The following is a 55,392-nucleotide window of genomic DNA, read 5'->3' as shown; positions in this document are numbered from 1 at the left end:
GTGGTTAGTGCTGTCCTGCCCGGGCTCGTCCCAGCCCCACCGCCCCGGCGCCGGGCCGCCCCCCGGGGCCCCCGCCGCCCCCCCCCCCCCCCGACCGGGGTGACGCCTCCGCTCAGGACTTCAGGGTGAGGCCGTCGCCGTCGCGGTCGACGGTGACCTGGCCACCGTCGGACACCTCGCCGCCGATGAGCATCCTGGCGAGAGGGTCGCCGATGGCGGACTGGATGAGGCGGCGCAGCGGCCGGGCGCCGTACGCCGGGTCGTAGCCGGTCTCGGCCAGCCACTCTCGGGCCTCGGGGGTGACGGAGATCGAGATGCGGCGGGCGGCCAGACGCTTCTCGAGCAGACCGAGCTGGATGTCGACTATCTTGGTGAGGTCGGCGAGCGAGAGGGCGTCGAACATGACGACCTCGTCGAGGCGGTTGAGGAACTCGGGCTTGAACGACGCCCGGACCACCGCCATGACCGACTCGCGCTTCTCGTGCTCGTCCATGACCGGGTCGACCAGGAAGGCCGAGCCGAGGTTGGAGGTGAGGATGAGGACCGTGTTGCGGAAGTCGACCGTGCGGCCCTGGCCGTCGGTCAGGCGCCCGTCGTCGAGCACCTGCAGCAGGATGTCGAAGACCTCGGGGTGGGCCTTCTCGACCTCGTCGAGCAGCACCACCGAGTAGGGGCGCCGGCGCACCGCCTCGGTCAGCTGACCACCCTCCTCGTAGCCGACGTAGCCCGGAGGCGCTCCGACCAGACGGGCGACCGAGTGCTTCTCGGAGTACTCGGACATGTCGATGCGTACGATCGCGCGCTCGTCGTCGAAGAGGAAGTCGGCGAGCGACTTGGCGAGCTCGGTCTTACCGGTGCCGGTCGGGCCCAGGAACAGGAACGAGCCGGTGGGGCGGTTGGGGTCGGCGATGCCTGCACGAGAGCGCCGGACGGCGTCGGCAACGGCCGTGACCGCTGACTTCTGCCCGATCAGGCGCCGTCCGATGACGGACTCCATCTCGAGCAGCTTGGCCTGCTCACCCTGGAGCATCTTGCCGGTCGGGATGCCGGTCCAGGCCTCGACGACCTCGGCGATCTGCTGGGCAGCGACCTCCTCGCCGACCAGCCGGTCGGCGACCTCGCCCCCGTCCTCGGCCTCGGCGGCCTCGGCGATCTGCCGCTCCAGCTCCGGGATGCGGCCGTAGAGGATCTCCGAAGCCTCCCCCAGCGAACCCTCCCGCTGAAGTCGCTCGGCCTCGCTACGCAGCGCGTCGAGCTGCTTGCGCAGGGCGCCCTCACCCTCGAGCGAGGCCTTCTCCTGCTCCCAGCGCGCCTCCAGCCCGCGCAGTTCCTCCTCCTTGTCGGCGAGCTCCTTGCGCAGCGCCGCGTGACGCTCGAGCGAGGCGTCGTCGGACTCCTTGGAGAGCGCGAACTCCTCCATCTTCAGCCGGTCGACGGCGCGGCGGAGCTGGTCGATCTCCTCGGGAGACGACTCGATCTCCATCCGCAGCCGGGAGGCGGCCTCGTCGATCAGGTCGATCGCCTTGTCAGGCAGCTGCCGGCCGGTGATGTAGCGGTCGGACAGGGTCGCGGCGGCCACCAGGGCGGCATCGGTGATGCGGACACCGTGATGCGCCTCGTACTTCTCCTGGATGCCGCGCAGGATCTGCACGGTGTCCTCGACCGACGGCTCGCCGACGAAGACCTGCTGGAACCGGCGCTCCAGGGCCGGGTCCTTCTCGATGCGCTCGCGGTATTCGTCGAGCGTGGTCGCACCGATCATGTGCAGCTCACCGCGCGCGAGCATCGGCTTGAGCATGTTGCCGGCGTCCATCGCGGAGTCGCCGCCGGCGCCCGCGCCGACGACGGTGTGGAGCTCGTCGATGAAGGTGATGACCTGGCCCTCGGCGGCCTTGATCTCCTCCAGGACGGCCTTGAGCCGCTCCTCGAACTGGCCGCGGTACTGCGCACCGGCGACCATCGCCGCCAGGTCGAGCGACAGGAGACGGCGACCCTTCAGCGAGTCGGGTACGTCGCCCGCGATGATCCGCTGGGCGAGCCCTTCGACGACGGCCGTCTTGCCGACGCCGGGCTCGCCGATGAGGACCGGGTTGTTCTTCGTACGCCGCGAGAGCACCTGGATCACCCGGCGGATCTCGGCGTCACGGCCGATGACCGGGTCGAGCTTGCCCTTCTCGGCGGCTTCGGTGAGGTCCTGGGAGTACTTCTCGAGCGCCTCGTAGGAGTCCTCGGCGTCCTGGCTCGTCACCCGACGGTTGCCACGGACCGCCTTCAGCGATTCGCGCAGCCCCTTCTCGGTGAGCCCGGCGCCCTTGAGCACCTTCTGCGCCGACGACTCGACCGTGGCCAGCGAGATCAGCAGGTGCTCGGTGGCGGCGTAGTCGTCCTTCAGGGAGGTGGCCAGCGTGATCGCCCCGGCCAGGACCCGGGTCAGCGCACCCGACGCAGCGGGCTGCTGCACCGTCGACCCGCTGGCGCGCGGGAGACCGGCGAGATCGGCGGCCGCCGCACGCGACAGCTCCTCGGCGTCCACACCGGACTTGGTGACCATCGACGTCGCGGTGCCCTCGTCCTGCAGGAGCGCGACGAGCAGGTGGATCGGCTCAGTGGTGGTGTTGCCCGCCGTCGTGGCGGAAAGCTGCGCGGCCTCGATCGCCTCGCGAGCCTTGGTGGTGAACTTGTCTGCCGAAAACTGGCTCATCTGTCTCTGCTCTCCTCCTGGGGATGCACCTGAGTCTGCCGCGAGTGCGTGTCACCCGCATCTATCTCAACACAACCAAAGTTGAGTCTGTTCCACTCAACTTTGACTTTTATATAGTGCGGCGCCGGCCCAAACGAATCGGGCACACTCCTCACATGGACTCCCCAGGCGCGGTACGCGAGCAGCTCGCCGCGCGGCAGCGCGAGGTCCTCGACGACCTGCTGGCGGGACGTACGCCGCCGGGGTTCGACGCCGCCGGGACCACCGCGACGACGCGGGTTCTCCACCACAAGCGCTCCTCCGCCGCCGAGCACGCCGCCCCCGAGCTCGACCTGCTCCCGGACTGGCGGGCCCGCTTCCATGCCTGGGCCGCGCAGCACCCGCAGCAGGGCTGCGCCCACGATGACGTACGCGGCTTCCTGACCGCCATCGGTGCCGACTGGTTCCGGCTGCACGAGGTCTATGAAGGCCGTCGGCGGTTGGCGCTCACCAGGATCGCCGGGCGCCGGGTGCTCACCATCGGTCTCGGCTCACAGATCTGGCACCTCAGCCGCCGCACCTGGAAACGGAGCATCACATGGAAATCCTGATCATCCTCGGGGTCCTCGGCCTGGTCATCTACCTGCTGATCGAGCCCGGCCTCAAGAGGCGTCGCAACCGCCGCCGAGGTCCCCGCAGACGGGGCGGCGGCGGCTCCGGCTCGAGTTCGTGCGGCTCCACCTACGACTCCGGCAACAACGACCACCACGCGTGCAGCAGCTCCTCCTGCGGCTCGAGCTGCGGCGGCGGCGGGGGCGGCGGCGACTGACGCGTCCCCCGCCGAGTCGGCTCGTCCTGACCGAGATCCGCGTCGAGTCGGCTCGTCACAACGAGCCGACTCGGCATCAGAAGAGGTCGAGGGCGGTCACCTTCCACTGGCCGTCGACCTTCGCGGCCTCGACTGCGATCTGCGCTGCGGAGATGGACGACTCCTTGTCGGTGGATCGCTGCGAGGCCTGATCCAGGAAGACCAGGAGCTCGGCGGAGTCGGCGTCGAGGGACTTGACCGCGGCGACCTGGACCTCTGCGCTGAGCACGAGCTTCTGACCGGGGGCCTTCTCCTGGAGCTGCTTGAAGAGGAGGTCGTACTCCTTGCGGGCGTCGCCGGCGAGGAACTCGTCAGCTGCGGCAACGGTCGGACCGGGATCGGAGAAGTCGTAGGAGAAGACCTGGAGCAGGCCGGTGGTGACGGCCGACTGCACCTCGGTGGTGGCCTCGGCGTCGACGACGGCACGGTTGCCGACGTGGTCGGTCCCGCGCTCCCGGTCGGCCTGCCAGAACGCTCCCAGCCCCAGGATCAGGGCGAGCGCGGCGAGGAACGGCGCCCAGCGACGTACGAGAGAAGTGCTCATGACATGTTCACCGCTACCTGCTCGAGGCTCTCCAGGAGCCAGTCGTCGCCGACCTTGACCAGGTCGGCTGCGAACCTGTTGCGCTTGACCGTCGGCTCGGCGTCCTCACCGGAAGCAGAGCCGTCACGGACCGTGATCTCGACCGCCGCGATCACGGTCGCGCTGTCGTCGTCGAGCTCGGTCACGGCGGCGTCCATCACAGAGCCGGTCGAGATCTTCTCCTGCTCGGCGAGGACCTTGCGGTCCTCCTCGGAGACGCTGGTCAGCTGATCGTGCAGGGTCCCGGTGGTGACCGCGGCCCACCCCTTCAGCCCCTCGTCCACCTTGCGGTAGTCGAGCGAGTTGAGGGTCTCGATGTGGCTGGTCGCGACGATCAGCACCCGGTCACGCCGGGCGGCGTCGTCGACCATCTCCTGGTCGTGACCGCTCGCGCGCCACCAGGTCAGCGCGCCCGCGACCAGCACGCACAGCGCCACCAGCGGGAGGGCCCAGGTGAGCACCCGGTCGCGCCTCGACGGTGGGTCAGGGGCTTCCACCGCGACCACCGCAGCCTCCGTAGGTCTCTCCGCTGTCGTGCTCATCGCTCCCCCATCAGTCCGGCGAGCGTGGTGGGGACGCTAACCGTCCCCGGCTCGGCTGTCTCGGTCTTCGTGGTTTTCGGTCGGGGCACGGCATCGCAGCCGGCCGCGGTGTTGAACGGCTTGCCCTTGCTCAGATCGGTGCCGGCGCGCAGGTCGGTGCCCTCATAACCCGAGACGCACGGGGGCGGGTTGAAGAACGACGGCATCAGACTCAGCCGTGGCCCGTTGGAGGTGTTGATCGCCCAGCCGATGCTGACCGCCTCCGGCACGGTCACGAAGGTCGACTCGAGCGCGGCGGCGTTGGTACCGAAGAGCGTCGCAGGCGTGACCAGGTTGCTCATCAGGATCCCGAGCGGCTGCCCGATCTCCTTGACCAGCAGCGAGATCTCGGTGGCCGTGCCGGGCGCGGCCCCGATCAGGTCGCGAAGGTCCTTGTCGGAGTCAGCAAGGGTCGAGGAGAAGAGCGCGAGGTCGTTGCTCCAGGCCTTGATGCTGGTCGCCGACTCCTCCTGGGTCGCGAGCACCTGGTCGGAGTTGCGGATCAGGCTCGCCGAGACGAGGAAGTTGCGGTCGGCCTCCTGCTGGAACGAGAGCGAGGTGTCGACCAGCTTCCGCAGGTCGGACCCGGCTCCCTGGGACAGCAGGTAGGACTCGTCGATCGTCGTCACCAGAGCCTCCTCGGGCACCGAGGCGACGAAGTCACGGCCGGTCTCGATGACCTGGGAGGCGTCGTACGGCAACGCCTCCTCCCCCGCAGAGAGCCGGTCGCCCTCGGAGAGCCGGGCGGAGCCCACCGCGCCACCGCGGAGGTCGAGATACTGCTCGCCGATGGCCGACCGGTTGGCGACCTTCACGGTGACGTCCTCAGGGATGGCGGGCGCGTCGCCCTCGATCTCCAGCACCGCGCGTACGCCGTCGGAGCCCGCTTCCAGGGAGGTCACCTCACCCACGGGCACCCCGCGGTAGGTCACCTCCGAGTTGACGAAGAGGCCGCCGCCCTCGGGCAGCGAGACGTCGACGCGGTAGGGCTCGTCGAGCAGGTCCAGGCCGACATAGCGAGCCCCGACATAGCTGGTGCCCACGAGCGCGAGAGCGACGAAGAGCCCCAGCTTGACGCGTACGCCTCCGGTGAGCCGTTGCATCATTCGCTCCCTTCCACGGAGCCGGCGTCGCTCGCCGCGCCTTCCGGCGAGGTCTCGGAGGTCGCCGACCCGGACCCGGACGAAGGCTCGGTCGGTGACTCCGAGGGCGACCCGGAGGGATCTGACGGGGACGAGGACGGTGAGGACGACCCGGACTGCGACGGATCCGAGGAGGACGAGGACGACCCGGGAGCGGAGGGCAGGATCGACTCCCCCGGGATCGACGGCGAGGAGGAGCCCGGCACCGGCGACGTGGTCGACGGCAGCAGTCCGGGCGGTGCGTCCGACGACCCGGACTGGGAGCTGACCGAGCCGCCGGACCCGCCTCCGACCGCCGGCTGCAGCCATTCGCAGCCCTTGGACCGGCAGCCGGCAGGAGTACGGAAGTTCGTGATCATGAACAGGTTCATGTAGTCGCCGCGGAGCGCGTTGAGCACCTCGTCGGGGAACGGGTAGGTGAAGAGGATCTCGAGCGCGTACGGCAGGTCGGAGCCGGCCTTGGCGAGCTGGTCGAGGATCGGGTCGAGCAGCTTCAGGTCGGCGACGATGTCGTCCTGGGCCTCGTCCAGGGTGCTGATGGTGACCTTGGAGAGCTTGTCGAGCGCTTCCAGCATCGCGACCAGCTGCGGACGCTGGTCGACGAGCACCTGCATGCCCGGCGAGAGCCCCTCCAGCGCTTCTGCGATCTTGGTCTTGTCCTTCTCCAGCGTGACCGCGAGCTCGTTGAGCGACTCGATCGCAGAGGTGATCGAGGCCGAGCGTGAGTCGAGGACCGAGACGAACCGGTCCATCTCGGTCAGGAACGCCTTGATCTCCTCGGGCCGTCCGTCGGAGATCTGCTGCATCTCGCGGGAGATCTCCTGGAACTGCGCGATGCCGCCGCTGTTGAGCACCATCGACAGGGCTCCGAGCACCTCCTCGACCTGCGCGGCCGCCTCGGTGTCGCCCCTCCCGAGGACCGCACCATCACCCAGGGGCGAGCCCGCGACCGGCGTGGCGGGGCGGATCAGCGCGACGTACTTCTCTCCGAGCAGGGAGGTCTGCTGCAGTCGCGCCGTGGTGCCGGCGGGGAGCGAGACGTCGTCCCTGACCACCAGCGACACCCGCGCGCTGCGGCCGTCCTCGGTCAGCCGGATCTTGGAGACCCGGCCCACCGCGACGTTGTCGATCTTGACGCTGGACTGAGGGACCAGATCGAGTACGTCGCCGAACTCGGCGCTCAGCGTGATCGGGTCCTTCCCCACGTCGGCGCCGCCGGGCAGCGGGGCCTCGTAGACGCCTCCGCTGACGGCACCGAGGCCGCAACCGGAGAGGGTCAGGGCGGCCGTGGCCAGGAGGGCCATGAGCGGTCTCGACAGAGGTCTCGGCGAGCGCGACATCACTGCTCCTCTCCGACACCGGGAAGCAGGACCGGTGGCGCGTCCTCGGAGGTCTGGCCGGTGAGGCCGTCACCGGACCAGACGCTCAGCTCGTTCAGGTTGGTGCGCCCGACGAGGCTGTTGGTCGCCGGGTCGTAGGCGTTGACGTACTTCTGCAGCACCAGCGGGATCGTGGCGACCGCCTCCTCGAGCGACTCGTTCTGGTCGACGAGGACCTGGGTCGGGCCCTGCAGGTTCTCGACGCTGGTGCGCATCTCGCCGCGGTTGTCCTTGATGAACGACTCCAGCAGCGCGAGCGCCTCGCCGAGGTTGCTGACCGCGGAGGCCAGGTCGTCGCGGTCGTCGGCGAGATACTCGGTGACCTGCGCGAACCGGCGGTTGGCGTCCTCGACCCCGTCGTCGTGCTCGAGCAGGGTCTTGTTGAAGGTGTCGAGGTTCTCCACGGTGGCGAAGAAGTCCTGGTCGATGTCGGCCAGGGTGGCCGACGCATCGGCGCCTTCCCGGATCACCTGGTTGATGTCGGCGCCCTGCCCGTCGAGGTTGGCCGCCATCACCTCCAGGAACCGCGAGAGCGCACCGTTCTTGTTCGCGCCGTTGGGACCGAGCTGGTCGCCGGCCTCGGTCAGCGAGGCGTAGAGGTCGTCGATCTCGACCGGCACCGCGGTCTCCTCGATGACGGTGCCGTCGCGGAGCTCGGGCCCGTCGACGTACGGCTCGGTGAGCTGGACGAAGCGGTCCGAGACCAGCGTCGGCGCGACGATCACCGCCGAGGTGTCGGCCGCGGCGGTCTGGCCGGGGTCGAGCATCATCGAGACCTTCACGTGCTCGCCGGCCGGGGTCACCGCGGTCACCTCGCCGACCGGTACGCCGAGAATCTGCACGTCGGAGCCGGGATAGAGGCCGACGGAGGCCTCGAAGAGGGCGGAGAACGTGGTGCCCTTCCGCCCCTCCCGGATCCCGTACGCAGCACCCCACCCGATCGCGCCGACGACGGCGATCACGAGGAACCCGGCGATGAGCCGTCTCATCTCGTCCCTCCTGGCTTGCAGTCACGCTGGACGTCGTTGTCGAGGACCGGTGCGTTGTTCTCGTCGAAGAGGCCGCAGCCGTAGACGTCGATCCACGGCCCGTTGCTCATCGAGGCGCCGATCACCCGGTAGTAGGCGCCGATCTGGGAGAGCGCCTTGTCGAGGTGGTCCTGGTTGCGCTGCAGGATCTCGGAGACCTGGTCGAGCTTCTTCAGGGCCGGCTGGAGGCGCTTCTGGTTGTCCTCGACCAGACCGGTGACCTGCTTGGCGAGGTCGTCGGTGTAGGTGAGCATCTGGTGGATCGCCTGCCGGCGGGCCGCGAGCTCCTCGAGCAGCTTGTCGCCGTCCTCGATCAGGAGCCCGATCTCCTCGTTGCGCTCGGCGAGGGTGTCGGTGACCTCGGTCGTCGTCCTCATCAGCTCGGCCAGCTCCTGGTCCCGCGAGGAGATAGTGCGGGAGAGCCGGGTGAGGCCGGAGACCATGCCGCGTACGTCCTCGGGAGTGTCCTCGAAGACCTCCGAGAGGGCGTCCATCGACTGCTCGACCTGGGCCATGTCGATCTCCCCGACGGTGGTGGAGAGGTCGGAGAAGGCGGCGTTGACGTCGTAGGGAGTCGTGGTCCGGGAGACGGGGATCGGCTCGCGGAGACGACCCGTCCCGCCGGGATCCAACGACAGGAACTTGCGCCCGAGCAGCGTCTTCACCTTGATCGACGCGGTGGTCTGCGAGCCGAGCGAGACGTCCTTGGCCCGGAACCTGATCAGCACCTTGTCGCCGTCGAGCTCGAGCTCGGAGACCTCGCCGACCTTCACCCCGGCGACCCGCGCCTCGTCGCCGGGACGTATCCCGGCGGCCTCGGCGAAGTAGGCCTCGTAGGTGTCGCCGCCGCCGATGACGGGGAGGTCCTCGGCGTAGAAGGTGGCGAAGAAGACGCCGGTCATGGCCAGGATCCCGACCACGGCGATGACGATCTTGTTGCGTTCGGCGAACGACTTCGGATAGCGGGCCATCATTGGCACCTTCCTGCCGGCGAGTCCACACCGAGGTCGCCGTAGTAGCCCTCGGGTTTCGGGATCCGCCCGTCGATGGAGCAGATGTAGAAGTTGAGCCAGCCTCCGTAGGTGGCCATCCGGCCGATCTGGTCGGTCTTCTGCGGCATGGTGGTCAGGAACGTGGTCAGTGCCTCGTCGTTCTCGGCGAGGTTCTCCGAGACGTCGCCGAGGGAGTCGATCGAGTCTCGCAGCGGCTCGCGGCCCTCCTCCAGCAGCCCGGTGACGCTCTGCGAGAGCTCGCCCATCCCCTCGATGGTCGAGCCGAGCGTCTCCCGGTCGGCAGCCAGCCCGGAGACCAGTCGCTGCAGCGTCACCAGGGTGGTGTCGAGCATCCCGGTGCGCCGGCTGACCACCTCCAGGACCGAGTTGAGGTTGGTGATCAGGTCGCCGATCACCTGGTCGCGGTCGGCGAGGGTCGAGGTCAGCGAGGCGGTCGAGGAGAGCAGCGACTCCACCGTCGCCCCCTCGCCCTGGAAGACCGCGATGATCTGGGCGCTGAGGTTGTTGACGTCCTCCGGGTCGAGGAACTTGAACAGCGGCTGGAAGCCGTTGAACAGCATCGTCAGGTCCAACGCGGGCTGGGTCTCATCGAGCGAGAACGTGTAGCCGGCGCGCAGCGGCTCGCCTCCGGGCGAGCCTGGCTCGAGTGCGATGTATCGCTGCCCGATCAGGTTGCGGAACCGCAGCTCCGCCCGAGTGCCCTCGACCATCGGCGCCGACTCGGCCGCGGTGAAGACGACCTCGGCGGTGTCGTTGTGGCGCAGCCCGATGGACTGGACGGTGCCGATCTTCACCCCCGCCATCCGCACGTCGTCGCCCTTGTTGAGGCTGGTCACGTCGGTGAAGAGCGCTGTGAACGTACGCCCCGAGGAGCTCGATCCGTTGGAGATCGTCGTCGCCAGCGCCGCCATCGCCAGGACCGTCACCAGCGCGAAGACCACCGACTTGGTGAGCGTCACCGCGACCGAGCCGCCACTGTTGAGTCTCATCGGACGATCACCTCCGTGCCTCGCAGGGTCGGGCCGAGCAGCAGGCTCGACCAGGTCGGATACTCATCAGGTGCCAGGCCTTCCGCTGGTGCCATCACCTCGGCGATCAGCTGGTTCTCGCCCGGGGAGTTCTGCTCGCCGAGCCCCGTGGTCGCACCGAAGGTGCGGACCCGGTCAGTCGGTGGTGCCTCGATCCGCTCGGCGGTGTCGGCCGTCCCGGTGACGGCCGGCTGGCTGCCGGTCTGGCCGGTGACGTACGGGCATCGGGGGCCGCCGGTGCGCAGCTTCGGGACGTAGCCGGAGGGGTAGGGCTGCCGGATCTCCGAGACGCTGACCAGCGCATGGAAGCCGGGCGCGTCGGTGCCCTTTCCGAGGTTCTTGGCCATCACCGGCGCGTAGTCGCGCAGGGCGCTGAAGAGGCACGGGAAGGAGGAGGCGTACGGGCTGACCGCGCGGAGCGCGTCGCGCGAGGTGTCGGAGAGCACCACGATCGTCTCCCGGTTGCGCTCCAGCCACCGGTCGGTGTCGGCGGCCGTCGTGGTCACCGACCGGAACGTGTCGGCGAGCTGCTTCTGTTGATCGACCAGAGTCGACGCGGTCACCGTCATCGTGTCCAGCGCGTCCAGCAGATCCGGCGCGGCCTCCTCGTAGTGGCCCGCGACCCGGCCGAGCGCGGCCAGGTCGTCGGCCATCTGCGGGACCAGCGGGTTGAGCTTCCTCAGGTAGTCCGCCCACGCCGAGAAGACCTCGCCGATGTCGTCGCCGTTGTCGCGCAGCATCGTGGCCAGCTCGCTCAGCGTCGCGTTGAGCTTGTGGGGCTGGATCGCCTTGAGCACCGGGAGCAGCTCGTCGAGGACCTGCTCCAGCTCCACCGCCTCGTCGGAGCGGTCCTGCTCGATGGTGTCACCGGCTGCCAGCTCCGGTCCGCCGGGCGTCGGCTGCAGCGCCACGTACCGCTCCCCGAAGAGGGTCTTGGGCAGCAGCCGCGCCGTGGTGTCGGCGGATAGATCGGAAAATACGTCCGGCTCCAGCGCCAGGGTCAGCTCGGCGCCGCCCTCGCGGGCCGAGACCGTGCGGACGGTGCCGACCGGCACCCCACGCAGCTTGACGTCGGAGCCCTCCTGGAGGGCGTTGCCGAGGGTGCCGGTGGTCAGCGTGACCTCGGAGCGGTCGACGAAGGTCTGGTCGTAGGCGAGCCAGGCGCCGAGCGCCACCGCCGCGACGACGGCCAGGTAGCACAGGCCGAGGAAGGCGTCACGAAGCCTCGAGAGCGTCATCCCGCGATCCTCACCGTCGTCGTCGCGCCCCACATCGCCATCGAGAGCGCCAGGTCGAGCAGCGCCACGACCACGATCGTCCGCCGCACCGAGCGCCCCACCGCGATCCCGACCCCGGACGGCCCGCCGCTGGCGTAGAAACCCAGCCGGCAGTGGATCAGGATGATCAGGATGGAGAAGATCAGCACCTTCCCGAAGCTCAGCAGGATGTCGATCGGCGGCAGGAAGAGCTGGAAGTAGTGGTCGTACGTCCCGGCCGACTGCCCGTGGAAGTAGACCGTCACGATCCGCGACCCCGCATAGGACGTCAGCAGCCCGACGACGTAGAGCGGGATGATCGCCACGAAGCCGGCGACCACGCGGGTCGAGACCAGGTAGGGGATCGTGCCCAGGCCCATCACCTTGACCGCGTCGATCTCCTCGTTGATCCGCATCGCGCCGAGCTGGGCGGTGAAGCCGGCGCCGACGGTCGCGGACATCGCCAGGGCCGCCACCAGCGGCGCGATCTCGCGGGTGTTGAAGTAGGCGGAGATGAACCCGTTGAGCGTCGAGGTGCCGATCTGGTCGAGCGCTGCGTACCCCTGCATGCCGACGACCGTGCCGACGAAGATGCTCATCCCCGTCATCACCCCGATCGTGCCGCCGATGACCGCGAGCGCACCGGTGCCGAAGGAGACCTCGGAGAGGATCCGGAGGATCTCGCGCGGGTAGTGCCGGATCGCCGACGGGATCCCGACCAGCACCTTCCCGTAGAACCGGATGTCTCGGCCGGACTGCACCAGCCCGTCCAGCGAGCGGTCCAGGCGCGACCGCTTCTTGACCACATCGACCGTCGCCATCTCAGGCCCCCTTCCCGGGCACAAGCTCGAGGTAGAGCGTGGTGATCACGAAGTTGACGAAGAAGAGGAGCAGGAAGGTGACGACGACCGACTGGTTGACCGCCTCCCCCACCCCCTTCGGTCCGGGCTTGGTGTTGAGCCCCTGGTAGGCGGCGACGAGCCCGGCGATGAGCCCGAAGAGCACCGCCTTGAGCTCGCCCACCCACAGGTCGGAGAGTTGCGCGAGCGCGGTGAAGGAGGAGAGGTACGCCCCGGGCGTCCCGCCCTGGATGATGACGTTGAAGAAGTAGCCACCGAGCACACCGACCACCGAGACCAGGCCGTTGAGCAGCACCGCCGCGAGCACGCAGGCGAGCACGCGTGGCACCACGAGCGCCTGGATCGGATCGACCGCGATCACCCGCATCGCGTCGATCTCGTCGCGGATCGTCCGGGATCCCAGGTCGGCGCAGATCGCCGCTCCGCCGGCCCCGGCGATGACCAGCGAGGTCACGATCGGGGCCGCCTGCTGGACGACGGCGAGCACCGAGGCGGCGCCGGTGAACGACTGCGCCCCGATCTGCACCGTCAGGGTGCCGAGCTGCAGCGCGATCACCGCTCCGAACGGGATCGCGACCAGCATCGCCGGGATCCAGGAGACCGAGGTGACGAACCAGAACTGGTCGAGCAGCTCGCGGGCCGCGAACGGCCGCCGGAAGGCCGCCCGGAAGGTGTCCAGGCCCAGCGCGAAGAGCGCCCCGACCTGGTCGAGCCCGCGGCTGACCGGGTCTTTGGTCCGGACGGCGGCAGGGGCTCGGTCGACCTCGTCGTCATCGGCGGTGTAGAGCGTCGCGGCTCCGCTCGCCACCCGGTCCGCGTGCCGCGAGGCACCCTCGCGGGGTGCGCCACTGGCCGGGGCGAGCTGGCGCGGCAGCACCTCGATGGCGCGGGCGCCGGCGCGTACGGTCGCCACGCCTCCGGACGGGTAGTAGGCCTCGCCCTCGACGTAGTCGTCGTTGACGCCGTGGTCGGTCTCCTCGCTCATCCCGATCGGACCGATCGGGTCGCCGCTCATGAACTGGGAGACGACCGGGTGGTCGGTGAGCAGGAACTCCTCGCGCGGGCCGTACATCACCAGGCGGCGGCGGTAGAGCATGCCGAGGTTGTCCGGCAGCGTACGTGCCAGCTCGATGTTGTGGGTGACCACCAGCATCGTCGCGTCGGTGGCCGCGTTGACGTCGACCAGCAGCTGGGCGAGGTTGGCCGTACGCACCGGGTCGAGCCCCGAGTCGGGCTCGTCGCACAGGATGATCGAGGGCTCGGTGACCAGCGAGCGGGCCAGGCCGGCGCGCTTGCGCATCCCGCCGGAGATCTCGCCGGGCAGCTTGTGCTCCTGCCCCATCAGCCCGACCAGGTCGAGCTTGTCGTTGGTGATCTGCCGGATCTCCGACTCGCGCTTCCTGGTGTGGGCGCGTAGCGGGAAGGCGACGTTGTCGAAGACGCTCATCGAGCCGAAGAGCGCACCGTCCTGGAAGAGGACCCCGAACCGCTTGCGCAGCTCCTGCCGCTGCGACTCCCGCGCCTTGACCATGTCGACCCCGTCGACCAGACAGACCCCGGCCTCCGGCCGCAGCAGCCCCATCAGCGACTTCAGGAACACCGACTTGCCAGTGCCCGAGGGCCCCAGCAGTGCGGTGATCTCGCCCTGGGGCAGCGTGAGGGTCACGTCGCTCCAGATGTTCTGGGACCCGAAGCTCTTGGTGAGCCCGGTGACCTCCACGGTTCCGCCCATCGCGGGACCTCCTGATCTGCCGTTGTGGGGTGTGCTCCGACCCGGACGGTACGTGTGGCACCGGTCACACGGGAGAGGAAATCGAGCCGTCCGACAAATGCGGACCGGGTTTTGTCACGCGCATGACAAATTGCCCTCGAAGCTCTCAGCCGCAGCGCTCGAGCTCGACCCAGTCCAGCGCCGAGCTCTCGCGCGCGCCGAGCGCGAAGAGGAGCAGGGTGACGAACTCGGGGTCCTGGAGCCGGCTGCCGAAGGCGGCCCGCAGCCGGAGCTTGTGGTTGCGGACGGTGTGCTCGTGGATGCCGAGCTCCGCGGCCAGCGCCGGCGCGTTCGCTCCGGTGAGCAACCAGAGCCGCAGCGTACGCAGCATCGCCCGCCGGTGCTCGTCCTTGAACGCCTCCAGCGGCGCAAGGGCTTCGCTCGCCTCCCAGCGCGAGAGCGTGGGGTCGGCGTTGAGCAGCAGGGCGACGTGGTGGTCCGCGCAGCGCACCACCGGGTCCGCGGGGATCGCCCCGGACTCGACTAGCTCCCGGGCACGCTCCGTCCAGCGGATCGCGGCCGGCACATCGGCCAACGGCACCGGCACGGTCACGAAGACAGAGCCGGTACGCGGCCACCCCCGCATCACCGCGCTGACCGCGTCGACGTCGGCCGGGTCGGTGATCACCAGGGCGCGTCGGCCGGCGGTGTCCCACGCACACCCGCCGGGCAGCTCGACAGGGTGCTCGGCAGATGGCTCGACGGAGTCCAGCGGAATGATGGTGTCGACCGAGCAGACCACCACCGCCGGCGGCAGCTGCCAGCTGACCCGCGCGGCGAGCTCACCGATCACCGCGGCGTCCGCCGAGCCGGCGAGACCACGGACCAGCCGGCGCCGGATCCAGCGCGGATCCGCCTCGCGGTCACGGACCCCGGCCGCGTACCCGCGAGCGACGTCGTCGAGGAGGATCCCCATGTAGGCGAGGAGGGAGCCGCACAGCGTCCCGCGTACGTCGTCGGGGACCAGCCCCTCGGCCTCATGCCGAATCGCCTCGGCCGCCCGGTGGGTGGCCAGGTCGACGGCGGCCCGGAACCCGTCGAGGCTTCGCTCGGCCAACGCCTCCCCCTTCCCCATCCCGAAGTACATCGCCGACACCGTCTCCGGGTCGGACGGGATCTTCTCGACGACGTCGGCATAGAGCTCCACGGCGCTGGCGACGGCCTTCGTGATCAGGTCCCGACGCCGCTGGGTGGGGCGCCGGGAGTAGGCGGCGACCTGGCGCAGGATCTCGTCGGTGATCTGCGGGACCAGCCCGCGGCCGACCCTGCGGATGACCGCGCACTCCGTGGGCGAGACGTGCGGGGCATGGATCTTCTCGGCGAGCTGCCGCGAGGCGCTTCGGCGTGGCAGTCGTGGGTGCGGGACACGCGTTCCGGTGGTCGTCGTCTGGCTCTGCGTCGGACTCATGGATCTACGACTTCTCCCCTCGATCCCCGGCCCGCGGGAGCACTGTGCTTCGTCAGGCCGGCGTCACTCAGTGACGCTCATCACAGAGGACATCGAGCTGATCGGCCAGTGCAGGAAGGCCCGATCACTGCACAAACACCCCTGAGTTGTCACGCACGTGACAAATTCGGTGGTCGTCACTGACCACTCGTGGGGATCTCCGGGAGCGGGGGGACCTGCGGAGGCAGCACGTCCATGCGGCACGGGACGGACTCGGGGGTCGATGCGCCAGGCGCAGGCGGCAGGTTCTTACCGCCAGGGTTCGGCACCGTGCAGCCGAGAACACCACCCTGATAGGTGCGCAACGGGAATCCTTCGCCCGAAACGGTTGCCGTCAGCAAGCTGGAAAGGTCGTCCCCGCTGGTGGTGATGCACCCGGAGAACGGGGGGACGTCGACGGTGCCTGCGAGGAGGCCGCCCGGGCTGAGGTTGAAGAGGCCTTCGTTCCACAGATCCGGCTGCACGCGCGCAGGCACGTTCTGGGTTCCGTCCCACCCCATCAGGTACCCCTCCCCGGAAAGGTCCAAGGCTCCCGACTCTCGTGTCCGACACTCTCCTCGGAACGGCAGTGACACGCCGTCGACCCGCACCGACATCACGCGCGTACTGACCCGGCCCTTGACCGGGCTGTCCGGAACCTCGGTCCCGAACGGGAGAAGCCGGGCGCACGTCAAGGTCTCGAGCTTGATCGGCACGGGGAGTCCGTCAGACCTCTCCTGCTCCAGGCGTACGGTCGCCTCGACCGGGACGGCGCCGAAGGTGACCGTGCGAACGACGATGTCCGGCGTCTGGCCGTAGTTGTACGCGGACCCTGGCTGAGCGACGAAGTAGATGTTCGCGCCTGCCTTGGTGCACTGCCGGTACTTGGTCGCGTCGAAGTCCTCGATGCGCCCCTGGTAGAAGTCGGCGGCCACTGTCATGAGGGGCGTACGCATCCACTGACGTGCCCGCTCCACGTCGGCGAGCGACGAGTTCGCCGCCCCGGTCCAGGAGGCGTGCCGGAGAGGCAGCTCCTGCTGCTCCGGGGCGGGCAACCCCGGAAAAGGGCCCTCCTCCGCCTCGCTCGCCCCGAGGCCGAGCATCGCGAAGGCGGAGCCGGCGAGGATGGCCAGCGCCGCCGCACGCTGCAGAGTGTGTCGCATACCGCCAACGTGGCATCGCGGATATACGGACGCAACAAGGCGGGCTCGGAAACGTCGGAACCGGCCCCCGGACTTGTCATGCCCATGACAAGTCTCGGGCCGGCGTCTGCATCGGATGTCGCGTACGCGACATCGTGGCGCCCCATTTCGTGGTTTCGGGTAGCTGGCCGTCGACAGCCGGATTCGCCACGCGGGTGAATGAGCCCGACGGAGGCAACCAGTCTCCATCGCCATGAAAGGACGACCTTCGATGAAGAAGAAGCTTCTCCTTGTAGGTGCGGCAGCCGCCGCCCTCACCCTCGCCGCGCCGGCGATGGCCAGCGCAGCCCCTCCCTACACCGTCGCCGTAGGCGGCAGCACGGCCACAGGCAACCACGCCTTCACCGCCACCGCTGTCGGCGGCATCACCTTCTCCGTCCCGCTCAACACGATGGTCTGCACCTCGGCCGGCGCCAGCGGTTCCATCCACAGCGGGACCGGGAAGAGCGGGCTCGCCCCCGACCATCTCGCGACCATCTCGTCGACGACCTGGAGTGGCTGCACCGAGCAGTTCGGTACCCCGCTGACGGTCACCCACAGCGGCGCCTGGAAGCTCGAGACCAACGACACGTCGGTGACCGCCGCCGCCACTGACCAGGTCGACGGCTGGATCAGCGGCATCAGCGCACGAGTCACCGACTCCACCGGTCTCTGCGACTTCACGGTCACCGGGTCCGCCGACGGTCACTTCGACGAGGCGACACAGCGGCTGGTCGTCGACGAGACGGGCGACGGGTCCCTATCGGTGACGGCGGTCGTCTCCGACTGCCTCGGATCGATCTCGGTCGGCGATCCGGCTTCGTTCAACGGCACCTACAACGTCTCCGTTCCGAACGGCGCCGTCAACGTCAGCTGAGGCCGGTAAGCGAGAGCGGTGCGTCCGAGCGGCGCACCGCTGTCGCGTCTCCCCGTTCCACCATCCCGAAGGATCTCGTCATGTCTCTCTCAACACTCACGAAACGCCGGCTCGGTCTGCTCGCCGTCCCGGCCGCAGCGACGCTGCTCGCCGTCGCCACGGCCGCACCCGCCCACGCCGCACCTCTCGACATCCTCTACGACGCCAACGGCACCACCGTCGTCGCCTCGACCGGGTCGCAGATCCCGGTCGGCCCGGCCGTCCTGGACACCACGCTGGAGACCACGACCGGCGCGTTCACCGGCTCGCTCACGCTTCCCGGCGCCAGCACCGAGTTCAAGGCGGCGGGGTTCATCCCGATGAGCGCCGACGTCAGCTTCGAGGAGGCCGCCCCCACCACCGGCACGCTCAAGCCCCACCCCGAAGGCGGCGGCAGCTATGTCGAGGCCACCTCCTACTACAACGTACGTCTCACCAACATCAAGGTCGTCGGCTTCCCGACCTTCTCCGGCCCGTTCTGCCGCACCGTCGAGCCGGTGGCCATCCCCGTGGCCACGCCGGAGGGTGAGCGGTTCGGGGTCTTCACCGGTGGGCGGCTCACCGGGACGTACTCGATCGGCGACTTCCAGAACTGCGGCCTCAACACCTGGCTGGTCAATGCCCTCGTTCCCGGCGACGGGAACACCATCGAGCTCAACCTCACCAATCCGCGCCAGGGCTGAGCTCTCCCTCCCCGAGTCCGCCGGGTGGCCGCACGGCCCCCGGCGGGCTCTGCCCATCCGGCCACCCAACGGCACAGGCGTACCGAATTTCGGGGGCACGCCAAGCAAAGACGTGCCATGGTGGTCGATACCTTCTCGGGCATGTTGGACGAAGGAGTTTGACGTGCGACGGAGCACTAGATGACGCAGACCCACCAGCCCCCCGGACTTCCCGGTTCCGCCGTGTGGATGCTGAAGAGCCTCGAGGGCGAGGTGCGGCCGATCGCGCGCAAGATCACCGGCCACCTGCGCGAGGGGCTCCCGGCCGAGACCGAGGGCTTCGAGGAGCTCATCTTCACCGCTGTGCACGGCGCGATGTCGCACTTCATCGACCTGGGCCTCGGGCGTTCGGCGCCCTACATCGCGATCGACGACCATTTCCGCAAGGTCGGCTTCAAGGTCGCCGCGCTGGGCCAGGACCGGGCCATCGTCGACCAGGGCATCCACATGGCCACCACCGAGCTCTGGGACGAGCTGCGCCGCCGGGCGGTCGAGAACGAGCTCTCCGCCGCGGCGCTGAACGCGCTCAACGAGATGATGACGTCGTACGTCGAGCACCTGACCTCGCAGGTCGGCAAGGGCTTCGAGGCCGGCACCGAGGCGCGAGACCAGGACAACGACGTCGCCCGGGCACGGCTGATCGACCGGATGCTGTCGGGGGCCTCCGCCGACGAGATCGAGGGGCAGGCGGCGCTGGGCGACTGGGCGCTGCCCGAGAAGGTGACCGTGATGGCGGTCGAGCTCCGTGACGGAGACCGGATCCCCTCCGACGCCCTCTCGGCCACCGCCCTCACCCGCCGCCGCGAGCCGACCCAGGTGGTGATGTGCCCTCCTCACGACACCGAGTCGGTGACCAAGCAGGTGCGGGCGGCGGCCCCCAAAGCACGGGTCTCGGTCTGCTGGCCGGTGCCACCCGGGGACGTACCCGCCGCCTGGCGTTGGGCCAACCGCGCCCTGGCGCTGGTCAACGCCCGGGTGATCCCGGCCAAGCCGGTCATCGACTGCCTCGCCCACCGCACCGAGATCTGGCTCCACGCCGAGCCGGTGATGCGCCGCCAGCTCGCCCAGGAGCTGCTCGAGCCGTTGCTGGCCGAGTCGGCCAACTCCCGCGAGATCCTCACCGAGACCCTCTTGGTCTGGCTCGAGACCCGGGAGAGCGCGCCGGCGATCGCGGCGGTCCTCGGTGTGCACCCGCAGACCATCCGCTACCGCTGGAAGCGGATCAACGAGCTCTTCGGGGAGTCCCTGCGCGACCCCGAGTTCGTCACTCAGCTCCTGCTGCTGCTGAAGGCGAGCGTGCCGCTGTGGGTCGCCGGCGACCAGAGCGACTTCGACCGCTACCAGCAGCAGACCGGCTGACCTGGGTCGCTCATGGTGGAAGTGATCGTTCTCGTGGCTGGTGCTGTCGCTGCGTACGTCCTGGGGTTGGTGTTCCCACACGTCGTCGCGGGCTGGGCCGGGCGACGGCGCGGGATCGAGTCGGTGCCGCGGTCCTCGTGGGCGGTCGCTGCCCGGGTCGACACGGTGGTGCTCGACCGGTGGGGAACGGTGACCACCGGTCGCCTCGTGGTGAACACCGTCGACCCGCTCGATCCCGACCATCTGCGCAATCTGCGCTGGTTCGCGGGAGCCTTGGAGCACGAGGCCGAGGGCCCGCTCGCCCGTGCGGTCGCCCGGCTCTCGCCGCGGGGCAACGTCACCGGCTTCGGTGTCGTTCCCGGATCGGGGGTGCAGGGGTCGGTGGACCGGCATCCCGTACGCGTCGGGCGGCCCTCCTGGCTCGGCATGGCCGAGCGCACCGACCGCGGCACCGTCCTCGGCGTCGAGCTCGACGGGCGGCCGCTGGGCTATCTCGTGGTCGGCGACCAGCCGCGCGAGGACGCGGGCGCGTCGGTGTCACGGCTGACGGCGGCGGGAGTGACGCCGGTGCTGGTCTCCGACGACGGCTCCCGCGAGACCGAGGAGCTGGCCGAGACCTGCGGGATCGAGCGATGGCATCCCGAGATCGCCCCCGAGAAGCGGGAGCGGCTCGTCGCCGAACTGCAGGAGCAGGGGCGGGTGGTCGCCTTCGTGAGCGCTCGCCCGGAGGACGCCGAGGCCCAGGCGGTGGCCGACCTGGCCGTGGGCGGGGGCTCAGGCGTACGGCTGACCGATCTCGACGTGCGGCGCGTCCCCGAGCTGGTCGCGCTCGCGCGCGGGGTCGTCCTGGGTCGTCGCTGGGCCGGGCCCGTCGCGCTGGTGCCGGCGGTGGTCGGGGCGGTGCTGACGATCCTGGGCGCCGGCTCGATCCTGCTCGCCGCGGGGTGCGCGCTGCTCTGCCTGGTGACCGCGGCAGCGGCCGGGACGATCGCGGTGACGAGGTCCGGAAACTTGTCACGTGCGTGAGTAGTTTCCGGGATTCTCGGCCCGGATCGCACTCAGCTCGTTGTGGCGGGGCTCACATGATGGCTGGATCGGTGACATCGACCCACCCCCGCCCGACCCGAGGATGTGACCGAGGATGACCCCACGACCCGGTCTGCTGCTCAAGGCAGCGGCGCTGCCGGTTGCCGCCGCCACCGCCGCCTGGACGATCCATGCGATCCAGGAGGGCCGGCCCGTCGACGCCGCGGCCAGCGTGCGTCACGTGCCGGTCGAGGTGCCCACCCAGGAGCTGCTGCCGCCGGTGAGCGTCTCCGCGGTCAAGCCCATCCCCCAGGTCAGCCCCACCCTCGCGGCCAAGCCCGCCGGTTTCGCCGCCCAGGCCGCCGCCGGAGTCATCCCCGAGACCGCGCTCTCCGCCTACCAGCGGGCCGCGACGGTGCTCGCCGACGCCGACCCGGGCTGTCGCCTCGACTGGTCGCTGATCGCCGCCATCGGACGGGTCGAGTCCGACCACGGCCGCGCCGGGGGTAACACGCTGTCCGCTTCCGGGGTCGCGACACCGGGGATCTTCGGCGTACCTCTCACCGGGGCCGGCGCGACCGCGCGCATCCTCGACACCGACGGCGGCACCTACGACCGCGACCTCGTCTACGACCGGGCGGTCGGGCCGATGCAGTTCATCCCGTCGACCTGGTCCGACGTCGGGGTCGACGCCGACGGCGACGGGCGCCGCGACCCGCAGGACGTCGACGACGCCGCGCTCGCCGCCGCGGTCTACCTCTGCTCCGGCTCCGCCGACCTGTCCACCGACTCCGGGCAGCGCTCGGCGGTGCTGCGCTACAACCACAGCGAGGCGTACGTCTCGGCGGTCCTGCAGATCGCCGCCGGCTATCGGCTCGGGACCTTCGAGGCACCGACCGACGTCGTCCTGCCGGCCGCGCAGATCCCGGTCACCTCCGCCTCCGACCTCGAGCCGCTCTCCGGCGCCACGCCCAGCGCCCAGCCGCCCCGGCGCTCAGGCGGCTCGCCATCGGGCGGGACGGACACCGGTACGCCCGGCGGTGGCTCGACCACGCCCTCGTCGCCCTCGCCGTCGGGCTCTCCCGGCGATGACGGATCCGTCGTCCCGTCGCCCACGTCGGGCCCGGATCCGACCGGCTCCCCCACGGAGTCACCCACCGAGACACCCACCGAGACACCCACGGAGACACCCACCGAGACACCCACGGAGACACCCACGGAGACGCCGACCGAGACCCCCACGGTGGATCCGACTCCGACCGAGACCCCGACCGAGACCCCGACCGAAGCTCCGACAGAGACGCCCACCGAGACTCCGGCCGCGACCGAGTCGGCCGGCGAGTCCACCGGCGCGGAGGCCACAGCGAGCACGTCCTGAGAGTCGGACCCCCCCAGACGTGTTGGCCTCGGCACCTCCGCCCGCGCACCCGTCTCGACCACCGCCCTCCCCCGCTGGTCGAGCCGCCGGAGCCCCGGCGAACGTGTCGAGGCCAACACCCCTCGGTTACGTTAAATCGCGTTACAACGCCGCCCGGTGCGGGCACACTGGACACGCTGCTTGACTCCCCCACCAGGAGCCGCCTCGATGCCGACCGATACCGAACGTCTCGTTGCTCATGTCACGCGCCTCGGTGAGGAGCACCCACCGATCCCGATGGACTCGGTCGACTTCACCGTGAACGACCCGGCCGGCTTCGGCGCCCGCTTCGGCCATGTGCTCGACTACATGGCGCGGGTCGAGCTCGAGGTCGACCGCAACGTACTCGAGATCTCGACCATGCTCCCCAACCCACCCGAGGTCGACAAGCAGTTCTACGCCGAGGTGTGGCAGCCGCAGGAGATCCAGCACGGACTGATCCTCGACCGGCTCCAGCAGATCCTCGGGCGCCCGCCGGCGACCACCGACCTCGACCACGTCGGCCTGAAGCTGAAGGTGCTCGGCCTGCTGGCTCACCTGGAGCCGTTCCAGGACGTCTGCCGAATGCTCTACTACCTGACCGGCATGGCCACCGAACGCTCCGCGGTGATCGCCTACAACCTGCTCCACGACGGAGTCATCGAGACCGGCGAGCACGCCGTCGCCGAGACCGTCATCGCGCCGATCAAGCGCCAGGAGCCGGGCCACTACGCCTTCTACCAGCTCTCCGCCCGCGCCCACTGGGCCACGCTCGCCGCCTGGCAGAAGTGGCTGGTCAGGCGCCTGCGCCGGATCTCCTTCGCCCCCGTCGGGGTCAACAACGTCACCCAGCTCGCCGACTTCGGCGACGTCATGGAGACCCTCGGCGTCGACCACGAGGGCCGTGACCTCGCCGCCGACGTGGCCAGGGTCGAGCAGGAGCTCCTCTGGGCCCGCGACCGCGGCCTCCCCGTCCCCGACTACGTCACCCGGGCCTTCCGCGAGGCCGTCGAAGCAGCTCGGGTGCGCGCGGCTGCCTGAATGCTCACCCGCGCCACTTCGACACGAGCATCTCGACCGTCGCGCCCTTGATCGCCCGGCTTCCCGGAACCGTGCCGACGACCGTGCCCGCCTTCCAGCGCGACTTCACCCGCTTGCCGACGACCGGCTTGAACCCGGCCGCCTTGAGCCGGGCGGTGGCCCGGGCGACGGAGAGCCCCTCGACCTTCGGAATCTTGACGCCCTTGCCGTTGACGACGCTGGCGCCGGGGCGTACGAAGCCGGCCGAGCCCAGCTTGCCGTCGATCGCCCGCATCGCGTCGGCCCACATCGGCCCGGCGACGGTCGAGCCCGACGCCGAGGCGACGTAGCCGCCGCGCAGGCGCTGGCCGTTGAGGGAGACCCATTTGCCCTCGTAGTTGGCACCGGCGATCATCGAGGCGGTCGCCAGCTTGGGCGTGTAGCCGTTGAACCACACCGCGCGGTTGCTGTTGGTCGTCCCGGTCTTGCCGGCCGACGGCACGCTCAGCGCGAGCTTCTGCCCGAACCCGCCCGGCTGCAGCACGCCCCGGAGGATGTCGTTCATCGCATCGGCCGTGCCGGTGCGCATCACCTGCTCGCACGAGGCCGCGTACTCCTTCAGCGTCTTCCCGTCCGGGCCGACGATCTCGGTCACCGGCCGCGAGTCGCAGTGCTTGCCACGGGCACCGAAGGTCGCGTACGCCTCGGCCATCTCGAGCGGGCTGACATCGACCGGGCCGAGGGTGAAGGACGGCACCCGCTCGTGGGCGGGATCGGTCAGGCTGACGCCCATCTTCTTCGCGAGCGTGTAGGGGGCGCAGACGCCGGTGAACTGCTCGAGCCGGACGTAGAAGGTGTTCACCGACTCGCGGGTGCCGGTGTAGAGGTTCTTGTTGCCCGAGGTGGTCGAGTTGCCGACCGGGTAGGGGTTGGGGTTGAAGTTGCCCTCGCCGGGGCAGTTGGCGAAGGACGCCTGGTTGAAGGTCCGCTTGGGCGGCGACGGGATCTCCTGCCGCAGCGGGAAGCCCTTCTCGATCGCCGCGGCGCCGACGAAGACCTTGAAGGTCGAGCCTGCCTGGAAGCCGTTGGCGTCGCCGTACTCCTTCGGCACCAGGTAGTTCAGGTAGGACTCGCCCTTCTTCCGGTTCTCGCCCATCGGCCGCGACTGCGCGAGCGCCTTGACGTTGCCCGTGCCGGGCTCGACCATCGCCAGGGCGCCGACCGCGTTGTCGGTGGGCGAGACGCGGCCGCTCACCGACCGCTGCGCCGCCTTCTGGAAGCTCGCGTCCAGGGTCGTCCTGATGGTCAGACCGCCGGTCTGGAGCAGCCGCCAGCGCTCGGCCTCGGTCTCGCCCAGCGACTTGTCGGCGAGCAGCCACCGCAGCGCGTAGTCGCAGAAGAACTCCGCCGAGGATCCGAAGCAGCCGTTGCGGCTGTCCTGGACGTTGAGGCCGAGCTCGGTCTCCTTGAGCTTCTCGGCGTCGGCACGCGGCAGGTCGCCGACCTGGGCCAGCCGCTCGAGCACCAGGTTGCGGCGCGCCAGGGTGGCGTCCGGGTAGTCGGTCGGGTCGTAGCCGGTCGGGTTCTTCACCATGCCGGCCAGCATCGAGGCCTGCCCCCAGGTCAGGTCGGCCGCGTCGACGCCGAAGTAGTGCTTCGCGGCCGCCTGGACGCCGTAGGCGGAGTCACCGAAGTAGGCCGCGTTGAGGTAGCGCTCGAGGATCCAGTCCTTGTCGTGGTTCTCCTCGAGCCAGATCGCGTAGCGGAGCTCGCGGATCTTGCGGGCCGTGGACTTCTCGGTCGCGGCGGCCCGCTCCTCGTCGGTGTCGGCTCCGTAGACGAGAGTCGTCTTGACCAGCTGCTGGGTGATCGACGAGCCACCCTGCACCGAGCCCGACTCGGAGGCCGAGTTGCGCAGCAGCGCCCGCAACGTGCCCTTGAGGTCCATCGCGCCGTGCTCGTAGAAGCGGCTGTCCTCGATCGCGAGCAGCGCCTTCGGCATGTTCGGCGAGATCTCGTCGAGCGCCTTGTAGGACCGGTTCTGGTCGTAGAGGGTGGTGATCACCTTTCCGTGCACGTCCAGGATGCGGGTCGTCTGCGACAGCTCGCCCATGTCGATGTCGAGGGGCAGATCGTCGATCGCCTGGGCGCCGGACTTGGCCGCGACGCCGGTCAGGTGGATGAACGGAACCGCCATGCCGGATGCGACCAGCCCCGTCACCGCGGCGACGCCGATGAATGCCGCGAACCGCATCGCGACGCGGTGGAGCGGCATGGAACGAACGACTTTGCGCGCCAAGATGGGGGCTCCTACCCGGGCCTCGAGCCAGGACCGGCGAGGGTTGCTGAACGATTGGAGAACAGGTGTTCAGAATACCGGAAGGCCCCACAACGATCGCGTTCGATCCGCCACACTTCTCCCTGTGAACCCCTCGGTCTCCGGAGTCGCCGTGGCATGGCGTCCCGCGATCGCCCAGCTCCTCCAGACGTACGCCACCTCCGGCCGTCTCGGGTTCACCGAGGTGGTCGCGGAGAACACCGCGCCGGAGCAGGTCCCGCAGGCTGTCCGGGATCTCGGCGTCCCGGTCATCGCCCACGGGGTCACCCTCGGCCTGGCCGGCGCCGACCGCCCCGCGGAGGCCCGCCTCACCCGGCTGGCCGAGCTCGCCGAGGTCGTCGAGAGCCCGTTCGTCTCCGAGCACGTCGCGTTCGTGCGGGCGAGCGACTCCCCCGACCCATTGCACGGCGACGTCCTGGAAGCAGGCCATCTGCTGCCGCCGCCACGCACGAAGGACTCGCTCGACGTGCTGGTCGACAACGTCCGGATCGCGCAGGGCCAGCTGCCGGTGCCGCTGGCGGTCGAGAACATCGCGGCCACCTTCACCTGGCCCGAGGACACCATCAGCGAGCCCGACTTCCTCACCGAGCTCGTCGAGCGCACCGGCGTACGTCTCGTCCTCGATGTCGCCAACCTCTACGCCTCCGCGGTCGCCCGCGGCTCCGACCCTGTCGCCGACCTGGCCCGCTTCCCGCTCGACGCGGTCGCCTACATGCACGTCGCCGGCGGCACCGAGCGCGAGGGCGTCTACATCGACACCCACGCCCACCCGATGCCGACGCCGGTGCTGTCGCTGCTCGCGACCGCGGTCGAGGCGTACGCCGGGCGACGGCTCCCCGGGATCATGCTCGAGCGCGACGCCGATGTGTCGCCGCAGACCGTCGACCCCGAGTTCACGAGGCTCGCCGAGGCGATCCCTACGCCTTCGGCAGGTCCGCCCCACCCGTGACCGGAGCCTGATGCTCCGGGAAGACGGACTCGGCCGAGACCTCGTCCACCAGCGTCGTGCGGCCGAAGGCCTCGCCGAACGGCGTCAGGTGCACCGATCGGCGCACGATCTTGGCGAACTTCACCGAGTGCAGCGCCCCGAGCACGTCGGGCTGGGCCTCGAGGACCTGGTACTCCAACGGGTCGGGCAGCGGCTCCTTGGAGAACCACACCAGCCCGAGCCGGAACAGGTTGTTGAGGTAGGCCGGCACCCGGTCCGGATAGCGCACACCGCTGCGCCCGGCGATCATGTTGAGACCGGGCGCGATCATGGTGCTGCCGACGAGGCCCGCCGGCCCACCGGTGCGAATGTCCACCGAGGGCTGAGGCCCGGCGTGAAGCAGGTAGAGCAGCATCCGCGCCTCGTCGGGCGCGAGCTCGTCGAGGATCCGGGCGTACGCCGGGTGGCCCTGCTCATCGGCCCAGACGTCGCGGGACCGGTCGAGCAGCTCAGCCCCTCGCCGGCGCAGCACCGGCAGGGAGTCCTCGGACGCCTCGGCCTCCCGCGTGCGAGCGAGCACGACATCGCGGCCGGCGGCCTCGTAGTCGGCGTCGGAGAGCTCCATCACCTGGTTCGAGTTGGGCAGCATGATCCGGGCAGCGGTGCCGGCGACGATGCCCACGGCCTCGGCCGTCTCCCGCACCAGCCCCACGCGTACGTCCTGGTCGACCATCGCCCGGGCGACCCGGATCCCGGCGCGGCCGGAGGTGCGCAGCCCCCACCCGGCCGTGTGCCAGGCAGCCCCCGCGGCCACCCTCGCCAGACCGGGTGCGGTGCCGGCCACGGCGGAGGCGGTCGGGATGACCTTGCCCAAGAGGCTCATGTCGGAAAGATTAGAAGGTGAAGGAAGCCGCCCGCGAGTCCCATGATCGCGCCGTGGGCGTAGAGCATCCATTCGTCCTCCTTGATCGCTGACCTCATCATGTCCACGAAGTCGCCGGGCGGGAGCTCCTTGGTGCGCCGCGCGACCAGGTCACGGATCTTGTCCGCCTGGTGACGGCTGAAGCCGGGATCGCGGAACGGAACCAGCGTACGATCCGCCGCCTCGTTGGCGACCGATGTGCTGATCCGGTCGAACCGCTCCGAGCCGAGCGCTATCCGGACCGCACCCCGGTAGGGCCCGGCCGCCCGGTCCACCGCGGGCATCAGCGCGTTGATCAGCAGCTTGCGGGTGGCGTCGCCGCGGGGGCCGTCGAGCAGGAAGTCGCCGATCCGCTCGAGCGTGATCACGTCGGTGGCGATGATGTCGGCGTAGACCTCCGCGGCCTGCTCCTGGCGGCGCGGGAAGAGACCCTGCACCTTGATCCCCAGGACGCGTCGCGGCTCGGCGGGCTCGAAGATCAGCCACATGCCGAGCAGGTTGGTCACCCAGCCGACGACCACCCCGAGGACGGGAAGCAGCCACCACACGTGGAAGGTCTGGTCGATCAGCGCGACCGGGATGCCGAGCAGGAAGCCGAAGATGAACCCGAAGGCGACCATCAGGTTGAGCTCGCGCTGCCCGAAGTCACGGAAGATCCTGACCACCAGGGCGGGGTTCTTGCGGAAGTGGTCGATGACCATCAGCTTCGGGTCGAGCAGCTGGTCGATGTGTACGCCGATGTCGTCGGTGACCTTGTGCACGATCGAGGGGAGCTGCGCCTGCACCCGGACGGCGATCGCGTCCTTGACCGGCCGCGGCAGGTCGCGCCAGAGCCGCGGGTGCTCACGCATCATGATCTGGTCGACCAGCTCGGGCACCTCCGGCCGGAAGGTCTCCACGATGTGCGTGGCGATCTCCGAGGGGCCGAGCTGCTGGTAGAAGTCGCTGGGTGTGCCGAGCTTGGCGATCGCCTTGTCGACGGCGATCGAGCCCATCTTCGCGGCGCGTGCGGGGATGATGCCCTGCCAGCCGATCCCGCCCTGGGCGAAGCCCGGGACCTCCTGCAGCTTGTGCGGCAGCACCCGGGTCAGCTCGCGCAGCCCGGGCACCTGGAACCCCTTGAAGGAGAGCGGGGAGAAGAGCATGTAGAGGCCCGACCAGTTGATCAGCCAGCCGATCACTCCGGTGAAGATCGGGATGGTGATCAGCGAGAGCCAGTGGACGTGGGCAGCCCAGTCCTCCAGCCAGCTGACCAGCGAGTCCTGCCACTCCGGCGACATCCGAGCTCCTTCCGCCAGAGTTCCAGACCGTCAGTATGCGTACCCTACCCACAGGCGAACGCAAACACCCTGAAGCGTCTGCTATTCGGTTGACGCCTCCGTCGCCGCTCCCGGCGGGATCTCATGGCTCGGCAGCCGGTCGAGATCCTCGACGTCGGCGAAGCAGGCCCGGGCGAAGTCCTGCCCGAACGGGGTCAGGTGGATCGAGCGCCGCTTGATCCGGGCACCGCCCTTGGCGTGAAGAGCCGCGAGTACGTCGGGTTGCGCCTCGACCACCTGGTAGCGGATCAGCTCGCTGACCGGATCCTCGGACTGCCAGACCAGGCCGAGCCGGGTCAGGTTGTTGAGGTACTGCGGCACCAGCGACGGGTAGCGCACGCTGGCCTGCGCTCCGATCATGGTCAGTCCCCGGGCGATCGTCCGAGCCCCTCGCAGATGACCGATCAGGCCGCCCTCGACCACGTCGACGGCCGGCTGCGGGCCGCCCTTGAGCATCAGCACCAGGATGCGGGCCTCGTCGGGGGCCAGCTCGTCGAGGATGCTGACGAAGGCCGGGTGGCGCTCGTTCTCGTCCCATACGTCGCGCGAGCGGCGCAACAGCTCCTCGCCGGTACGCCGCAGCCGGTCGGGCTCCGCCCCCGGGGCGACTCCGTTGACCCGCGCGGCACGACCTTCCATCGCCGCCCTCGCGCTCTCGGCGGCCGGCAGCGCGAACCGCTCCAGCAGACCCGTGACCGGGTTGCCGGTGGCGACCCGCTTCGCGAGCGCGGTCACCTGGCGGGCGTTGGTCGCCACGTCCTCGGTGAGCCGGACCGCCTCGTCGGGATCGACGACCGCCTTCGCGACCCGCCCCACCCCTCGGGCGTACGTCCTCAGCCCCCAGCCCGCGGTGTGGGCGACCGTGACCGCGGAGATCCTGAGCAGGCCCGGGAGGACCTCCATGGCATCGTCGACGAGACCGCCGCTCGGGGCCGGCGTGGGCATGCGGTGCATCCCCTCCCGACCGTCGACGAGCTCTTCGGGCGGCTCGATCGAGCGTGGTCGACGTGCCTCTGGCTCGGTGTTGATGTGGAGGGCACTCACAACACGTTCCACCATTCGAAGACCGCCACGTGCAGAAACCCGCCCGCCAGCCCCATGATCGCCCCGTGGGCGTAGAGCAGCCACTCGTCCTCCTTGATCGCGGCTCTCATCATCTCAACGAAGGTCTTCGGAGGCAGCGCCCTGCACCGGTCGGCGATCAGCCGGCGGATGTTGCACGACTGCTGCTGGCTGAAGGCGGCGTCGCGCAGCGGGGTGAGCGTGTAGTCGACGGCCTGCTCGGCGACCGAGGACCGGATCGCGTCGAACCTCCTGGTCCCGACCGCGACCCGGACCGCTCCGTGGGCCGGCCCGACCGCGGCGTTGACCGCCGGCTCGAGGGCCGCGGCGAGCATCTGCCGGGTGCGGTCGCCGGACGGTCCGTTGAGGAGGTGCTCGCCGATGTGCTCGAGCGTGATCACGTCCTTGGCGATGTGCTTGCCGTAGACGTCCGAGGCCTGCCACTGCCGCCGGGCGAAGAGCGCCTGGATCTTGAACGGACCGATCCGCCGGGGCTCGGCGGGCTCGAAGATGAGCAGCATGCCGAGCAGGTTGGTCGTCCAGCCGACCAGCACACCGAGGATCGGCAGCAGCCACCAGATATGGAAGGCCTGGTCGACGACGGCGACCGGGATGCCGAGCAGGAAGCCGAAGATCGCCCCGAAGACGACCATCATCCGCAGCTCGCGGGCCCCGAAGTCCTTGAAGATCCGCACGATGATCGAGGGATCCTTCTCGAAGTTCTCGATCACCATGATCTTCGGGTCGAAGATCTGGTCGATGTGGTTGCCGATCTCGACAGTCACGTCACCGACCACTTCCGGGAGCCGGTCCTGGACTCGCTGGATCACGACCGTACGCAGCGGGCGCGGCAGGTCGCGCCAGAACCGGGGATGCTCACGCCACATGATCTCGTCGACGAGCAGCGGGATCTCCGGACGGAAGACGTCGACGATGTGGGCGGCGATCTTGTCCGGCTCGAGCTGCTCGTAGAAGTCGCGGGCGGTCGCCATCTGCGACAGCGCCCGGTCGACGGCGATCGAGCCCATCTTCGCGGCCCGCGCCGGCACGATCCCCTGCCACCCGAGCCCGCCACGCAGGATGCCCGGGATCTCCTGGACCTTGCGCGGCAGCGAGCCGGCGATCTGCTTGAGCCCCGGCACCGTGATCCCGTGGAAATGGATCGGGGAGAAGAGCATCCACAGCCCCGACCAGTTGATGAGCCAGCCGATCACGGCGGTGAAGATCGGGACCGACCAGAACTCGAACCAGTTGAACTCGCCTAGCAGGGTCAACCCCGCCGAAATGGTGTTAGACACAAGACCTGACCTTCATTTCCTCATCCACGAGACCGCCCCAGGTTCAAGCGGTGTCGTGGCCTCCCTGGCGCGAAGGCTAGTCCACCGTTTGACAACTTGGGGCAAAATGTCCACCGATCACTCAGTTATCGATCCAAAGATCGAGCCTGGTTCGACGGGAGCGAGTCGTACGTCCCGGGTGATCATCCCGTTCCGACGCAGGGGGAGCATTCGGAAGACCACCCTGCCATGGACGGCGTCGGCATCGACGAAACCGAAGCTGCGCGAGTCGGTGGAGGCGTTCCAGTTGTCGCCGAGAAGCCAGTAGGTGTCCTCGGGGACCGTCAGCCATTCCAGCTCGGCACCAGCCTCGGCGGACCAGGCCGGATTCTCGACGACATAGGTCTCCCCCTCCCCCGCGGGGCGGACCAGCACCCGCGCATCGCCGGAGACAGAGACCCGGTCACCGGGCATCCCGATCACCCGCTTGAGGATCTGGGTGCCGCCACCGGACACAGCGCTCGGAGCGTCCGCCTCGACGACGTCGAAACGCTCGATCTCGTCCTGTGTCCAGAACTCGAGGAGCATCCGGTCGCCGTCGTGCAGCGTCGGCTCCATGCTCGTCCCGTCGACGGTGACCGAGAAGGCGAGCGCGGCGACGACCAGGACCAGCGCGACGAAGGCCGCGACCCCGGCACCGACACCGCTCGCCGCGAGCAGCTTCCTCACGGCCGTACGTCCAGCCCGGCGACGGGCACGGCCACCTCGACCAGCTCGACGCCACCGTCGCCGAACCCACCGAACGCGCCGGCCGGGAGCAACCGCAGCCAGGCCTTGCCCGAGAGGTCCGCCAGCGGCAGGAAGCCGAACCCGCGGGAGTCGGTCGAGCCGCCCCAGTTGTCCCCGAGGACCCACAGCGAGTCGCCCGGGACGGTCACCCAGACCCCGGACGCGGCATCGTCGTCGTACGTCCCGTCCGGCTCGCAGCACATGCCGACCTGGGCCCCGATCCTCGTCGGCCAGGCGGGGTTGTCGACCCGGTAGACGTCGGCGGACCCGGCGGGGCTTACATAGACGGCCGGCTCCTCGCCGCCGACGATCGCGACCCGGTCGCCGGGCATTCCGATCACCCGCTTGACCACCTGCGCCCCACCGCCGAAGCGCTCCGGTCCCGGCTCGGCGCCCTGGACCAGGTCGAAGCGCTCGATGTCGTCGTTGTGCAACGGGTCGAGCAGGATCCGCTCACCCGAGACCATCGTCGGCTCCATGCTGCGTCCCTTGACCGTGAAGGAGCCGAAGAGCGCGGCGACGACCACCGCCATCACCAGCAGGAACGCCACCAGCGCGACCCACCCGACGACCACTCCGGCGGCGCCACGTTCGTCGGCGAAACGAACGCTTCGAGGTCCTCCTGACACAACCAGACTCTCTTTCGGGCAGGTCGACGACAGCGAAGCCAAACCCACGCAGGGATCGCCACACTTCGTAGACATTTAGGGACAAAATGTCCAGATTTGCTTGACCGTAGCACGTGGCGCCCGTCACAGTCTGTGATGCCGCCCCGGGTATTAGGGCCCACGGGCGGCGCACTTTTCTCGGGTTCATCAGCCCGTGAGGGACGGGTTCAACGAGGGAGCACATATGAACAAGATGGGGCATACCAGTCTCGGCCGCTTCGCGGCCGTGACGCTGCCGGCGGCGGTCGTCTCCGCCGGCATGGGGTACGCGATGCTGTCCGGCATGGTCGGAGCGGTCATCTCGTCCACCGGTGGTTTCGACATGAGCACGAGCCTCACCGCCGACGCGCTGAAGATGCGCACCGGCGCCACTGAGATCGGCTCTGCCGGCAACAACCAGGGCACGATCTACGCCCAGACCGAGGGCTCCGTCGCCAACGGGCTCAACGTCGTGACACCCGAGGTCGAGGTGCTCCCGGGCCTGAGCCTCAACCTGGGGATCACCTCGACCGACTCGGCGATCAACCTCGGCGACGTGGCGTTGAACGCGGCCTCGCTCAACACACCGAGCGGCGCCACGATGGCCAACGTCACCCTGGGCCAGTCGCAGGCCGACGCCGGGTTCGACCCGGGCGGCCCCGGCTACGTGGCGGACGGTTTCGCACTCCAGGCCGCGCAGAGCGCCGGCCAGAGCGGCCAGCAGGTGCTGAACAACCTGTCGGCGAAGGCGTACGCGGTTCAGCTGAGCTCGCTGAGCCTCGACAACCTGTCGATCACGCTCAACCCGTAGCACTCCACCTCATCAGCCCGCAGTAGTTGGCGGGCGTTCCGGAGCGCCCGCCAACACCTTCTGCCCCAGCCCCCGCCGGAGAACCCCATGCCTGACAAGACGCCCGTCGAACCCGACGCACCCACCGTGAGCACCTCAGCCGCCGTCCCCATCCCGCGCGGCTTCAAGGGCTTCCGGCGCACCCGCCCCTTCTGGGGGAGCCTGATCCTGCTGTGGTCGTCGTGGATGATCGGGTCCTCGATGCTCTCCAAGCAGCTCGACTTCACGATCTTCGCAGCCTTCGGCGACAGGACCCTGCCGCCGGTGCTGATCTCGTTCGCCATGGCCGCCGCCGCGCTGATCGCGATGTTCATGCCCGCGCAGCGGACGTTCCCCGGGATCGTCTCGGTCGCGCTCGCCATCGCGGCCCTCCCGCTGGCCAACCTCGGCGGCCTGATCATCGGCACCGTCGCCGGCGTCACCGGTGGCGCCCTGATCGTCGCCTGGACCCCCTACACCGACAAGCAGCTGGCCAAGATGGCCGAGAAGGACGCCCGCAAGCGCGCTCGCAAGGCGGCGGGCAAGCCGGCCCGGAGCGGAGCGGTCGCATGAGCCCTCGCGCCCGCCGCTTCGAGCGGCCCGAACCCTGGGGCGAGGAGTCCGGCGTGCTCGGCGCGTGGGGCCGGCTCACCGGCCGCATCTACCGCGCCACGTACACCGCCGTCGACCGCGCCGTGGAGCAGTCGGCACAGATGAAGGCGGATGCGGAGTCCGTACGTCGCGGCAGCCGCAAGCGCTCGCTGCCGCTGATGATCGTCGGGAGCGCCGCTCTCGTGGCCATGTTCGGCGCGGTCTCGCAGAACGCTCTGGCGGTGAACTTCACCACCGGGAACGCCAAGTTCAAGCTCTACTCCAACTACCTCGACGCCGAGCACGCCGCGGGCTATCTCGCCCCCACCAGCCGCCAGGGGGCCACGGACTGTGATCCCGATGTCGCCGACGTACAGACCCAGTGCGGCGTCACCGAGCTCGGCATCCACCAGGCCAAGCTCGCCGGCCTGTGCGGGATCGCCACCGAGAACATCCCGCTCGTCGGGAGCTACTCGCTGATGATCACCGCCGGTGACGACATCCCGGACAGCTACAGCGGCAGCACGATCCCGACGGGCACCACCACCGACCCGAGCACGGGCAAGCTCACCGACGGCAGCCTCGGCAACGCGATCTCGGCGACCAACCTCTTCATCAACGCCGACGCGCTCAGCGGCTACGGCAACAAGATCTCCGGCATGAACCTCGGCCAGTCGGCCGAGACCGTCGGCGACTCCGCCGGTCTCGCCTTCGAGGGCAACGCCAACCAGCTGCCCAAAGCCGGTGCCTTCGGTCTCTACGCCCGCCAGCTCAACGTGGCCGGCCTCAACGGAAACAGCTACGGGCTCAACCTCAAGGGCAACATCACCCTGCCGAAGCTGAGCCTCAGGGTCGTCCCCGGGGCCAAGACACAGGCAGACTGCTCATGACCGAATCCACCACCCGGTCGTTGACGGACGACCTCGGCTTCTCCACCGACTCCCGAGCGGAGAACGTACGCCGCAAACGGTTCGGCGCGTTCCTCACAGCGGCCCGATCGTGGTTCCGCGCGTGGCGGCGTACCCGACCCTTCTGGGGTGCGCTGTGGCTCATCGTGGCCGGCGCCTGGATCATCTACTGGATGTCGTTCGACATCGGCATCGCGCTGACCGGCGGCTGGTCGTACTCCGCCGGCTACGTCATGGGCGGAGCGCTGATCATGTTCGGGCTGGTCACCTGGCTGGCGCCGCACTACAAGTCGCTCTCGGGGATCGTCGCGTTCCTGATCGCGCTCGGTGCGTTCCCGACCGCCAACCTGGGCGGCTTCGTCCTCGGCTCCGTCCTCGGCATCATCGGCGGCTCGATGATCTGGTCCTGGGGCGAGAAGAAGCCGCGGCCGTCCAAGCGCGTCACCTCCGGCGGCTGACCGCCGTGTCCCACCAGCTCACCGTCGGCAAGCAACGCCTCGTCGTCGTCACCGCGATCGCGCTCCTCATCATGTCCTCGGCACTGTGGCCCTCACCCGACGACCGGGCCGCGGCGAACAGCCAGAACAACAGCTATCAGCCGTTCCAGTGCGACCAGCCGGGCAGCAGCAACCCGCAGCAGCGGCGGCAGGTCGTACCGCTCAAGAACAGCGGCGACAACGGCGCCTTCCAGAGCCGCCTCTTCGGGACCCGGATGTTCCCCTGCCTGTCCGGGACGCGGTGGATCCTGACCGCGGGCGAGCCGAACGGAAGCAGCACCACCAACGTGGCCGCCGACGTGCGTGGCATCTACACCAACAGCAGCGACGGCAATTGCGACAGCAACAAGGGCTTCACCTACTACTACGCCGCCACCGGCTCGATGTGCCTGTTCCAGATCGCCTTCAGCGACCTGGTCTTCCGCAACAACGTCGCCTCCTTCGGCGCTCCGGTGCTCTCCGCACGGTCGACGACGACGCCCGCCCCCAGCGCGAAGGTGGCGCACACCCTCCGGATCGCCCCGGACGGCCCGTTCACCGTCGGCGGGCCGGGCGTGAAGACGAACCTGCTCACCACCGGCGACTCCTGGGTGGCGATCCCGTGGAGAACGGTCACCAACCTGGCCGGCCTCCTGATCATCGCCGCCGGCCTGACCACGACCTCGCAGAAGAACACCATCTGCACCGCCGGCTGGAACGGTGACTCGTGCCGGTTGAAGATCCGCACGCTCGCCGGCGACGGCACCGGCGGCTGGAACGACCTCGTCACCGCGATCCTCAGTGGCCTCGCGGCCGGCGGTGACTACAACATCCTGGCGGCGAACCTGGAGTTCTACTACCTGTTCACCCACGACAACAACGCGGGCAACGACCCGTACGTCTATCCCCCGGGCGGCACCACGAACCCGCTCAACTCGATCCAGCTCCCCCACACGACGATCACGGTGACCGCGGGATGATCACGTACGGCACACGATGGCGACGCATGGTCGCGGCGACGACGGTCGGCTTCGGCCTGCTCGCCGGGATGGTCGCGACGATGGGGTCCTCCGCGTCCGCGGTCTTCAGCCCCACGCTGACGATCAACAACGGCAGCTCGACGTTCTCCTCGACCAACATCCACGCGGCCGACGCCGCCTTCGGCACCTCGCTGGTGCAGACCCAGGCGGCCGCCAGCAGCGGTGGCGACTGGACGCCGGTCCTGCGTGCCGGCTTCGCGAGCGCGACAATGAACGGCTTCTGCCTCTCCCGGGTGGAGGAGGTCGGGATGCTCGGCAGCTACACGATCCGGCTCACCTCCGGGGACGACGACCCGACGACCAACGAGATCAACGCCCAGATGGCCGTCTTCGACATCACCCAGCTCCGTGCCGCGGCCGCCCCGGGCATCAACCTGCAGGGCGTCGCCCAGATCGGGCTGGCCTCCACCGACCTGACCACCAACCCGGGAAGCGCTCCGTACGCCGCCAACCCGATGGGCCTGCCCCAGGCGTTCGACCCGAGCTGGTACCAGGCCAGCGGCAACGGCGGCCACAACAACGGCCAGGGCTTCACCGGCATCGACGCGACCGTCGCCGACCTCAACTCCGTCTACGGCGACGTCTGGCAGGCCCAGATCGAGGGCAAGGTGACCTTGCCGAACCTGGAGATCGAGCTGCTTCCGGGCAACCGGTCCTGCAAGGCGGCGGCGCAGGCCGGGACGTTCCCGAACTGAACTTTCGCTCGCCGACCGCCCCGGAATGTGTAGATCTCGACACGCGGGTCGCGGCTTCGCAAGCTCAGCCGCGCCGCTGCTCGATCTCGTCTCGCTAACGAGCTCGCTCCTGCGTCGCGATCTCGTGGCTCGCTTGAAATTGGAAGGACCCGGCGGGTCCGTCTCGGGTCGGCTCCACCGGGTCCGCCACAAGTGCCCCGACCATATGGGGGTTGGTCCGACACCCGTGGCTTACTCCTCAGTATGCGGGTGTCGAACCCACATCGGTTTTACCCGAAATCCACAACTCGCCAACAAATCTATCGAGCGATCAGTTAGTACTGTGCTAACCCTGCTGGCGCCGCCAGACCACGATCGCCTGTCCTGGCGGGGCCTGACGAACCGCAGGAAGCCTGCTGGTGGGACCCTTCGGCTCGGGCGCCGCCGCCCTCGCCTGGGCGAGCGCCTCGCGGGTCGCGGCCAGCTCGTGCAGCAGCTCCTCGTTGCGTCGGCGCAGGGCGTCGACGTGCTGCTCGAGAGCGAGGATGCGACGCACGCCCTCGATGCCGATACCGGCCGCGGTGAGGTCCGCGATCGAGCGCAGCAGCTCGATGTCGTGGAAGGAGTAGCGCCGCCCGCCGCCCCCGGTGCGACCGGGGGTGATCAGGCCCATCCGCTCATAGGTACGCAGCGTCTGCGGGTGCAGCCCGGTCAGCTCCGCGGCGACGCTGATCACGTAGACCGCGGCATCCGGCGCCGGGCTGCCGAATCCGTCGCTCATCATGACTCCTCGAGAAGAGACGTACGCAGGGGCTTGCCGGCCATCGCGGCCCGATAGGCCTCGACGGCGGCCTTGGCATCGGCGTCGAGCACGGCCGGGATCTGCACCTCGACGGTCGCGAGCAGGTCGCCCACGGTGCCGTCCGAGCGGCGGAACCCCTTGCCGCGGACCCGGAACGTGCGTCCGTTGGGGGTCCCCGCGGGGATCCGCAGCGTCACCGGCGAGCCGGACAGCGTCGGCAGCTTGGCCTCGGCGCCGAGAGCCAGCTCGTCGAACCCGACCGGCACGTCGATGGTGAGGTTGTCGTCCTTGCGGCCGAAGACGCGGTGGGGCGTGACGTGCACGGTGACGTAGAGGTCACCGGCCGGGCCACCGTTCTCACCGGCGGCACCCTTGCCCTTGAGCCGGATCCGCTGACGGTCCTTGACGCCGGCCGGGATGCGCGCCTGGATGGTGCGCGCGGAGGTGCCGCGACCGGAGCCGTGGCAGGTCGGGCACGCCTCGTCGTAGATCAGCTGGCGGCCACCGCAGCGCGGGCAGGTCTCGTTCATCGAGAACGCGCCGCCGACGGAGTTGACGACGTAGCCCGCGCCCTCGCACTCGGGGCAGACCCGCGGCTTGGTGCCGGGCTTGCCACCGGTGCCGTTGCAGTCGGGACAGGCGGCGTCGGAGGTCAGCCGCAGCGAGATGGTCACCCCGTCGAGCGCGTCGGTGAACCCGATCGTGGCACTCGTCTCGACGTCGGCACCCTTGATCGGCCGAGCCCTCGGGGTCGTACGCCGCCCACCGAAGCCTCCACCGCCGCCGGCACCGCCGAAGAGGTCGCCGAACATGTCACCGAGGCCACCGCCCTGGGCGCCACCGCCCCCGAAGAGGTCGTCGAAGTTGTAGCCGCGGCCGCCACCGGTGCCGCCGAAGCCGCCCGGGAACCCGCCCGAGGCGCCGAGGGTCCGAACCTCGTCGTACTTCTTGCGCTTCTCGGCGTCGCCGATGACGTCGTAGGCCTCGGCCACCTTCTTGAACTTCTCGTGCTTGGCGTCGTCGCCAGGGTTGGAGTCGGGGTGGTTGGCCCGCGCGAGCTTGCGATAGGCCTTCTTGATGTCGTCGCCCGAGGCGTCCTTCTTGACACCCAGCTCGGCGTAGTAGTCCTTGTTGATCCAGTCCGGCCGGATCCCGTCGTTCTCAGCCACCTAGCCCCTCCTCCCTTCTTCTCGGCGACCGAGGCTGTCGATCTCTCGACAGCCTCGGCCACCCATCGTTGTCACTCCGGGTCACTCCGGGTCGACGACCAGGACCTGCGCGGCCCTGACCACCCGGTCGCCGATCATGTAACCGGCCTTGGCGACCAGCTTGACCGAGGTCTCCTCGACCTCCGGGTCGGTGCCCATGTGGCTGAGCGCCTCGTGACGGTTGGGATCGAAGACATCGCCCGGCTCGCCGAACTTCTTCAGACCCAGGTTGGTCACGATCTTCTCGAGCTGGTCGGCGACGGCCTTGAAGCCGCCGTCGACCTCGCCGTGCTCGCGGGCACGGTCGATGGTGTCGAGCACCTCCACGATCGGAGTGAGCACCTTGTAGGTCGCGTTCTGCGAGACCAGCTCGCGGTCACGGTCGACCCGCCTCTTGTAGTTGACGTACTCGGCCTGGAGACGCTGCAGGTCCGTGGTCAGCTCGGCGACCCGCTTGTCGACCTCGTCGGCGGCATCGCCCATGAAGTCCACCTCGCTGTCGTCAACGATCACGTCGTCCTCGTCGTCTGCCTCGTCCGCCGTGTCCTCCGCCGCTTCGGCGGAGCCATCCTCGTCGGATCCAGTCTCGGCGGCGTCGTCCGACTCCGAGGCGTCGCCCTCAGGAGCGTCCACCTCGGAATCGTCGGTCGACTCCTCGCCAGCCTCTGTCTCGGGCTCGGTCTCGGGCGGCGGGGCCTCGGTGGTCGTCTCCTCGACGGCCTCCTCCGCCCCGCCGGGGCGGCGCTTCGTCACTTCTTGTCGCCCTCTTCACCCTCGACGGGCTCGTCGACGATCTCGGCGTCGACGACGTCGTCGTCGGCCTCACCGGTCGCACCGGTGGCACCGCCGGCAGCGGACTGCTCGGCCTCGGCCGCGGCGTACATGGCCGCACCCATCTTCTGCGAGGACTCACCGAGCTTGGTGATCGCGGTCTGGATGGCGTCCTTGTCGGCCTCGGTGTCCTCGAGGACCTTCTTCAGGGCGTCCAGGTCGGCCTGCACCTCGGTCTTCACGTCGTCCGGGACCTTGTCGCCGGAGTCGGTGATGAACTTCTCGGTGGTGTAGACGAGGCTGTCACCCTGGTTGCGGATCTCGATGGACTCGCGACGCTTGGCGTCCTCCTCGGCGTACTGCTCCGCCTCCTTGACCATGCGGTCGATGTCGTCCTTCGACAGCGCGGAGCCGCCGGAGATCGTCATGGACTGCTCGCGGCCCGAGGCCTGGTCCTTGGCGGAGACGTGCACGATGCCGTTGGCGTCGATGTCGAAGGCGACCTCGATCTTCGGCACGCCACGCGGCGCCGGCGGAAGGCCGGTGAGCTCGAAGTTGCCCAGCGGCTGGTTCTCCGACCACATCGGGCGCTCGCCCTGGGCGACCTTGATCTCGACGCTCGGCTGGTTGTCGTCAGCCGTGGTGAAGATCTCGGAGCGCTTGGTCGGGATGGTGGTGTTGCGCTCGATCAGGGTGGTGAAGACACCGCCCTTGGTCTCGATACCGAGGCTCAGCGGGGTGACGTCAAGGAGCAGTACGTCCTTGACCTCGCCCTTCAGCACGCCGGCCTGCAGCGCGGCGCCGACGGCGACGACCTCGTCCGGGTTGACGCCCTTGTTGGGCTCCTTGCCACCGAGCAGGCTCTTGACCAGGTCGGTCACGGCCGGCATCCGGGTCGAGCCGCCGACCAGGACGACGTGGTCGATGTCCTTGAGGGCGACGCCGGCGTCCTTGAGGACGGACTCGAACGGCTTCTTGGTGCGGTCGAGCAGGTCCGCGGTGATCTTCTGGAACTCCGCCCGGGTCAGGGTCTCCTCGAAGTGGAGGGGGCCGGACTCACCGTGGGTGATGTAGGGCAGGTGGATGCTCGTGTTCTGCGAGGAGGAGAGCTCGATCTTCGCCTTCTCGGCGGCCTCCTGGAGGCGCTGGGCGGCGATCTTGTCGGCGGCCAGGTCGACACCGTTGGCGGCCTTGAACTTCCCGACCATCCACTTGACGATCGCGTTGTCCCAGTCGTCACCACCGAGGTGGTTGTCACCGGAGGTCGCCTTGACCTCGACGACACCCTCACCGATCTCGAGCAGGGACACGTCGAACGTGCCGCCACCGAGGTCGAAGACGAGGATGGTCTGGTCGTCGCCCTTGTCGAGGCCGTAGGCCAGCGCGGCCGCGGTCGGCTCGTTGACGATGCGAGAGACGTTGAGGCCCGCGATCTCACCGGCCTCCTTGGTGGCCTGGCGCTGGGCGTCGGAGAAGTAGGCCGGGACGGTGATGACCGCGTCGGTCACCGTCTCGCCGAGGTAGGCCTCGGCGTCGCGCTTGAGCTTCTGCAGGACGAACGCGCTGATCTGCTGCGGCGTGAAGTCCTTGTCGTCGATGGACACCTTCCAGTCGGTGCCCATGTGACGCTTGACCGACTTGATCGTGCGGTCCACGTTGGTGACGGCCTGGCGCTTGGCGACCTCACCGACCAGCACCTCACCGGACTTGCTGAACGCGACCACGGAAGGCGTCGTACGGGCGCCTTCGGCATTCGCGATGACGGTGGCCTCGCCACCCTCCAGAACCGAGACGACCGAGTTGGTGGTCCCGAGGTCGATACCGACGGCACGTGCCATCTTTGCTACCTCCGCTTGTTGAAGCTGTGTGTATGTGGACTGTGTTCCCTGGGGAGACCCCGGAAGACTTGGGTTGTTCTGCACCCGCCCAGCGACTGCTGCCGCCGAGTGTTGCAAACAAGTTGAGTCGGATCAACTCAACTTCGTTCACTCTCCACAACGAAGACCCTACGCCCCCTATTCCAACGCCGGCCAAAACCAGGCCGAGTCGGCCCGTCAGGACGGGCCGACTCGGCGAGAGGCGGGGATCAGTAGGACGGGATCCAGTCGAAGGTGTCGGGGTTGGGGCCGGAGCGGCCGGACTCGCCCTTGTCGAGGGCCGCGAGGGCGGTGACCTGGTCGGCGCTCAGCTCGAAGTCGAAGATCGCGAGGTTCTCCTCGAGCCGCTCGCGGCGTACGGACTTGGGGAAGACGATGTCGCCACGATCGATCTGCCAGCGGAGCAGCACCTGGGCGGGCGACTTGCCGTGGGCGGAGGCGATCTCGGCGACCACCGGGTCGGTGAGCTCACCGCCGCCCTGTCCGAGCGGGGACCACGACTCGACCTTCGCGCCGTGCGCCAGGGTGGCGGCGCGAGCGGCCTCGTTGGCGAAGTAGGGGTGGACCTCGATCTGGTTGACCGCGGGCGCGACGCCGGTCTCGGCGACGATCTTGTCGAGGTGGTCGGGCTGGAAGTTGGAGACGCCGACGGAGGTGGTCAGGCCCTCCTCACGGAGGCCGACGAGGGCCTCCCACGTCTTCGCGTACGTCCCGTCGTGCTGCGTCGGCAGCGGCCAGTGGATCAGGAACAGGTCGACGCGGTCCAGGCCGAGCAGCTCCAGAGACCTCTCCAGCGAGGCCTTCGCCTTGGCGGGCTCGTGCTGGGAGTTGTTGAGCTTGGTGGTGACGTAGACGTCGTCGCGGGCGAGTCCGGCGCTCTTCAGCGCGGCGCCGACTCCGGCCTCGTTCTGGTACATCTGCGCGGTGTCGATGTGGCGGTAGCCGACCTCGAGAGCCTGGCTCACCACCTGCTCGGTCTCGTCCTGCGGAACCTGCCAGACGCCGAGACCGTACTGCGGGATCGAAGTGCCGTCATTGAGCTTGATCGTGGGAACCGTCATGTCTCCATACAACCAAGCGAGCGATGGCCTATTCCATCCTCGGCTCCGTCTCAGCCGATCGTCACGGTCACCACGTTGGAGTAGATACCGGTGTCGATGTCCTTCATCCGGAACTTGTGCTTCCCGATCCGGCCGGACTGGATCGGCGTGGAGAACTGCTCGCCGGTGACCGGTACGTCCGGGATCCCGAACTCCTCCCAGCCCTGGCCGTCGTTGCGCTCCAGGCGGAGGATGGCTCCCTCGCCGCGCGGGTAGATGCCGCTGAGGTCGATCCGCTCCATCGGCTCCGCCTGGACGGTTCCGGCCTGGAGGGTGATCTCCTTCTGCGCAGGCTTCTTCTCAACGGTCTCGGACGGCGACGGGCTCGTGGAGGCCGCCTGCTTGTCCGGAGCGCTCGTGGGCGAGGCGTTGAGCGTGATCGCCGGCCCGCTCGCGGTCTTGGTCGGCTTGGGCGACGGAACGTAGAGCGAGGCACCAGCGTCCGGGTCGGTGGCCTGGTCGTCGGCGCCACCGCCGCTACCGAGGCCCAGGATGTTGGCGCCGACAAACATCCCGATCCCGATGATCAGTCCCACCCCGACCGCGGCCGCGACGAGCGCCGTGACTCCGGCTGCGATCGGGTGCTGCCCGCCCTGCTTCACATCTGCTCCTCGACCCGCCGTGGTGATGGTGACAATTCAGCCACAGGTTCCTACCGAGCACCACAACTTCAGCTGATCAGCTGCTGACGACGAGCGATGGCGGCTGCCTCCGTGCGACTCCCGGCGCCCAGCTTCCCGAGGATGTTCGAGACGTGCACGGAAACCGTCTTCGTGGAGATGAACAGCTGCTTGCCGATCTCGCCGTTGCTGCGACCCGCGGCCACCAGCGTCAGGATCTCGCTCTCCCGCGGCGTCAGCGACGTCGACGTCGCCTGCTGCTGCTTGACCGCCGTCGCGCCGAGCGATCTCAGCTCGTCGAGCAACGGCTGCAGGCCGAGCCGCTTCGCGGTCGTCCGGGCCTTGTCGGCGGTCACCCGCGAGCCGGCCACATCGCCCATGGCCCGCTGAATGGTGGCGTACGTCGTCCGGACGGCGGCCAGACCTGGGACGTCGCCATAGGCCTCGACCTGCTGCTCGGCGCGCTCCCACGCCGCCAGCAACGTCTCCTGGGGCGGGGCGTCGATGCCGGCCAGCCAGTGGACGCGGAGCACCTCCGCCTCCAGCCGGGCGGTCCAGGATCGGCCCTCCGGACCCCACTCTCCGGGCTCGTACTGCGCGACCACCTGCTCGCCGTCGCTGTGCAGCCCGTCGACGGCCTCCACCAACGCAGGCCAGCGCGCCGCCGGCAGCGAGGGCAGCATCTGCGCGATGCCGGAGGCGGCCACGACCGCCAGCCGCACGCGGCCGCCGAACCACTCGGTCCAGAACTGGGAGAGGGTCTCGACCGTCTCCGCGTAGACCCTGAGCACTCCCTCGGGGTCGCCGGCGCGGGCGAGCGCGGTCATCTCGACGACCGAGCCGTAGAGGGCGACCAGGCCCTCCTGGGTCCAGAACGGTCGCAGCGCGTTGGCCGCGTCACCGACCGATGCCCCCTGCGCCTGCTCCATCATCATCCGGAGCATGTCGAGGAGCGCGACCGGGATCGGCGGCGCGTCCGGCAGGTTGCCGCCGGTCAGCTCGAGCGCCTCGTCCCACTCCCCCAGGACCATCTGGATCCGGACGATGTCGGCACGGGCCGCGGCGGCGTAGGGCGACCACTGCAGCGACTCGCCGCCGACGTCGTCGATCACCGCCCGGAACCACCCCAGCGCCTCCGCGTAGTCACCGGCCTCGTCGTAGGAGCGGCCGAGCGTGAACAGCCCCCGGCTGACCGCGTACGTCGATCCGACCTGTCGCGCCTGCTCGATCGTCTCGCGCAGCACCTGCCGGAAGCCCTCGACCTTGTCACCGCCGCCGCGGCCGGTGCGGACCTTGAGCATCGACAGGCTGGTGGCCATGTCGGAGGCGAGCTTGGAGAGGCTGTGCCGCTCGGCGATCTCGATGCCCTCCAGCCCGACCGCCTCGGCCTCCTCGCTGCGGCGGAAGGTGACCAGCGTGCGGGTGCGCACGGCGAGAACCGCACACCGCGCCTTCGGCTCCGCGTTGGCCGGGAGCGCGACCATCGCGTCGTGGGAGTGGGTGAGCGGGTCGCCGTTCTCCATCGCGAGGGCCGCCTCGGCCCGGGTCGCCAGCAGCAGCGCCCGCCCCACCGACTGGCCGGCCGGGATGGCGTCGAGCCGCTCGGCCAGGATCGCGTCGGCCCGCGAGGGCAGTCCGGCGAGGATGAGGGTGTCGGCGGCGCGCTCGTAGACCCGGTCCAGGTTGACCGCGGCTGCCTGGGCGACCTTCGGGTCGGCGGCGAGGCCCAGCGCCTTCTCGTAGTGGTGGGCGGCCTCGCCGACGCCACTGACGCTGCGGGCCTCCTCGGCCGCGGCGATGCGAGCCCGTAGCGCGGTCGCGAGGTCGCCGGCGTGCTTGGCGTGCAGCGCGAGCTCCGCGGCCGCACCCAGGCCGGGCGTCTCCTTCAGCACCTCGGCGAACCGGGCGTGCAGACGCACCCGCTCACCGGGCAGCAGGTCGTCGTAGACCGCCTCGGCGAGCAGCGCGTGGCGGAACGTGTAGCGCGAACCGGTCGGCTCGAGCACCTTCTGCTCGACGGCGGTGCGCAGGGCGTCATCGAGCTCGTCGGTCTTCATCTCGGTCACGGCAGCGAGCAGCTCGTGGGTGACCCGGCGCCCGGCGATGCTCGCCGTGCGGACCACGCTCCGGGCCGAGCCGTCGAGCCGGTCCAGCCGCACCAGCAGCAGGTCGGCGAGGTCGACCGGGAGATCCTCGTCGCAGCCGGCCTGCACCAGCTCCTCGACGAAGAAGGCGTTGCCTTCGGCACGGCGTACGACTCGTTCGGCGTCGACCTTGCCGGGAGCCAGCTCGTGGACCAGCAGTCGCACCGAGTCGTCGGAGAGCGGCTCCAGGACGATCCGCTCGACGTCGGGCAGCCGGCCCCATTCGCCGACCTGGCGGCGCAGCGGGTGCCGGCGGTGGATGTCGTCGGCGCGGTAGGACGCGACCATCGCGACGGGGCCGACGTAGGGCCGGGTGAAGAGGTAGGTCAGCAGGTCGCGGGTGGACTGGTCGGCCCAGTGGGTGTCCTCGACCACGACCAGCAGCGGCGCCTTCTCGGCGGCCGCCTCGAAGAGGGTGTGGACGGCGTCGAAGAGCTGCCCGCGGTCGGTGCCGGTCGGGGCGGCTCCCTGGTTGGCGCCCATCACGCGGCGTACGGGCCTCAGCCTGGCCAGCGCCGGGTAGTCGGCCGCCACCCGCTCGACCACGTCGGGCAGGTCCGCGACGATCCGGTCGAGGATCTCCGAGAACGGCATGTACGCCACGGCGCTCTCGCCGAAGTCGACGCAGTGCCCCGCGTGCACCTGCCAGCCGTCGGACACGGCGCGGTCGCGCAGCGCGGTGAGCAGACGCGTCTTGCCGACGCCGGCGTCACCGGCGAGGAGGACGTGCTGGCGCCGGCCCGACGTCGAGCCCGACTCCTCGGCGGACGAGACGCCGAGCAGCCCGGTGAGGGTGCGCAACTCAGGGTCGCGACCTACGAATGACCGAGCACTTTGCGCCATGTCCCCTATCATCGCGCCTCCGGGCCCGGGTTTCTCCCGCATTACCGACCTCCGAGGACTCAGTTGTGTATCGAGTCCATCCGGCGGGGACGGCGGCGCTTCACCTGGCGGGCAAGACGGTCGGCCGCGGTCGCGCGGCGAATGGTCTGCTGGCGGTAGGCCAGCTCGGCGTCGTAGCTGATCTGGTTGGTGTAAGTCATGCATCCAGACTCAGCTCCTGAGGTAGGGCCACGCATGAGGCGCCTGCCTTAGGCGTACGTCAGGGGTGCCTCATTCGGCCGTGATCAGCATCACTCCACGAGCCCCCGGCGGCGTCCGATGGCCGCTGCCTCGGTGCGACCGGAGGCGCCGAGCTTGGCCAGGATGTTGGAGACGTGGACCGAGACGGTCTTGGTCGAGATGAACAGCTGCTTGCCGATCTCGCCGTTGCTGCGCCCGGCCGCGACCAAGGCGAGGATCTCCCTCTCCCGGGCGGTCAGCTCGCCGGAGGGACCTGCCGTCGACCGCTGTGGCGTGCTGCCGAGGGTGAGCAGGTGGTCGAGGAGCGGCCGCGCGCCGAGCCGCTTCGCCGCTTCCCTGGCCTGGTCTGCCAGCACCCGCGCGCCGGCGGTGTCGCCACCGGCCCGGAGGATCTCGGCGAGCCGGACCCGTGACCAGGCGAGCTCGTGGACGTGCGGAAAGGCCTCGAAGGCGGCCACGGTCGCCCGCCACGCCTCGACGAGCTCGGCCTGCTCGGGCACGGAGATGCCGGCCAGCCAGTGGGCACGGAGCCCTTCGGCCCGCAGCCGCGCCGACCACGCCTGCCCCTCCAGCCCCCAGGGCTGCTCCGTCTCGACGGGCCGCGTGCCCGCCTCCACGATGCGGTCCACCTGCGCCATCACCTGCGGGCGGGCACCGACGGGGACGGCAGGGAGGGCGGAGCCGATCGCACCGACGGCGATCGCCGAAAGCCGGGCATGGGCGCCGAACCACTTTCCCCAGCCGGTGGTGAGGGCCGCGACGCCGGCGTCGTAGGCCTCGATCGCCGCGTCGATGTCTCCGCGACCCGCGGCGGCCCGGATCTCCATCGGGGCCGACTCGCTGGCGGTGGCCACCTCCTGCTTCCACGACGGCCGCAGCCGCCGCGCCTCGGCACCGACGTCGGCGCCGCGGGCCTGCTCGATCATCAGCCGCTTGGACTCCAGCCACGGCCACAGCACCGGCGGGATGCCGTACGCGTCGGTCAGCGCGAGCGCCTCGTCCCAGCGGCCGGCGGTGTGGAGGTAGTCGAGCCAGGCGATCCGGGCGTCGAAGGCGTACGGCGCCCAGGGGACACCCCGCTCCACGCTGAGTTCGTAGGCGCTGCGGTAGCTCTCGCCGGCCTCGTCGCGACGGTCGGCCGCGTCGAGGGCGAAGGCGAGCTGGAGCCGGGCCCGGAACTCCGGGTGCAGGGCGCCGACCTTGGCGGCCCGCGCCACCGCTTCACGGAGCGGCTCGATCCACCGCTGGGGCGGACGTCCCCACGACCCGGCCAGCGTCGCCGTGACCTCTGCGGCGAGGCCGGTCCGGCCGAGCTCCTCGGCCAGCGCCAGCGCCTCTCGGCCGGCTCGTTCGGCGTCCTCGTGACGGCGGTAGATCATCAGCGACCGGGCGTACGCCGCGAGCAGCCGCGCCCGCACCAGCGGCGGGGCGTCCTCGGGCAGCTCGGCCATCGCCTGCTCCGCGAGCGCCCCCACCCGGACATCGTTGACGTAGGCGAAGCTGGTCTCGATCTCAACCGTCATCAGCTGCGCGCGCCACAGGCCGGGAGCGTCGGCCGGGAGTGATTCCCGCTGCTCACGAGCCAGTTTCCCGGCGCGGTCGGCGTGCCCGGCGGCCACCATCGCATCGCTGGCCTTGACCACCAGATCGACGAGGCGCTGGGTGTCGTGCTCGGAGTCGGCACGACCGGCGAGCTGGGCGATCGCCTGCTGATAGTGCTGCGAGGCCTCGTCGGGACCACCGGCGGCGGCCGCCTCGTCGCCGGCGGCGATCCCGGCCGCGAGCGCGGTCTCGTGGTCGCCGGCGAGACGGGCATGACGCGCGAGACCGGCCGCGCTGCCGGTCGTGAGGTCGCGGCTCAGCGCCTCGACGTACCGCTGATGGAGCCGGACCCGCTCGCCGGGCAGCAGGTCGTCATAGACGGCCTCCCCGAGCAGCGCGTGCCGAAAGACGTAGTAGCCGTCCTCGCGCGGCACCAGGATCGCCCGCTCGATCGCCTGCCTCAGCCCGGCCTCGAGGGTGGCGCGGTCGAGGCCGGCGACCGCCTCGAGGAGCTCGTCGCTGACGTCGCGGCCGGCCGCGCTGGCGGTGTCGACGACCTCGCGCGCGGTCGCGTCGAGCTGGTCCAGCCTGATCAGGAGCAGGTCGGCGAGGTCCCAGGGCAGTTCCTCGGCACCGGCGGCCTGCACCAGCTCCTCGACGAAGAAGGCGTTGCCGTCGGCGCGACGTACGACGCTCTCGACGTCGACCCCGTCGGCGAGATCGCCGGCGAGCTCACCGACCAGGACACGTACGTCATCGTCCGAGAGCCGGCCGAGGTGAAACCGCTCGACGGACGGCAGCCGGGTCCACTCGGCGAGCTGGCGGCGCAGCGGGTGACGGCGGTGGAGGTCGTCGGCGCGGTAGGAGGCGACGAGTGTCACCGGGCCGTCGAACGGCCGGGTGAACAGGAAGGTCAGCAGGTCACGGGTGGACTGGTCGGCCCAGTGGGTGTCCTCGACCACGACCAGCAGCGGCGCCTTCTCGGCCGCGCGCTCCAGGAGCGAGTGGATCGCGGCGAAGAGGTTGCCCCGGTCGAGCGCCTCCTGGACGGCGGTGTCAGCCCCGCCGAGCGCGCGGGCGACCGGCGCCATCCGCAGGAGCGCCGGATGTACGTCGGCGACCTGCGCGACCACGTCGGGCAGCGCGGAGGTGATGTTGTCGAGGATCTCGGTGAACGGCAGGTACGCCTCGGCGCTGTCGCCGAAGTCGAGGCAGTGGCCGACCAGCACCTGCCTGCCGTCGGCGGCGGCACGGCCGCGGAGCTCGCGCAGGATGCGGGTCTTCCCGACACCGGCGTCGCCCGCGAGGAGGACATGCCTTCGTCCGCCCGGCTGCACGGTGCCGTCCAGCCCCACCAGCCCTGCCAGTGTCTCCAGGTCGGCATCACGCCCGACCAGCCTCTCGGCACTCTGCGCCATGGGCGCAATCATCGCGCCTTCCGACAACTCGGTGTCGGCCCAGGGGTGGACACCACCCTGCCCCGGACATGAAGCAACGCCGAGCGGGATCCCTCCTGCTCGGCGTTGATTCAAGTCCTGCCTTCCGGCACGCGCCCCCATCTCAGCGGGTGCGGGTGCGTCGCGACTGACGGGCTTCGGTGGCCCGCTGGCGCTTGGCCAGGTCCTTCTGGATCTGCTGGCGGCGGTACTTGACCTCTGCTTCGTAACCTACGGTGGTGTACATCTCGATCTCCTGCTGAGTTGTGTTCTGCTGACATCGAGAAGACTCCTCCGCTGAGGTAGGCACCCGAATCGGTCGCGCGCCCTACTTACCGACCCGGGCGCCTTACTTTCCGACCTAGGACACGGGCTCCACGCCTTAGACGCGACACTGTGCCTATGGAGTTCTCCGAGGTCGTACGTCGCCGCAAGATGGTCCGCAACTACACCGGCGATCCGGTCGACCCGGCGGTGATCGACAAGATCCTGCACAACGCCACCCGGGCGCCGTCGGCCGGCTTCTCCCAGGGCTGGGCCTTTCTCGTTCTCGACACCCCCGAGGACGTACGCCGCTACTGGGAGGCGACAGCCGACGTGGACGACCCCGACAGCTGGCTGGCGGGGATGATGACGGCCCCGGTGATCGTGATCCCCTGCTCCTCCAAGGAGGCCTACCTCGACCGGTACGCACAGCCCGACAAGGGCTGGACCGACCGCGACGAGGCCCACTGGCCGATGCCGTTCTGGCACATGGACACCGCGATGGCGACCATGCTGATCCTGCAGACCGTGGTCGACGAGGGCCTCGGCGCCCTCTACTTCGGCATCCCGCCCGAGTCCGACGCCGCGGTCCGCAAGGCGTTCGACATCCCCGACGCGTTCGACCCGATCGGGGCCGTCACCATCGGCCACCCCGCGTCCGGCGGCGCCAAGGGCTCCCCCACCCGCCGCAAGCGCACCCCGCTCGAGGACGTCGTCCACCGCGGCCGTTGGTGACGGCCAGGCGTCAGTCAGTCAGTCCCGCACCTGAGCCGTCCCGCGTGCGGCAGCAGAGTCCGGCGTACGCAGGTGGGAGACGGCCATGGCGAGATCGGCCAGCCGTGGGGTGAGGATGTTGAGGACCTCGAAGACCGACCCGAAGGCGCCGTCGACCGTCACCGGCCGGTCCTCGAGCGCGCGAACGACACGCTCGGCGCACTCCTCGGGGCTCTCGCCGCGACCCTCGTACTCAGCGGTCGGGGCGATCATCGGCGTACGCACGATCGCGACGCGCATGTTGGTGCAGGTCACGTTCTCGAAGTAGGCCTCACGGCTCAGGATCCGGCCGAACACGTCGAGCGCCGACTTCGCGGCGATGTACGCGGCGAACTTCGGGGCCTTGATCTGGTTGCCCCAGGTGACGATGTTGACCAGGTGGCCGAACCGCTGGGCGCGCATCGCCGGCAGCAGGCCCATCGTGAGCCGGACCGCACCGAAGTAGTTCACGGCCATCATCCGCTCGAAGTCGTGGAAGCGGTCGTGAGTCAGCTCCAGCGACCGCCGGATCGACCGGCCGGCGTTGTTGACCAGGTAGTCGACCGCCCCGTGCTCGGCGAGCAGCTGCTCCACCAGCGCATCGATCGAGTCACCGTCGGCCATGTCGACGACGTACGTCGACGCCCGCCCACCGCTCTGCTCGATGCTCTTCCGCACCCGCTCGAGCTCCTCGGCCCGGCGCGCGGCGAGGAGCACGTGCGCGCCCCGTCGAGCCGCGGCGTACGACGTCGCCTCACCGATCCCGGAGCTGGCGCCGGTGATCAGCACGGTCCTCCCGGCGAGCGGGCCGGGACCACCGGTCACGGCCCGGATCGTGCGCGCCACCCGGGCGCGCGGCGTCTGCAGGAGCGGAAGCGAGAACAGGCTGACCACTCCCGCACCCTAGCGACCCCGACGGCGGTTCGTTTCCGCGAATTCGTTGGGTGCCTGCCCGGGCGGGAGGCGTTTAGCGTGACGCGTCGAGATGTCGGCCCGAAGCCGACACCACCGCACGGTCCAGGAGAGAACATGTCAACCACCAGCATCGTCCCGCGTACGTGGAAGCGGCGGATCGCCGGGATCGTCTCCGCGACCCTCATCGCGATCACCGGCGCGACCGTCACCAGCATGGCCGCCCCCGCACCGGCGCAGGCCGCGACCTGCACGTCTTACAACTACTCCTACGGCGGCAACGGCACGTGTGTCCGCTACATCCAGACGCTGCTCAACTGGCAGCCCGGCATCGATCTGGTGGTGGACGGCGCGTACGGCAACCTGACCCGGCAGGCCGTGATCTCGCGTCAGACCTCGTGGCGCTACTGGGACTCCTCGGTGGTGGTGGACGGCATCGTCGGCCCCCGGACCTGGGCCTACCTGTGCTCGCCGTACTACTACGGCACCGGCCCGGCGCAGTCCTACCCCTTCGCCGTCGCTCGAGCGGCCGGTTGCCAGGTCTGAGACCGCGGACCCCGGAGCGTCACGGACGCACCGGGGCGTAGCGGAGGTCGACCTCCAGATGCGGGTCGTCGCCGATCAGGTTGTGCAGCTTGATCGGCGCTCCGCCCGGGTTGTCGTAGAGGCGGATGCCGTCGCCCAGCAGGACCGGCGCGACGTGCAGGTCGATCCGGTCGATCAGGCCGCGCTCGAGGAGCTGGCGGCCGATGTCGGCGGAATGGACCTCGACGTTCTTCCCGTCGGCCGCCTCGACCGCGATCCGCAGCGCCTCGCCGACGTCGCAGCTGAGGAAGGTGACGTGCTCCTGCGGCCGGGCGTCCTCGGGATGGTGGGTGAGGATGAAGACCGGACCCTGCCAGTCCCCGTACGGCATCGCGTCGGGGTAGGCGTCGTGGCCCTTGCGGCCGCCCAGGACGGCACCGAGCTGCGAGGAGTACGCCTCCTCGACACCGGGCTTGCCGGTGACGTCGTTCAGCCACGCCATCCCCGGCTCGGTTCCGTCGACGAATCCGTCGAGCGACATCGAGAAGTGCCACAGGACCGTGCTCATCGGGCCACCTGCGTCCGGTCGAAGGTGATGTGGGTGACGCCGCTCGGCGTGGTGGTCGAGGCCACCTCGTAGCCGTCCTCCAGCGCCTCCAGCCCGTCCCACAGCCGTACGCCACGGCCCAGGATGATCGGGACGACGGCGACGTGCAGGTGGTCGACGAGACCGGCGGCCAGGAAGTCCCGGAGCGAGGAGGGGCCGCCGCCGATGCGTACGTCCTGGCCGGCGGCCGCTTCCTGCGCCTCGGCCAGCACCTCCTCGATGGGCGCGTCGCGGAAGTGGAAGACGGTGCCGCCCTTCATCTCGATCGACTCGCGGGGCTGGTGGGTCAGCACGTAGGTGGGTGTGTGGAACGGCGGCTCCTCGCCCCACCAGCCGGTCCAGTCGGCGTCGTCCTGCCATCCCGGAGGGCCGAACTTGCCGGCGCCCATGATCTCGGCCCCGATGCCCTCCCAGGCGCGGGCGGCGAAGGCGTCGTCGGGATCGGCGGCCGGGTCGACCTCCATCCGCTCCCGGTGGCCGGTCGCGTTCTGGAAGGTCCTGGTCGGGAAGAACCACTCCATCAGCCGCATGCCGGCGTGGCCGAACGGCGCCTCCAGGCTCTGGCCGTCGCCGGTGGCGAAGCCGTCCAGCGAGACGCCGATGGTGTGAGCGCGTACGAGTGACATGTCCGTCTCCCTCGAGTTCATAGTGGTTGCACTTTGCAATCACTGGCGTCGAGAGTAGACTTCCCGATTGCAGATTGCAACCACTATTTCCGAGTGCAGGAGACACCGAGTGAGCGAGCCCAGATCGGGTTGCCCGATCAACGCAGCCGTGGAGGTCTTCGGGGACCCCTGGTCGGTGATCGTGCTGCGCGACGTGATGTTCGGGAACCGTCGCCACTTCCGCGAGCTGCTCGGCAGCTCCGAGGAGGGCATCGCCTCCAACATCCTCAGCAGCCGGCTGAAGAAGCTGGTCGAGGGTGGTCTGCTCACCAAGGAGGAGGCCGGCCGCGGCCAGAAGGCCGCCTACGCGCTGACCGAGGCGGGCATCCAGACGCTGCCGATCATGGTCGCTCTCGGCAACTGGGGGCTCGCCCATCGCGACGGCACCCGGCAGCTCCGGGTCCGCGCGGAGCTGCTGCGCGATGCCGGTCCCGGGATGGTGGAGTCGTTCATGGACGAGCTGCGCGAGCTCCATCTGGGGACGCCACGTCCCGACCCGGACGCTCCGCGGGCGAGCGAGCAGCTCGCCGCGGCGTACGAGGCGGCCATGGCGGAGTGAGCTGTTCCTCCATCAAGGTATGCAGGCGAGAGCACGCTTCCCCGGCGGATCTCCGCACGGGATGTGTTCCTTCGGCTGCATACCTTGACGAAGGAACCACCCGCCTCACTTCTCCTTGGCGTGGAGCTTCAGCTTCGAGATCTGGGTCTTCAGCTCGTCGAGGAAGAGCGTCCGGATGCTCTCGGTGTCCAGGGCGCCGTTGACCCCGCGCAGCTTGCCCTCACCGAGCTTGACGCAGACGGCCGACCAGGCGGCGCCGATCGCGCCGGTGAAGCCCGCCGCCACGGTGGCGTTGATCGCCCCACCACCGACGGTGCCGAACCCGGGGATCATCTTGAGCAGGTTGCCGGCGACGGTGCGGCCGGCCTGGGTGGCGGCCGCGGTGGCCGCGATCGAGGCCATCGCGGCCTTGTCCACCTCGATGCCGTAGATCGCCGAGATGCGCGCCATCATCCCGAGCTGGATCGGCACCAGCACGACCGCGTCGGAGAACGGGATCGGGGTGGCTCCGGCCGCCCCGGCCGCGGTCGCGGCACCCGCGATCACGGTGTTCGCCTGCTCCTGCTTCCGCTTGAGATCCACCCTCTGCGCCGCGGTGAGGGCCTCCTCGACCCCTGCAGGCGCGCATCGAAAGGTGGCATCGACGAGCTCCTGCAGCCCGTGGACCTGCTGGCCGGAGAAGTCGTCGGCCTTGGCGTTGGTCAGGTAGACCCGGGCCCCGTGCACGGGCAGCCCGCGCGCGTCGATCTGCTGGGCGAACTCGACCGCGTCCGGGTGGTAGGCGCCGGTCGGTGAGGTCGGCACCTGGGTCATCACCAGCACCACCGGCAGCCCCAGGTCGGCGAGCTTCTGGATGAAGGCGGCCTCGGTGTCCTCGAAGCGGCGGTCGGCGAAACGTACGGCGTACCAGGCGACGTGGATCTGCTCGGACTGCGGCTTGCGGCGCCGCTCCTGGATCAGCTTGGCGAGATCCTTGATCACCCGGTCGCCCTCGACGCCGATCTCCAGGCCCTGGGTGTCGAGCAGCCCGAAGAACCCGCTGGTGTGCAGGTAGAGCGTCGACTCCTTCGTCACCGGCTCGCCGATCCCGGTCTTCGCCACCTCCGCCCCGAAGACGGCGTTGACCAGCGTCGACTTGCCGACCCCGGTCTTACCGAAGACGGCGAGGTTGAACCGGCCGATCTCCTTGGCCGACTCGGAGTACCTCTTGTGGAACTCGTCCTTGAACCAGCCGTCGGATGCGAAGTTGTTCACGACGACCAGGATGCCAGCCGGCACCGAAGTTTCCCGGGAGTCGGACTGCCGAAATGTCATGGCCCGGCCCTCCGAGGAGGAATAGCGTGCCGGGCATGAGCCCTCGGTCCCGCCTCGCGTACGTTGCCGCGCTCGCCGCCGCAGTCGTCCTGGTCGCGCCCACGACTCCGGTCCACGCGGCCGAGCCTGAGACCCAGCCCACCGACATCACCCTCACCCGGTGGAACAGCCTCGA

At 69.7% G+C, this 55,392-nt stretch carries 53 protein-coding genes (1 of these 53 cut by a window edge); 19 read left to right on the top strand and 34 right to left on the bottom strand.

Annotated features, from left to right (window positions below; translation table 11 throughout):
* Window positions 1-112: 112 nt before the first annotated feature.
* Window positions 113-2,701: an ATP-dependent chaperone ClpB gene (gene clpB / locus ABT304_RS22940; RefSeq protein ID WP_350718761.1), complete on the bottom strand. Its 2,589-nt coding sequence runs from the start codon at window positions 2,699-2,701 to the stop codon at window positions 113-115.
* 155 nt (window positions 2,702-2,856) lie between these two features.
* Here clpB and ABT304_RS22935 point away from each other — a divergent pair, with 155 nt between their 5' ends.
* Window positions 2,857-3,291, top strand: a complete 435-nt coding sequence (locus ABT304_RS22935) for an SCO6045 C-terminal-like domain-containing protein (protein WP_350718759.1) — start codon at window positions 2,857-2,859, stop codon at window positions 3,289-3,291.
* Window positions 3,279-3,509, top strand: a complete 231-nt coding sequence (locus ABT304_RS22930; RefSeq protein WP_350718757.1) for a hypothetical protein — start codon at window positions 3,279-3,281, stop codon at window positions 3,507-3,509. The genes ABT304_RS22935 and ABT304_RS22930 overlap by 13 nt, the downstream gene beginning before the upstream one ends.
* Before the next feature lie 76 nt (window positions 3,510-3,585).
* On the opposite strand, the gene ABT304_RS22925 is transcribed toward ABT304_RS22930, so the two are convergent.
* The 12 genes from ABT304_RS22925 to ABT304_RS22865 all read right to left on the bottom strand — a co-directional run bounded on the left by ABT304_RS22925 (window position 3,586) and on the right by ABT304_RS22865 (window position 16,778).
* On the bottom strand, window positions 3,586-4,092 hold the full coding sequence (locus ABT304_RS22925) for a hypothetical protein (RefSeq protein ID WP_350718755.1): 507 nt from the start codon (window positions 4,090-4,092) through the stop codon (window positions 3,586-3,588).
* On the bottom strand, window positions 4,089-4,673 hold the full coding sequence (locus ABT304_RS22920) for an Rv1363c family protein (protein WP_350718754.1): 585 nt from the start codon (window positions 4,671-4,673) through the stop codon (window positions 4,089-4,091). Before ABT304_RS22920 ends, ABT304_RS22925 begins: the two co-directional genes overlap by 4 nt.
* On the bottom strand, window positions 4,670-5,815 hold the full coding sequence (locus ABT304_RS22915) for an MlaD family protein (protein WP_350718753.1): 1,146 nt from the start codon (window positions 5,813-5,815) through the stop codon (window positions 4,670-4,672). Before ABT304_RS22915 ends, ABT304_RS22920 begins: the two co-directional genes overlap by 4 nt.
* Complete coding sequence (locus ABT304_RS22910; protein WP_350718752.1) at window positions 5,815-7,158, bottom strand: MCE family protein; 1,344 nt, start codon at window positions 7,156-7,158, stop codon at window positions 5,815-5,817. Before ABT304_RS22910 ends, ABT304_RS22915 begins: the two co-directional genes overlap by 1 nt.
* Before the next feature lie 35 nt (window positions 7,159-7,193).
* Window positions 7,194-8,222 (bottom strand): MCE family protein, encoded by a 1,029-nt coding sequence (locus tag ABT304_RS22905; protein ID WP_350718750.1) that lies wholly within the window; start codon window positions 8,220-8,222, stop codon window positions 7,194-7,196.
* Window positions 8,219-9,232 carry an MCE family protein gene (locus ABT304_RS22900; RefSeq protein WP_350718748.1) on the bottom strand — a complete coding sequence of 338 codons (1,014 nt, stop codon included), beginning with the start codon at window positions 9,230-9,232 and terminating at the stop codon, window positions 8,219-8,221. Before ABT304_RS22900 ends, ABT304_RS22905 begins: the two co-directional genes overlap by 4 nt.
* Window positions 9,232-10,263: an MCE family protein gene (locus ABT304_RS22895; protein WP_350718746.1), complete on the bottom strand. Its 1,032-nt coding sequence runs from the start codon at window positions 10,261-10,263 to the stop codon at window positions 9,232-9,234. Before ABT304_RS22895 ends, ABT304_RS22900 begins: the two co-directional genes overlap by 1 nt.
* Entirely contained in the window at window positions 10,260-11,540 is a 1,281-nt protein-coding gene (locus ABT304_RS22890; RefSeq protein ID WP_350718744.1) for an MCE family protein, read from the bottom strand. Before ABT304_RS22890 ends, ABT304_RS22895 begins: the two co-directional genes overlap by 4 nt.
* Window positions 11,537-12,379, bottom strand: a complete 843-nt coding sequence (locus ABT304_RS22885; protein WP_160026635.1) for an MlaE family ABC transporter permease — start codon at window positions 12,377-12,379, stop codon at window positions 11,537-11,539. Before ABT304_RS22885 ends, ABT304_RS22890 begins: the two co-directional genes overlap by 4 nt.
* 1 nt (window position 12,380) lies before the next feature.
* Window positions 12,381-14,150, bottom strand: a complete 1,770-nt coding sequence (locus ABT304_RS30870) for an ABC transporter permease (protein ID WP_502890411.1) — start codon at window positions 14,148-14,150, stop codon at window positions 12,381-12,383.
* Between the two features lie 145 nt (window positions 14,151-14,295).
* Window positions 14,296-15,597, bottom strand: coding sequence for an RsbRD N-terminal domain-containing protein (locus ABT304_RS22870; protein ID WP_350718742.1), 1,302 nt, complete (start codon window positions 15,595-15,597; stop codon window positions 14,296-14,298).
* 176 nt (window positions 15,598-15,773) lie between these two features.
* On the bottom strand, window positions 15,774-16,778 hold the full coding sequence (locus tag ABT304_RS22865) for a hypothetical protein (RefSeq protein ID WP_350718740.1): 1,005 nt from the start codon (window positions 16,776-16,778) through the stop codon (window positions 15,774-15,776).
* Window positions 16,779-17,028: 250 nt separating this feature from the next.
* Here ABT304_RS22865 and ABT304_RS22860 point away from each other — a divergent pair, with 250 nt between their 5' ends.
* The 6 genes from ABT304_RS22860 (at window position 17,029) to ABT304_RS22835 (ending at window position 23,256) form a co-directional block, all read left to right on the top strand.
* On the top strand, window positions 17,029-17,673 hold the full coding sequence (locus ABT304_RS22860) for a hypothetical protein (RefSeq protein ID WP_350718738.1): 645 nt from the start codon (window positions 17,029-17,031) through the stop codon (window positions 17,671-17,673).
* Between the two features lie 80 nt (window positions 17,674-17,753).
* Complete coding sequence (locus tag ABT304_RS22855) at window positions 17,754-18,395, top strand: hypothetical protein (RefSeq protein WP_350718736.1); 642 nt, start codon at window positions 17,754-17,756, stop codon at window positions 18,393-18,395.
* 180 nt (window positions 18,396-18,575) lie between these two features.
* On the top strand, window positions 18,576-19,793 hold the full coding sequence (locus ABT304_RS22850) for a PucR family transcriptional regulator (RefSeq protein ID WP_350718735.1): 1,218 nt from the start codon (window positions 18,576-18,578) through the stop codon (window positions 19,791-19,793).
* Between the two features lie 33 nt (window positions 19,794-19,826).
* Window positions 19,827-20,819, top strand: a complete 993-nt coding sequence (locus ABT304_RS22845) for an HAD family hydrolase (RefSeq protein WP_350718733.1) — start codon at window positions 19,827-19,829, stop codon at window positions 20,817-20,819.
* Window positions 20,820-20,934: 115 nt separating this feature from the next.
* Window positions 20,935-22,197, top strand: coding sequence for a lytic transglycosylase domain-containing protein (locus ABT304_RS22840; RefSeq protein WP_350718732.1), 1,263 nt, complete (start codon window positions 20,935-20,937; stop codon window positions 22,195-22,197).
* A gap of 207 nt (window positions 22,198-22,404) precedes the next feature.
* The gene (locus ABT304_RS22835; RefSeq protein WP_350718730.1) at window positions 22,405-23,256 is read left to right on the top strand and encodes a GTP-binding protein LepA; all 852 of its coding nucleotides are present in this window, start codon (window positions 22,405-22,407) and stop codon (window positions 23,254-23,256) included.
* A 4-nt stretch (window positions 23,257-23,260) separates the two neighbouring features.
* On the opposite strand, the gene ABT304_RS22830 is transcribed toward ABT304_RS22835, so the two are convergent.
* Window positions 23,261-25,510: a transglycosylase domain-containing protein gene (locus ABT304_RS22830; protein ID WP_350718728.1), complete on the bottom strand. Its 2,250-nt coding sequence runs from the start codon at window positions 25,508-25,510 to the stop codon at window positions 23,261-23,263.
* A gap of 148 nt (window positions 25,511-25,658) precedes the next feature.
* Between ABT304_RS22830 and ABT304_RS22825 the strand changes: the two genes are divergently transcribed.
* Window positions 25,659-26,522, top strand: coding sequence for an MbnB/TglH/ChrH family RiPP precursor modification enzyme (locus ABT304_RS22825; RefSeq protein WP_350718726.1), 864 nt, complete (start codon window positions 25,659-25,661; stop codon window positions 26,520-26,522).
* On the opposite strand, the gene ABT304_RS22820 is transcribed toward ABT304_RS22825, so the two are convergent.
* From ABT304_RS22820 to lepB (ABT304_RS22795), 6 genes are all read right to left on the bottom strand, one after another.
* Entirely contained in the window at window positions 26,491-27,384 is an 894-nt protein-coding gene (locus tag ABT304_RS22820; RefSeq protein WP_350718724.1) for an Abi-alpha family protein, read from the bottom strand. The genes ABT304_RS22825 and ABT304_RS22820 overlap by 32 nt on opposite strands.
* Window positions 27,381-28,703 carry a DUF445 domain-containing protein gene (locus ABT304_RS22815; RefSeq protein WP_350718722.1) on the bottom strand — a complete coding sequence of 441 codons (1,323 nt, stop codon included), beginning with the start codon at window positions 28,701-28,703 and terminating at the stop codon, window positions 27,381-27,383. Before ABT304_RS22815 ends, ABT304_RS22820 begins: the two co-directional genes overlap by 4 nt.
* Before the next feature lie 81 nt (window positions 28,704-28,784).
* A complete protein-coding gene (locus tag ABT304_RS22810) occupies window positions 28,785-29,687 on the bottom strand; it encodes an Abi-alpha family protein (protein ID WP_350718720.1) in 903 nt (300 codons plus the stop codon).
* Between the two features lie 95 nt (window positions 29,688-29,782).
* Window positions 29,783-31,102, bottom strand: coding sequence for a DUF445 domain-containing protein (locus tag ABT304_RS22805; RefSeq protein WP_350718718.1), 1,320 nt, complete (start codon window positions 31,100-31,102; stop codon window positions 29,783-29,785).
* 117 nt (window positions 31,103-31,219) lie between these two features.
* Entirely contained in the window at window positions 31,220-31,810 is a 591-nt protein-coding gene (gene lepB / locus ABT304_RS22800) for a signal peptidase I (protein ID WP_350718716.1), read from the bottom strand.
* On the bottom strand, window positions 31,807-32,499 hold the full coding sequence (lepB, locus tag ABT304_RS22795; protein ID WP_350718714.1) for a signal peptidase I: 693 nt from the start codon (window positions 32,497-32,499) through the stop codon (window positions 31,807-31,809). Before lepB (ABT304_RS22795) ends, lepB (ABT304_RS22800) begins: the two co-directional genes overlap by 4 nt.
* Window positions 32,500-32,722: 223 nt before the next feature.
* Here lepB (ABT304_RS22795) and ABT304_RS22790 point away from each other — a divergent pair, with 223 nt between their 5' ends.
* The 6 genes from ABT304_RS22790 (at window position 32,723) to ABT304_RS22765 (ending at window position 37,056) form a co-directional block, all read left to right on the top strand.
* Window positions 32,723-33,328 carry a DUF6230 family protein gene (locus ABT304_RS22790; RefSeq protein WP_350718712.1) on the top strand — a complete coding sequence of 202 codons (606 nt, stop codon included), beginning with the start codon at window positions 32,723-32,725 and terminating at the stop codon, window positions 33,326-33,328.
* A gap of 87 nt (window positions 33,329-33,415) precedes the next feature.
* Complete coding sequence (locus ABT304_RS22785) at window positions 33,416-33,919, top strand: DUF6114 domain-containing protein (protein WP_350718710.1); 504 nt, start codon at window positions 33,416-33,418, stop codon at window positions 33,917-33,919.
* Entirely contained in the window at window positions 33,916-34,827 is a 912-nt protein-coding gene (locus ABT304_RS22780; protein ID WP_350718708.1) for a DUF6230 family protein, read from the top strand. Before ABT304_RS22785 ends, ABT304_RS22780 begins: the two co-directional genes overlap by 4 nt.
* Window positions 34,824-35,303, top strand: a complete 480-nt coding sequence (locus ABT304_RS22775) for a DUF6114 domain-containing protein (protein ID WP_350718706.1) — start codon at window positions 34,824-34,826, stop codon at window positions 35,301-35,303. Before ABT304_RS22780 ends, ABT304_RS22775 begins: the two co-directional genes overlap by 4 nt.
* 5 nt (window positions 35,304-35,308) lie before the next feature.
* Window positions 35,309-36,301, top strand: a complete 993-nt coding sequence (locus tag ABT304_RS22770) for a hypothetical protein (RefSeq protein ID WP_350718704.1) — start codon at window positions 35,309-35,311, stop codon at window positions 36,299-36,301.
* A gap of 26 nt (window positions 36,302-36,327) precedes the next feature.
* Window positions 36,328-37,056, top strand: coding sequence for a DUF6230 family protein (locus tag ABT304_RS22765; protein ID WP_350718702.1), 729 nt, complete (start codon window positions 36,328-36,330; stop codon window positions 37,054-37,056).
* A 325-nt stretch (window positions 37,057-37,381) separates the two neighbouring features.
* Here the strand turns inward: ABT304_RS22765 and ABT304_RS22760 are convergent, their stop codons facing one another.
* The 10 genes from ABT304_RS22760 to ABT304_RS22715 all read right to left on the bottom strand — a co-directional run bounded on the left by ABT304_RS22760 (window position 37,382) and on the right by ABT304_RS22715 (window position 49,865).
* On the bottom strand, window positions 37,382-37,816 hold the full coding sequence (locus ABT304_RS22760; RefSeq protein ID WP_160026614.1) for a heat shock protein transcriptional repressor HspR: 435 nt from the start codon (window positions 37,814-37,816) through the stop codon (window positions 37,382-37,384).
* Window positions 37,816-39,006 carry a DnaJ C-terminal domain-containing protein gene (locus ABT304_RS22755; RefSeq protein ID WP_350718700.1) on the bottom strand — a complete coding sequence of 397 codons (1,191 nt, stop codon included), beginning with the start codon at window positions 39,004-39,006 and terminating at the stop codon, window positions 37,816-37,818. Before ABT304_RS22755 ends, ABT304_RS22760 begins: the two co-directional genes overlap by 1 nt.
* Before the next feature lie 81 nt (window positions 39,007-39,087).
* Entirely contained in the window at window positions 39,088-39,798 is a 711-nt protein-coding gene (grpE, locus tag ABT304_RS22750) for a nucleotide exchange factor GrpE (RefSeq protein WP_350718698.1), read from the bottom strand.
* On the bottom strand, window positions 39,795-41,654 hold the full coding sequence (gene dnaK / locus ABT304_RS22745; protein ID WP_350718696.1) for a molecular chaperone DnaK: 1,860 nt from the start codon (window positions 41,652-41,654) through the stop codon (window positions 39,795-39,797). Before dnaK ends, grpE begins: the two co-directional genes overlap by 4 nt.
* 248 nt (window positions 41,655-41,902) lie before the next feature.
* Window positions 41,903-42,754, bottom strand: a complete 852-nt coding sequence (locus ABT304_RS22740; protein ID WP_350718694.1) for an aldo/keto reductase — start codon at window positions 42,752-42,754, stop codon at window positions 41,903-41,905.
* Between the two features lie 50 nt (window positions 42,755-42,804).
* Window positions 42,805-43,395, bottom strand: a complete 591-nt coding sequence (locus tag ABT304_RS22735) for a hypothetical protein (protein ID WP_350718692.1) — start codon at window positions 43,393-43,395, stop codon at window positions 42,805-42,807.
* 68 nt (window positions 43,396-43,463) lie between these two features.
* Window positions 43,464-46,400, bottom strand: coding sequence for a helix-turn-helix transcriptional regulator (locus tag ABT304_RS22730; RefSeq protein WP_350718690.1), 2,937 nt, complete (start codon window positions 46,398-46,400; stop codon window positions 43,464-43,466).
* Window positions 46,401-46,459: 59 nt separating this feature from the next.
* Window positions 46,460-46,600, bottom strand: a complete 141-nt coding sequence (locus ABT304_RS22725; protein ID WP_160026607.1) for a hypothetical protein — start codon at window positions 46,598-46,600, stop codon at window positions 46,460-46,462.
* A 90-nt stretch (window positions 46,601-46,690) separates the two neighbouring features.
* Window positions 46,691-49,600: a helix-turn-helix transcriptional regulator gene (locus ABT304_RS22720; RefSeq protein WP_350718688.1), complete on the bottom strand. Its 2,910-nt coding sequence runs from the start codon at window positions 49,598-49,600 to the stop codon at window positions 46,691-46,693.
* 142 nt (window positions 49,601-49,742) lie between these two features.
* Entirely contained in the window at window positions 49,743-49,865 is a 123-nt protein-coding gene (locus tag ABT304_RS22715) for a hypothetical protein (protein ID WP_350718687.1), read from the bottom strand.
* Window positions 49,866-50,020: 155 nt separating this feature from the next.
* Here ABT304_RS22715 and ABT304_RS22710 point away from each other — a divergent pair, with 155 nt between their 5' ends.
* Window positions 50,021-50,617 (top strand): nitroreductase family protein, encoded by a 597-nt coding sequence (locus ABT304_RS22710; protein ID WP_350718685.1) that lies wholly within the window; start codon window positions 50,021-50,023, stop codon window positions 50,615-50,617.
* Between the two features lie 18 nt (window positions 50,618-50,635).
* Here ABT304_RS22710 and ABT304_RS22705 read toward each other — a convergent pair whose 3' ends face one another.
* Window positions 50,636-51,529, bottom strand: coding sequence for an SDR family NAD(P)-dependent oxidoreductase (locus ABT304_RS22705; protein ID WP_350718683.1), 894 nt, complete (start codon window positions 51,527-51,529; stop codon window positions 50,636-50,638).
* A 135-nt stretch (window positions 51,530-51,664) separates the two neighbouring features.
* On the opposite strand from ABT304_RS22705, the gene ABT304_RS22700 reads away from it, so the two are divergent.
* Window positions 51,665-52,093, top strand: coding sequence for a peptidoglycan-binding domain-containing protein (locus ABT304_RS22700; RefSeq protein WP_350718682.1), 429 nt, complete (start codon window positions 51,665-51,667; stop codon window positions 52,091-52,093).
* 19 nt (window positions 52,094-52,112) lie between these two features.
* Here ABT304_RS22700 and ABT304_RS22695 read toward each other — a convergent pair whose 3' ends face one another.
* A complete protein-coding gene (locus ABT304_RS22695) occupies window positions 52,113-52,640 on the bottom strand; it encodes a dihydrofolate reductase family protein (RefSeq protein ID WP_350718680.1) in 528 nt (175 codons plus the stop codon).
* Complete coding sequence (locus ABT304_RS22690) at window positions 52,637-53,305, bottom strand: dihydrofolate reductase family protein (protein ID WP_350718678.1); 669 nt, start codon at window positions 53,303-53,305, stop codon at window positions 52,637-52,639. Before ABT304_RS22690 ends, ABT304_RS22695 begins: the two co-directional genes overlap by 4 nt.
* Window positions 53,306-53,414: 109 nt before the next feature.
* Between ABT304_RS22690 and ABT304_RS22685 the strand changes: the two genes are divergently transcribed.
* On the top strand, window positions 53,415-53,903 hold the full coding sequence (locus tag ABT304_RS22685; RefSeq protein ID WP_350718676.1) for a winged helix-turn-helix transcriptional regulator: 489 nt from the start codon (window positions 53,415-53,417) through the stop codon (window positions 53,901-53,903).
* Window positions 53,904-54,008: 105 nt separating this feature from the next.
* On the opposite strand, the gene ABT304_RS22680 is transcribed toward ABT304_RS22685, so the two are convergent.
* Complete coding sequence (locus ABT304_RS22680) at window positions 54,009-55,157, bottom strand: GTPase family protein (RefSeq protein WP_350718674.1); 1,149 nt, start codon at window positions 55,155-55,157, stop codon at window positions 54,009-54,011.
* Between the two features lie 95 nt (window positions 55,158-55,252).
* Here ABT304_RS22680 and ABT304_RS22675 point away from each other — a divergent pair, with 95 nt between their 5' ends.
* A protein-coding gene (locus tag ABT304_RS22675) for a C39 family peptidase (protein ID WP_350718672.1) crosses the window boundary here: on the top strand, window positions 55,253-55,392 show its 5' portion. 1,156 nt of this gene lie beyond the right edge of the window; the window shows 140 of its 1,296 coding nt (coding positions 1-140); its start codon is at window positions 55,253-55,255; its stop codon lies beyond the right edge, outside the window.

Source organism: Nocardioides sp. NPDC000445 (assembly GCF_040300245.1).
Lineage (GTDB): Bacteria > Actinomycetota > Actinomycetes > Propionibacteriales > Nocardioidaceae > Nocardioides.
Note: the sequence above shows the minus strand (reverse complement) of the source record. Positions and strands in the feature narration are given on the sequence as shown.

Bases quoted from the DNA above. Each gene is read 5' to 3' on its own strand.
- ABT304_RS22780 (WP_350718708.1), top strand. From the start codon at position 33,916: ATGAGCCCTCGCGCCCGCCGCTTCGAGCGGCCCGAACCCTGGGGCGAG.
- ABT304_RS22860 (WP_350718738.1), top strand. From the start codon at position 17,029: ATGAAGAAGAAGCTTCTCCTTGTAGGTGCGGCAGCCGCCGCCCTCACC.
- ABT304_RS22885 (WP_160026635.1), bottom strand. From the start codon at position 12,379: ATGGCGACGGTCGATGTGGTCAAGAAGCGGTCGCGCCTGGACCGCTCG.
- ABT304_RS22925 (WP_350718755.1), bottom strand. From the start codon at position 4,092: ATGAGCACTTCTCTCGTACGTCGCTGGGCGCCGTTCCTCGCCGCGCTC.
- ABT304_RS22740 (WP_350718694.1), bottom strand. From the start codon at position 42,754: ATGACGGTTCCCACGATCAAGCTCAATGACGGCACTTCGATCCCGCAG.
- ABT304_RS22690 (WP_350718678.1), bottom strand. From the start codon at position 53,305: ATGTCACTCGTACGCGCTCACACCATCGGCGTCTCGCTGGACGGCTTC.
- dnaK (WP_350718696.1), bottom strand. From the start codon at position 41,654: ATGGCACGTGCCGTCGGTATCGACCTCGGGACCACCAACTCGGTCGTC.
- clpB (WP_350718761.1), bottom strand. From the start codon at position 2,701: ATGAGCCAGTTTTCGGCAGACAAGTTCACCACCAAGGCTCGCGAGGCG.
- ABT304_RS22775 (WP_350718706.1), top strand. From the start codon at position 34,824: ATGACCGAATCCACCACCCGGTCGTTGACGGACGACCTCGGCTTCTCC.
- ABT304_RS22930 (WP_350718757.1), top strand. From the start codon at position 3,279: ATGGAAATCCTGATCATCCTCGGGGTCCTCGGCCTGGTCATCTACCTG.
- ABT304_RS22830 (WP_350718728.1), bottom strand. From the start codon at position 25,510: ATGCCGCTCCACCGCGTCGCGATGCGGTTCGCGGCATTCATCGGCGTC.
- ABT304_RS22850 (WP_350718735.1), top strand. From the start codon at position 18,576: ATGACGCAGACCCACCAGCCCCCCGGACTTCCCGGTTCCGCCGTGTGG.
- ABT304_RS22835 (WP_350718730.1), top strand. From the start codon at position 22,405: ATGCCGACCGATACCGAACGTCTCGTTGCTCATGTCACGCGCCTCGGT.
- ABT304_RS22855 (WP_350718736.1), top strand. From the start codon at position 17,754: ATGTCTCTCTCAACACTCACGAAACGCCGGCTCGGTCTGCTCGCCGTC.
- ABT304_RS22900 (WP_350718748.1), bottom strand. From the start codon at position 9,232: ATGGCCCGCTATCCGAAGTCGTTCGCCGAACGCAACAAGATCGTCATC.
- ABT304_RS22695 (WP_350718680.1), bottom strand. From the start codon at position 52,640: ATGAGCACGGTCCTGTGGCACTTCTCGATGTCGCTCGACGGATTCGTC.
- ABT304_RS22765 (WP_350718702.1), top strand. From the start codon at position 36,328: ATGGTCGCGGCGACGACGGTCGGCTTCGGCCTGCTCGCCGGGATGGTC.
- ABT304_RS22760 (WP_160026614.1), bottom strand. From the start codon at position 37,816: ATGAGCGACGGATTCGGCAGCCCGGCGCCGGATGCCGCGGTCTACGTG.
- ABT304_RS30870 (WP_502890411.1), bottom strand. From the start codon at position 14,150: ATGGGCGGAACCGTGGAGGTCACCGGGCTCACCAAGAGCTTCGGGTCC.
- ABT304_RS22785 (WP_350718710.1), top strand. From the start codon at position 33,416: ATGCCTGACAAGACGCCCGTCGAACCCGACGCACCCACCGTGAGCACC.
- ABT304_RS22815 (WP_350718722.1), bottom strand. From the start codon at position 28,703: ATGTCGCCGGAGTGGCAGGACTCGCTGGTCAGCTGGCTGGAGGACTGG.
- ABT304_RS22715 (WP_350718687.1), bottom strand. From the start codon at position 49,865: ATGTACACCACCGTAGGTTACGAAGCAGAGGTCAAGTACCGCCGCCAG.
- ABT304_RS22910 (WP_350718752.1), bottom strand. From the start codon at position 7,158: ATGGCCCTCCTGGCCACGGCCGCCCTGACCCTCTCCGGTTGCGGCCTC.
- ABT304_RS22720 (WP_350718688.1), bottom strand. From the start codon at position 49,600: ATGGCGCAGAGTGCCGAGAGGCTGGTCGGGCGTGATGCCGACCTGGAG.
- ABT304_RS22870 (WP_350718742.1), bottom strand. From the start codon at position 15,597: ATGAGTCCGACGCAGAGCCAGACGACGACCACCGGAACGCGTGTCCCG.
- ABT304_RS22935 (WP_350718759.1), top strand. From the start codon at position 2,857: ATGGACTCCCCAGGCGCGGTACGCGAGCAGCTCGCCGCGCGGCAGCGC.
- ABT304_RS22920 (WP_350718754.1), bottom strand. From the start codon at position 4,673: ATGAGCACGACAGCGGAGAGACCTACGGAGGCTGCGGTGGTCGCGGTG.
- ABT304_RS22730 (WP_350718690.1), bottom strand. From the start codon at position 46,400: ATGGCGCAAAGTGCTCGGTCATTCGTAGGTCGCGACCCTGAGTTGCGC.
- ABT304_RS22895 (WP_350718746.1), bottom strand. From the start codon at position 10,263: ATGAGACTCAACAGTGGCGGCTCGGTCGCGGTGACGCTCACCAAGTCG.
- ABT304_RS22915 (WP_350718753.1), bottom strand. From the start codon at position 5,815: ATGCAACGGCTCACCGGAGGCGTACGCGTCAAGCTGGGGCTCTTCGTC.
- ABT304_RS22710 (WP_350718685.1), top strand. From the start codon at position 50,021: ATGGAGTTCTCCGAGGTCGTACGTCGCCGCAAGATGGTCCGCAACTAC.
- ABT304_RS22890 (WP_350718744.1), bottom strand. From the start codon at position 11,540: ATGACGCTCTCGAGGCTTCGTGACGCCTTCCTCGGCCTGTGCTACCTG.
- ABT304_RS22790 (WP_350718712.1), top strand. From the start codon at position 32,723: ATGAACAAGATGGGGCATACCAGTCTCGGCCGCTTCGCGGCCGTGACG.
- ABT304_RS22905 (WP_350718750.1), bottom strand. From the start codon at position 8,222: ATGAGACGGCTCATCGCCGGGTTCCTCGTGATCGCCGTCGTCGGCGCG.
- ABT304_RS22700 (WP_350718682.1), top strand. From the start codon at position 51,665: ATGTCAACCACCAGCATCGTCCCGCGTACGTGGAAGCGGCGGATCGCC.
- ABT304_RS22865 (WP_350718740.1), bottom strand. From the start codon at position 16,778: ATGCGACACACTCTGCAGCGTGCGGCGGCGCTGGCCATCCTCGCCGGC.
- ABT304_RS22810 (WP_350718720.1), bottom strand. From the start codon at position 29,687: ATGCCCACGCCGGCCCCGAGCGGCGGTCTCGTCGACGATGCCATGGAG.
- ABT304_RS22725 (WP_160026607.1), bottom strand. From the start codon at position 46,600: ATGACTTACACCAACCAGATCAGCTACGACGCCGAGCTGGCCTACCGC.
- ABT304_RS22820 (WP_350718724.1), bottom strand. From the start codon at position 27,384: ATGAGCCTCTTGGGCAAGGTCATCCCGACCGCCTCCGCCGTGGCCGGC.
- ABT304_RS22840 (WP_350718732.1), top strand. From the start codon at position 20,935: ATGACCCCACGACCCGGTCTGCTGCTCAAGGCAGCGGCGCTGCCGGTT.